At 63.0% G+C, this 57054-nt stretch carries 53 protein-coding genes and 1 tRNA gene (2 of these 54 only partly in view); 31 read left to right on the top strand and 23 right to left on the bottom strand.

All coding sequences use genetic code 11. The features are described from left to right. The 14 genes from AC0J5Z_RS17345 to AC0J5Z_RS17280 all read left to right on the top strand — a co-directional run. Positions 1-130, top strand: the end of a protein-coding gene (locus tag AC0J5Z_RS17345) for a DedA family protein (RefSeq protein ID WP_475034687.1). Its footprint begins 521 nt before the window's first position; 130 of the gene's 651 nt are visible here — the last part of the coding sequence; its start codon lies beyond the left edge, outside the window; it ends in the stop codon at positions 128-130. 192 nt (positions 131-322) lie between these two features. Then, on the top strand, positions 323-1015 hold the full coding sequence (locus AC0J5Z_RS17340) for a DedA family protein (RefSeq protein WP_475039762.1): 693 nt from the start codon (positions 323-325) through the stop codon (positions 1013-1015). Positions 1016-1043: 28 nt separating this feature from the next. Next, on the top strand, positions 1044-2186 hold the full coding sequence (locus AC0J5Z_RS17335; RefSeq protein ID WP_475034685.1) for an adenosine deaminase: 1143 nt from the start codon (positions 1044-1046) through the stop codon (positions 2184-2186). Then, positions 2164-2850 (top strand): MazG nucleotide pyrophosphohydrolase domain-containing protein, encoded by a 687-nt coding sequence (locus AC0J5Z_RS17330; protein WP_475034683.1) that lies wholly within the window; start codon positions 2164-2166, stop codon positions 2848-2850. The genes AC0J5Z_RS17335 and AC0J5Z_RS17330 overlap by 23 nt, the downstream gene beginning before the upstream one ends. Before the next feature lie 116 nt (positions 2851-2966). Beyond that, complete coding sequence (gene eno / locus AC0J5Z_RS17325) at positions 2967-4247, top strand: phosphopyruvate hydratase (protein ID WP_011773994.1); 1281 nt, start codon at positions 2967-2969, stop codon at positions 4245-4247. A gap of 132 nt (positions 4248-4379) precedes the next feature. Beyond that, positions 4380-5144: an FtsB family cell division protein gene (locus tag AC0J5Z_RS17320; RefSeq protein ID WP_475034681.1), complete on the top strand. Its 765-nt coding sequence runs from the start codon at positions 4380-4382 to the stop codon at positions 5142-5144. Between the two features lie 68 nt (positions 5145-5212). Continuing rightward, on the top strand, positions 5213-5896 hold the full coding sequence (locus AC0J5Z_RS17315; protein WP_475034678.1) for a DUF501 domain-containing protein: 684 nt from the start codon (positions 5213-5215) through the stop codon (positions 5894-5896). Continuing rightward, positions 5893-6861 carry a Ppx/GppA phosphatase family protein gene (locus AC0J5Z_RS17310; protein ID WP_475034675.1) on the top strand — a complete coding sequence of 323 codons (969 nt, stop codon included), beginning with the start codon at positions 5893-5895 and terminating at the stop codon, positions 6859-6861. The genes AC0J5Z_RS17315 and AC0J5Z_RS17310 overlap by 4 nt, the downstream gene beginning before the upstream one ends. After that, positions 6858-8258: a S8 family serine peptidase gene (locus AC0J5Z_RS17305; protein WP_475034673.1), complete on the top strand. Its 1401-nt coding sequence runs from the start codon at positions 6858-6860 to the stop codon at positions 8256-8258. The genes AC0J5Z_RS17310 and AC0J5Z_RS17305 overlap by 4 nt, the downstream gene beginning before the upstream one ends. 38 nt (positions 8259-8296) lie before the next feature. Next, entirely contained in the window at positions 8297-9751 is a 1455-nt protein-coding gene (locus AC0J5Z_RS17300) for an NAD(P)/FAD-dependent oxidoreductase (RefSeq protein ID WP_475034671.1), read from the top strand. 88 nt (positions 9752-9839) lie between these two features. Then, on the top strand, positions 9840-10760 hold the full coding sequence (locus AC0J5Z_RS17295) for an N-acetyltransferase (protein ID WP_475034669.1): 921 nt from the start codon (positions 9840-9842) through the stop codon (positions 10758-10760). Between the two features lie 21 nt (positions 10761-10781). Next, a tRNA-Leu gene (locus AC0J5Z_RS17290) sits at positions 10782-10855 on the top strand. Positions 10856-11079: 224 nt separating this feature from the next. Further along, a complete protein-coding gene (locus AC0J5Z_RS17285; protein ID WP_475034667.1) occupies positions 11080-12435 on the top strand; it encodes an ABC transporter substrate-binding protein in 1356 nt (451 codons plus the stop codon). Positions 12436-12546: 111 nt separating this feature from the next. Then, on the top strand, positions 12547-13485 hold the full coding sequence (locus AC0J5Z_RS17280) for a lipid kinase (RefSeq protein WP_475034665.1): 939 nt from the start codon (positions 12547-12549) through the stop codon (positions 13483-13485). Between the two features lie 58 nt (positions 13486-13543). On the opposite strand, the gene AC0J5Z_RS17275 is transcribed toward AC0J5Z_RS17280, so the two are convergent. From AC0J5Z_RS17275 to AC0J5Z_RS17260, 4 genes are read right to left on the bottom strand one after another with little or no spacing between them, the layout of a single operon-like run. Beyond that, the gene (locus AC0J5Z_RS17275) at positions 13544-14317 is read right to left on the bottom strand and encodes an ABC transporter ATP-binding protein (RefSeq protein WP_475034662.1); all 774 of its coding nucleotides are present in this window, start codon (positions 14315-14317) and stop codon (positions 13544-13546) included. Continuing rightward, the gene (locus AC0J5Z_RS17270) at positions 14314-15306 is read right to left on the bottom strand and encodes an ABC transporter ATP-binding protein (protein WP_475034660.1); all 993 of its coding nucleotides are present in this window, start codon (positions 15304-15306) and stop codon (positions 14314-14316) included. The genes AC0J5Z_RS17275 and AC0J5Z_RS17270 overlap by 4 nt, the downstream gene beginning before the upstream one ends. Continuing rightward, positions 15303-16271: a branched-chain amino acid ABC transporter permease gene (locus AC0J5Z_RS17265; protein ID WP_475034656.1), complete on the bottom strand. Its 969-nt coding sequence runs from the start codon at positions 16269-16271 to the stop codon at positions 15303-15305. Before AC0J5Z_RS17265 ends, AC0J5Z_RS17270 begins: the two co-directional genes overlap by 4 nt. 9 nt (positions 16272-16280) lie before the next feature. Next, on the bottom strand, positions 16281-17678 hold the full coding sequence (locus AC0J5Z_RS17260) for a branched-chain amino acid ABC transporter permease (protein ID WP_475034651.1): 1398 nt from the start codon (positions 17676-17678) through the stop codon (positions 16281-16283). A gap of 354 nt (positions 17679-18032) precedes the next feature. Here AC0J5Z_RS17260 and AC0J5Z_RS17255 point away from each other — a divergent pair, with 354 nt between their 5' ends. Next, positions 18033-18944: a Bax inhibitor-1/YccA family protein gene (locus AC0J5Z_RS17255; protein ID WP_445930080.1), complete on the top strand. Its 912-nt coding sequence runs from the start codon at positions 18033-18035 to the stop codon at positions 18942-18944. Between the two features lie 120 nt (positions 18945-19064). Here AC0J5Z_RS17255 and AC0J5Z_RS17250 read toward each other — a convergent pair whose 3' ends face one another. The 3 genes from AC0J5Z_RS17250 to galT all read right to left on the bottom strand — a co-directional run bounded on the left by AC0J5Z_RS17250 (position 19065) and on the right by galT (position 22675). Beyond that, positions 19065-20303: an acetyl-CoA C-acetyltransferase gene (locus AC0J5Z_RS17250; RefSeq protein ID WP_475034647.1), complete on the bottom strand. Its 1239-nt coding sequence runs from the start codon at positions 20301-20303 to the stop codon at positions 19065-19067. A 63-nt stretch (positions 20304-20366) separates the two neighbouring features. Beyond that, complete coding sequence (gene galK, locus AC0J5Z_RS17245) at positions 20367-21527, bottom strand: galactokinase (RefSeq protein WP_475034643.1); 1161 nt, start codon at positions 21525-21527, stop codon at positions 20367-20369. Further along, the gene (gene galT / locus AC0J5Z_RS17240) at positions 21524-22675 is read right to left on the bottom strand and encodes a galactose-1-phosphate uridylyltransferase (RefSeq protein ID WP_475034639.1); all 1152 of its coding nucleotides are present in this window, start codon (positions 22673-22675) and stop codon (positions 21524-21526) included. The genes galK and galT overlap by 4 nt, the downstream gene beginning before the upstream one ends. Positions 22676-22774: 99 nt before the next feature. On the opposite strand from galT, the gene AC0J5Z_RS17235 reads away from it, so the two are divergent. From AC0J5Z_RS17235 to AC0J5Z_RS17220, 4 genes are all read left to right on the top strand, one after another. Beyond that, complete coding sequence (locus tag AC0J5Z_RS17235; RefSeq protein WP_475034636.1) at positions 22775-23725, top strand: aldose 1-epimerase family protein; 951 nt, start codon at positions 22775-22777, stop codon at positions 23723-23725. An 84-nt stretch (positions 23726-23809) separates the two neighbouring features. After that, positions 23810-25090 (top strand): AI-2E family transporter, encoded by a 1281-nt coding sequence (locus AC0J5Z_RS17230; RefSeq protein ID WP_475034631.1) that lies wholly within the window; start codon positions 23810-23812, stop codon positions 25088-25090. A 3-nt stretch (positions 25091-25093) separates the two neighbouring features. Further along, entirely contained in the window at positions 25094-26332 is a 1239-nt protein-coding gene (ilvA, locus tag AC0J5Z_RS17225) for a threonine ammonia-lyase (protein WP_475034627.1), read from the top strand. Between the two features lie 14 nt (positions 26333-26346). Further along, on the top strand, positions 26347-26961 hold the full coding sequence (locus AC0J5Z_RS17220) for a rhomboid family intramembrane serine protease (RefSeq protein ID WP_475034622.1): 615 nt from the start codon (positions 26347-26349) through the stop codon (positions 26959-26961). Between the two features lie 144 nt (positions 26962-27105). On the opposite strand, the gene greA is transcribed toward AC0J5Z_RS17220, so the two are convergent. After that, positions 27106-27600, bottom strand: coding sequence for a transcription elongation factor GreA (greA, locus tag AC0J5Z_RS17215; RefSeq protein WP_475034618.1), 495 nt, complete (start codon positions 27598-27600; stop codon positions 27106-27108). Between the two features lie 152 nt (positions 27601-27752). Further along, entirely contained in the window at positions 27753-28211 is a 459-nt protein-coding gene (locus tag AC0J5Z_RS17210) for a DUF4307 domain-containing protein (RefSeq protein WP_475034615.1), read from the bottom strand. 76 nt (positions 28212-28287) lie between these two features. On the opposite strand from AC0J5Z_RS17210, the gene mca reads away from it, so the two are divergent. The 3 genes from mca (at position 28288) to AC0J5Z_RS17195 (ending at position 31736) form a co-directional block, all read left to right on the top strand. Next, positions 28288-29193, top strand: a complete 906-nt coding sequence (gene mca, locus AC0J5Z_RS17205; RefSeq protein WP_475034613.1) for a mycothiol conjugate amidase Mca — start codon at positions 28288-28290, stop codon at positions 29191-29193. A gap of 106 nt (positions 29194-29299) precedes the next feature. After that, positions 29300-29602 (top strand): hypothetical protein, encoded by a 303-nt coding sequence (locus tag AC0J5Z_RS17200; RefSeq protein WP_475034608.1) that lies wholly within the window; start codon positions 29300-29302, stop codon positions 29600-29602. Further along, positions 29580-31736, top strand: coding sequence for a thioredoxin domain-containing protein (locus tag AC0J5Z_RS17195; RefSeq protein ID WP_475034606.1), 2157 nt, complete (start codon positions 29580-29582; stop codon positions 31734-31736). Before AC0J5Z_RS17200 ends, AC0J5Z_RS17195 begins: the two co-directional genes overlap by 23 nt. A gap of 18 nt (positions 31737-31754) precedes the next feature. Here the strand turns inward: AC0J5Z_RS17195 and trhA are convergent, their stop codons facing one another. Beyond that, positions 31755-32396: a PAQR family membrane homeostasis protein TrhA gene (gene trhA, locus AC0J5Z_RS17190; protein WP_475034604.1), complete on the bottom strand. Its 642-nt coding sequence runs from the start codon at positions 32394-32396 to the stop codon at positions 31755-31757. Between the two features lie 150 nt (positions 32397-32546). Between trhA and AC0J5Z_RS17185 the strand changes: the two genes are divergently transcribed. Then, on the top strand, positions 32547-33308 hold the full coding sequence (locus tag AC0J5Z_RS17185; protein ID WP_475034602.1) for an isoprenyl transferase: 762 nt from the start codon (positions 32547-32549) through the stop codon (positions 33306-33308). A 237-nt stretch (positions 33309-33545) separates the two neighbouring features. Next, positions 33546-34940 (top strand): PhoH family protein, encoded by a 1395-nt coding sequence (locus tag AC0J5Z_RS17180; protein WP_475034600.1) that lies wholly within the window; start codon positions 33546-33548, stop codon positions 34938-34940. Positions 34941-35194: 254 nt separating this feature from the next. On the opposite strand, the gene AC0J5Z_RS17175 is transcribed toward AC0J5Z_RS17180, so the two are convergent. Together AC0J5Z_RS17175 and AC0J5Z_RS17170 are read right to left on the bottom strand one after the other, a co-directional pair. Next, positions 35195-35839 carry a GNAT family N-acetyltransferase gene (locus AC0J5Z_RS17175; protein ID WP_475034596.1) on the bottom strand — a complete coding sequence of 215 codons (645 nt, stop codon included), beginning with the start codon at positions 35837-35839 and terminating at the stop codon, positions 35195-35197. A 32-nt stretch (positions 35840-35871) separates the two neighbouring features. Further along, positions 35872-36633 (bottom strand): hypothetical protein, encoded by a 762-nt coding sequence (locus tag AC0J5Z_RS17170; protein ID WP_475034593.1) that lies wholly within the window; start codon positions 36631-36633, stop codon positions 35872-35874. A 61-nt stretch (positions 36634-36694) separates the two neighbouring features. Between AC0J5Z_RS17170 and AC0J5Z_RS17165 the strand changes: the two genes are divergently transcribed. Together AC0J5Z_RS17165 and AC0J5Z_RS17160 are read left to right on the top strand one after the other, a co-directional pair. Continuing rightward, positions 36695-37246, top strand: a complete 552-nt coding sequence (locus AC0J5Z_RS17165; protein WP_475034590.1) for a prepilin peptidase — start codon at positions 36695-36697, stop codon at positions 37244-37246. A gap of 131 nt (positions 37247-37377) precedes the next feature. Beyond that, complete coding sequence (locus AC0J5Z_RS17160; RefSeq protein ID WP_475034587.1) at positions 37378-37854, top strand: NUDIX hydrolase; 477 nt, start codon at positions 37378-37380, stop codon at positions 37852-37854. A 2-nt stretch (positions 37855-37856) separates the two neighbouring features. On the opposite strand, the gene AC0J5Z_RS17155 is transcribed toward AC0J5Z_RS17160, so the two are convergent. From AC0J5Z_RS17155 to AC0J5Z_RS17135, 5 genes are all read right to left on the bottom strand, one after another. Continuing rightward, on the bottom strand, positions 37857-39533 hold the full coding sequence (locus AC0J5Z_RS17155; RefSeq protein ID WP_475034583.1) for an MDR family MFS transporter: 1677 nt from the start codon (positions 39531-39533) through the stop codon (positions 37857-37859). Then, complete coding sequence (locus tag AC0J5Z_RS17150) at positions 39530-40216, bottom strand: TetR/AcrR family transcriptional regulator (RefSeq protein WP_475034579.1); 687 nt, start codon at positions 40214-40216, stop codon at positions 39530-39532. Before AC0J5Z_RS17150 ends, AC0J5Z_RS17155 begins: the two co-directional genes overlap by 4 nt. Positions 40217-40387: 171 nt before the next feature. Continuing rightward, positions 40388-41815, bottom strand: a complete 1428-nt coding sequence (locus AC0J5Z_RS17145; RefSeq protein WP_475034577.1) for a class II fumarate hydratase — start codon at positions 41813-41815, stop codon at positions 40388-40390. 87 nt (positions 41816-41902) lie between these two features. Then, positions 41903-42517: a carbonic anhydrase gene (locus tag AC0J5Z_RS17140; RefSeq protein WP_011774029.1), complete on the bottom strand. Its 615-nt coding sequence runs from the start codon at positions 42515-42517 to the stop codon at positions 41903-41905. Between the two features lie 69 nt (positions 42518-42586). After that, positions 42587-43288: a DUF4245 domain-containing protein gene (locus AC0J5Z_RS17135; protein WP_475034575.1), complete on the bottom strand. Its 702-nt coding sequence runs from the start codon at positions 43286-43288 to the stop codon at positions 42587-42589. Positions 43289-43487: 199 nt separating this feature from the next. On the opposite strand from AC0J5Z_RS17135, the gene glpX reads away from it, so the two are divergent. Further along, positions 43488-44510 (top strand): class II fructose-bisphosphatase, encoded by a 1023-nt coding sequence (gene glpX, locus AC0J5Z_RS17130; protein ID WP_017198677.1) that lies wholly within the window; start codon positions 43488-43490, stop codon positions 44508-44510. 305 nt (positions 44511-44815) lie between these two features. Here the strand turns inward: glpX and AC0J5Z_RS17125 are convergent, their stop codons facing one another. The 5 genes from AC0J5Z_RS17125 to AC0J5Z_RS17105 are packed head-to-tail and all read right to left on the bottom strand — an operon-like array spanning position 44816 to position 50439. Then, positions 44816-45751, bottom strand: a complete 936-nt coding sequence (locus tag AC0J5Z_RS17125; protein ID WP_475034573.1) for a lipid II:glycine glycyltransferase FemX — start codon at positions 45749-45751, stop codon at positions 44816-44818. Positions 45752-45754: 3 nt separating this feature from the next. Next, a complete protein-coding gene (gene manA / locus AC0J5Z_RS17120) occupies positions 45755-47005 on the bottom strand; it encodes a mannose-6-phosphate isomerase, class I (RefSeq protein ID WP_475034569.1) in 1251 nt (416 codons plus the stop codon). Between the two features lie 49 nt (positions 47006-47054). Beyond that, positions 47055-48671 carry an LCP family protein gene (locus AC0J5Z_RS17115; protein ID WP_475034567.1) on the bottom strand — a complete coding sequence of 539 codons (1617 nt, stop codon included), beginning with the start codon at positions 48669-48671 and terminating at the stop codon, positions 47055-47057. Between the two features lie 20 nt (positions 48672-48691). After that, entirely contained in the window at positions 48692-49255 is a 564-nt protein-coding gene (purE, locus tag AC0J5Z_RS17110; protein WP_475034565.1) for a 5-(carboxyamino)imidazole ribonucleotide mutase, read from the bottom strand. After that, entirely contained in the window at positions 49252-50439 is a 1188-nt protein-coding gene (locus AC0J5Z_RS17105; protein ID WP_475034563.1) for a 5-(carboxyamino)imidazole ribonucleotide synthase, read from the bottom strand. Before AC0J5Z_RS17105 ends, purE begins: the two co-directional genes overlap by 4 nt. Before the next feature lie 180 nt (positions 50440-50619). Here AC0J5Z_RS17105 and AC0J5Z_RS17100 point away from each other — a divergent pair, with 180 nt between their 5' ends. Further along, the gene (locus tag AC0J5Z_RS17100) at positions 50620-51186 is read left to right on the top strand and encodes a GtrA family protein (protein ID WP_475034560.1); all 567 of its coding nucleotides are present in this window, start codon (positions 50620-50622) and stop codon (positions 51184-51186) included. 11 nt (positions 51187-51197) lie between these two features. On the opposite strand, the gene AC0J5Z_RS17095 is transcribed toward AC0J5Z_RS17100, so the two are convergent. After that, positions 51198-51893, bottom strand: a complete 696-nt coding sequence (locus AC0J5Z_RS17095) for a TIGR03089 family protein (protein ID WP_475034555.1) — start codon at positions 51891-51893, stop codon at positions 51198-51200. Between the two features lie 377 nt (positions 51894-52270). Here AC0J5Z_RS17095 and AC0J5Z_RS17090 point away from each other — a divergent pair, with 377 nt between their 5' ends. The 3 genes in view from AC0J5Z_RS17090 to AC0J5Z_RS17080 are tightly spaced (at most 11 nt apart) and all read left to right on the top strand, a layout consistent with a single transcriptional unit that may run on beyond the window. Continuing rightward, positions 52271-52813, top strand: coding sequence for a WhiB family transcriptional regulator (locus AC0J5Z_RS17090; protein WP_475034550.1), 543 nt, complete (start codon positions 52271-52273; stop codon positions 52811-52813). Positions 52814-52824: 11 nt separating this feature from the next. Beyond that, the gene (locus tag AC0J5Z_RS17085; protein WP_475034546.1) at positions 52825-56205 is read left to right on the top strand and encodes a glycosyltransferase; all 3381 of its coding nucleotides are present in this window, start codon (positions 52825-52827) and stop codon (positions 56203-56205) included. Then, a protein-coding gene (locus AC0J5Z_RS17080) for a DUF5719 family protein (RefSeq protein WP_475034541.1) crosses the window boundary here: on the top strand, positions 56198-57054 show its 5' portion. Its footprint extends 871 nt past the window's final position; only the first 857 of its 1728 coding nucleotides appear in the window; its start codon is at positions 56198-56200; its stop codon lies beyond the right edge, outside the window. Before AC0J5Z_RS17085 ends, AC0J5Z_RS17080 begins: the two co-directional genes overlap by 8 nt.

Raw genomic sequence — 57054 nt, 5'->3', positions numbered from 1 at the left:
TATAGCCATCGTGGTGGCCGTGATCCTTGGGATCATCATCGATCGCATCATCAGCAAAGTCCGGGGATCAGTGCCGCTGGACGGTAAAAACATCCCTGAAGAAGACGCCCCGACTCCACCCACGGTATGACGCCCATGGCCCCGGAAGATCAGTCCGGCGGCTGACGACGCCAAGCTCATCAAACCGATAGCGTTAAACGCGTGATCCCAGGGCTGGGGCGTAGCGAACGACGTCCCGGCCATGGGACACTAGAGCGACTTCCGTCACACCGTCAAGTCATATTCGTCTAGGAGCTACCCCCGCGTGGAGTTTTTGAATGAAATGCTCGAGCATGCAGCCGGGCAGCCCTGGATTTACCCGGTACTCCTGGTCTTCTTTTTCATTGACGGATTTGCCACTATTCTTCCCAGCGAAACAGCCATTGTTGGCCTCTCGGCGCTGTACCTTCACAGCGGACAGCCCAACCTCTGGATCCTGGGAGCAACGGCATTGATCGGGGCCATGGCCGGCGACAACATGGCCTACATGCTGGGCCGCAAGATCGGCCTTACCCGGTGGAAGTGGATGCGCCGGCCCAAGGTCCAAAAGATGTTCGCCTGGGCGCAGTATGAGCTGGATAAGCGTGGCGCGGTACTCATCTTCACGGCCCGCTATATTCCGTGGGGCCGGGTTGCGGTGAACTACGTTGCCGGGCAAACCGGTTTCCGCCACCGGACGTTCTTCTGGCTGGACGCTTTCGCCTGCATCACCTGGGTGGCGTACTCCATCGGCATCGGCCTGCTCGCGGGTCAATGGGTGCACCACAACCCGCTCCTGGGTGTCGGTATTGCCGTAGCCTTCGCCGTGGTCCTTGGCATCGTGGTGGACCACGCCCTGCGCTGGTGGCACAAGTACCTTGAGAAGAAGGACCTCGCCCGGGAAGCGGCCGCAGGCAACGAAGCGCCAGTAGTGGAGCCGTCGGACCTGTCGCAGAAAGCAGTTGCCGGCGCCGACCTCTCAAAACCTGCTGGCTAAGCACCTGCCGTCCCCCTACAGTTGGAACGTGACTGAGCCCATTCTTGACGCTGCCCCTGCCCTTGACTTCGATCTGAAGAGCCTGCCCAAGGTTTCTCTCCACGACCACCTGGACGGAGGACTCCGCCCGGCTACCATCATCGAGCTGGCTGAGGCCGCCGGCCATACCCTGCCCTCCACCGATTCTGTGGCGTTGGGCGAATGGTTCCGCGAATCCGCCGACTCCGGTTCGCTGGTCCGTTACCTCGAAACGTTCGACCACACAGTCGCCGTCATGCAGACCAAGGAAGGCCTGTTCCGGGTCGCCAAGGAATTCGTGGAAGACCTCGCCGAGGACGGCGTGGTGTACGGCGAAGTCCGGTGGGCTCCTGAACAGCACCTGCAGCAGGGACTGACCCTGGACGAGGCAGTAGAAGCAGTCCAGACAGGCCTTGAAGCCGGTATGGATTCCGCCGAAGAGCGCGGCCAGCAGATCCAGGTCGGGCAGTTGATCACCGCCATGCGGCACGCTGACCGCGGCCAGGAAATCGCAGAGCTCGCTGTCCGCCACCGCGCCAACGGCGCGGTCGGTTTCGACATTGCCGGCGCTGAAGACGGCTTCCTTCCGTCCCGCTTCAAGGACGCGTTCACCTACTTGGCCGAGAACAACTTCCCGGCAACGGTCCACGCCGGCGAGGCCGCAGGCCTGGACAGCATCCAGTCCGCTTTGGTGGACGGGCGTGCCCTGCGCCTGGGCCATGGCGTGCGGATCGCCGAGGACATCTCCGTGGAGTTTGAAGACAACTCCGACGACGACGGTGAGGACACCATCGGCATGGTGACCATCGGCAGCGTGGCAGCATGGGTTCGCGACCGCGGAATCGCCCTGGAAATTTGCCCTTCCTCCAACCTCCAGACCGGTGCCATTTCCGGCTTTGGCGACGGCATCGAAAGCCATCCGGTGGACATGCTCTTCCAGCTCGGCTTCAACGTCACCATCAACACGGACAACCGCCTCATGAGCGGTGTCACCCTGACTGATGAGTTCGAACTCCTGGTGGAGACCTTCGATTACGATCTCGATGATCTGCTGGAACTGACGCTCAACGCCGCAGAGGCAGCGTTCCTACCGCTGGACGAGCGTGAAGCCTTGGTTGAGTACATCAACGATGCCTACGCCAACCTCGGCTAACGATTCCAACGGGCTCACGGCACTGATCCGGACAGTCTCTGCTCTCCGTGAGCACTGCCCTTGGATGGGCGCGCTGACGCATGAGTCGCTGGTGGAGTACTTGATCGAGGAAGCCTATGAAGTGGTGGATTCGATCGAGGCTGGCGCTGTCGATGATGAGCTTCGCGGCGAGCTGGGTGATGTGCTGCTGCAGGTAGTGCTTCATGCCCGGCTCGCCGAGGAGCGCGGTGCGTTCGACTTCGCCGACGTGGCGCAGGACATCAACGCCAAGATGGTCCGACGCAACCCGCACGTCTTCAAAGCCGACGGTTCACTGCAGGACACGTTCCCGGCGACGGTCGAGGAGATTGTCCTCAAGTGGCACGCCGTAAAACGGGCAGAGAAGCCTGAACGTGCTGATCCCTTCGAAGGAATTCCGCCACACCTGCCCGCTTTGGCAGGAGCTCAGAAGTCACTCGACCGGGCAGCCCGGGCTGGTCTGCCGTTTAGCGCTCAAAGCCGTGCGGCCGCCGTCGGAATTCCTGTCATTCCAGCCTCGGAAGAGGCGCTCGGGGAGCTGCTGCTGGCCGTCGTCGCCGGTGCCCGGGAGCAAGGACTCGACGCCGAACGGGCCCTTCGTGCCGCCGTTCGATCGTTTCAGAACAACCATGCGCAGCCTTCATGACGTGAGCCGTTGGAAGCCGTGCCGTAACGTAAGCCACTCTCGACTACGCTAGTAGCGACGAGGACGTTGAGAATTTCCCTCCACATTCCTGTAATTCGCCCATAAGGAGCACATCCATGGCGCTTATCGATGCCATCCACGCACGCGAGATCCTTGATTCCCGCGGAAACCCGACCGTAGAAGTTGAGGTCCTGCTCTCCGACGGCCAGATCGGCCGCGCAGCAGTTCCCTCCGGTGCCTCCACCGGTGAGCACGAGGCCGTTGAGCTTCGCGACGGCGACAAGGGCCGTTACCTCGGCAAGGGTGTCCAAAAGGCCGTTGACGCCGTCATCGACGAGATCTCCCCGGCCCTGATTGGTTTCGACGCCACTGACCAGCGCAGCATTGACCAGGCCATGATCGACCTGGACGGTACCCCCAACAAGGGCAAGCTCGGCGCCAACGCCATCCTGGGTGTTTCCCTGGCCGTTGCCAATGCAGCTGCGGCTTCCGCCGACCTGCCGTTGTACAAGTACCTGGGCGGCCCGAACGCCCACGTCCTGCCGGTTCCGCTGATGAACATCCTCAACGGTGGCTCGCATGCCGACTCCGATGTGGACATCCAGGAATTCATGATTGCCCCGATCGGTGCGGAGACCTTCTCCGAAGGCTTGCGCTGGGGCGTTGAGGTTTACCACAACCTCAAGGCCGTCCTCCAGGAAAAGGGCCTCTCCACCGGCCTCGGCGACGAAGGTGGCTTCGCACCCAACCTGCCGTCCAACCGCGCCGCACTGGACCTGATCCAGGAAGCCATCAAGAACGCCGGCTACACCCCGGGTACGGACATCGCCCTTGCCCTGGACGTTGCATCTTCCGAGTTCTACAAGGAAGGTGCTTACCAGTTCGAAGGCAAGGCACTTTCTGCCACCGAGATGAGCGCCTACTACGCTGAGCTCGTTGCCGACTACCCGCTGGTTTCCATTGAAGACCCGCTGGACGAGAACGACTGGGAAGGCTGGAAGACCCTCACCGACACCATCGGTGACAAGGTCCAGCTTGTTGGCGATGATCTCTTCGTCACCAACCCGGTCCGCCTGCAGCAGGGCATCGAGACGGCCACGGCCAACTCCCTGCTGGTCAAGGTCAACCAGATCGGTTCCCTGACCGAGACGCTGGACGCCGTTTCCCTGGCCCAGCGCTCCGGCTACACCACCATCACCTCGCACCGCTCCGGCGAAACCGAGGACACCACCATTGCTGACATCGCCGTTGCAACCAACGCGGGCCAGATCAAGACCGGTGCCCCGGCCCGCTCCGAGCGCGTCGCAAAGTACAACCAGCTGCTCCGCATCGAAGAAGAACTCGATGACGCCGCGCGCTACGCCGGCCGCAGCGCGTTCCCGCGTTTCAAGGGCTAGCATTCAGCGAAAACAGCTGACCGGTGGCTATGGTGGAAAGACCATGGCCGCCGGTTCTGTTTAACGCGGGCCAGGTCAGGAACAGCAAGCGCAGCAACCCGCCAGGCAAGCACCGGGCATTACAGGAGTGTCATGGCCACCCGTCGTCCAAAGGTACCCAGGGCCGACGCCCTTGGCCGCCCGTCCAGCGGTGCCCGTCCCTCCGGCGGTGCCCGTCCAGCGGGCGGCGACCGCGCAGCCAGCGCAAGCGGCGCTGCCGTCAAGGGTTCTGAAGGCGCAGACGTCATCAAGGCCGAGTTCGGCGGCACGCGGGCCACGCCAAAGACATCGACGCCGGCGGTTGGCACCAAAGCTCCGGCCAACAGCAGCGGCACTGCTGGCTCGCAGACTACTGCCGGCACCAAAAATTACACAGGCAGGAAGCCGGCGGGGACCTCAACCAAGGCAGCGGACAGTGCTTCGGAAAAAGCAGGCCCCACAGCCAAGGATGATCGCGACGTCGATCCCGTACCGGCAAAGGCATTCTCCGGCCGGATGCTCGCACTGGCTGTCGTGATGATTGCCATCACCATCCTGCTGGCCCCCACCGTGAAGATTTTCCTGGAGAAGCGCGCCGAAATTTCCGCACTGGAAGCCGAAATTGCGGGCAGGAAAGCTGAGCAAACCGAGCTGAACAAGCAGCTTTCCCGATGGCAGGACCCCAACTACGTGAAACAGCAGGCCCGCGACCGCATTAACATGGTTATGCCGGGTGAAACAGGCTACTGGGTGTTTGGGGGAGAAGAAGCCGCCGGAACACCGGGTGGCCGCACCGGCTCCGGATCGTCGGCAAACCCGGAGAATCTGCCTTGGGTGGATGCTCTCTGGGAGTCAATCAGACGATCGGCAACTGACTAGACGCGGTGCCCGCCGCCGTCGTGTCCGCATGGGACGTGACAAAAGGGGCAGGAAGGTTGGCAGCGCAAGTGGAAGAGAACACGGCAGCCGTGCCGCAGGAATCCCGCCAGCCATCAGCACACGATCTTGAGGTCCTCAGCCGGCAACTGGGCAGGCCCGTCAGGGATGTTGTCGAGATCCCGGCGAGGTGCGTCTGCGGCAACCCCTTGGTGGCCGCTACTGCGCCCCGACTCAGCAACGGAACACCGTTTCCCACCACGTTCTACCTGACGCACCCGGTCATCACTTCCGCGGTGTCGCGGCTTGAAGCGGGCGGGCTCATGAATGAGATGAACGAGCGTCTGACCGCCGACCAGGAGCTGGCCGGGGCCTACCATGGCGCCCATGACGCCTACCTTCAGGCCCGCAATGAGATCGCTGGCCGTTCCGGCACCGGAGCGGTGCCGGAGATCGACGGCATCTCTGCCGGCGGCATGCCCACCCGCGTGAAGTGCCTGCACGTCCTGGTGGGTCACTCCTTGGCTGCCGGGCCGGGCGTCAATCCTTTAGGGGACGAGGCCCTGGACGCCATCACCGAATGGTGGACCAAGGACCGTTGCTATTGCGACGGCGCTTGGGACACAGCTGGTGAGGCTCCTTCGCGGGACTTGAGCCGCCATGGTCCACAAGGATTGCCGGACATTGTGGGGCGTCCCGCGCCCGTGCGGAAGTCGAAGACCGAATCCCTCGGCGTGCAGGAAGGCACCGCATGAGCCGGGTGGCCGCCATTGACTGCGGAACCAACTCCATCCGCCTCCTCATCGCCGACGCCTCAGCTGAGGTATCAGAGAAGGATGCGCCGGGTCCGCTGACCGACGTCGTGCGTGAAATGCGAGTGGTGCGGCTGGGCCAGGGCGTTGATGCCACTGGAGAGCTGGCTCCGGAGGCCTTGGAGCGCACGTTCGCCGCAACGCGGGACTATGCCCAGCTCATCAAGGAACACGGTGCCGGGCGCGTCCGCTTCACCGCCACATCCGCAACTCGTGATGCCAGTAACCGCCAGGTCTTCGTGGACGGCATCCGGGAACTCTTGGGGGTGCAGCCCGAGGTCATTTCCGGTGACGAGGAAGCTGCGCTCTCCTTCGCGGGAGCCAGCAGCGTCCTGCCAGCCACAGGGGAGGACCCGATCCTGGTGGTGGACCTGGGCGGCGGCAGCACCGAATTCGTGCTGGGTGATGCCGGCGGTGTTATCGCCGCACGCTCGGTGGACATTGGCTGCGTGCGGCTGACCGAACGTCACCTTCGCAGCGATCCGCCCACCGCAGCCCAAATCGCCGCAGCAGAGGCCGACGTCGATGCCGCACTTGATCTTGCCGCGCAGACAGTGCCGCTTGACCGCGCCACGGCCGTGGTTGGCGTGGCGGGTTCCATCACCACGATTACCGCGCACGCGCTGGGCCTGAGCGAATACCAGCCGGCCCGCATCCACGGCGCTTCGTTGGACCTTGAAACCCTCAGTAACGCGTGCACCAGCCTGCTGGAAATGACGCGGGACGAGCGTTCTGCCCTTCCGTACATGCACCCCGGCCGGGTGGACGTCATCGGAGCGGGAGCCTTGGTGTGGCGCAGGATCCTGGCCCGCCTGGCTACGGTCACCAACGGGGCCATTAGTACGGCTGTCTCCAGCGAACATGACATCCTGGACGGCATCGCCCTGAGTATCCGGGACGGCCAGTGACGTTGCGACACCGACGCGCCCTCTCCGCTGCGCTTGCCACCACCTTGGCCGGCGGGGCGCTTGCAGGTGCGCTGTTGTCGGCGCCGGCAGCCAATGCGGACGCGTGGCGGGACAAGGAGTACTGGCTCAAGGAATCGGGAGTCACCAACGCCTGGCAGGTGTCCAAGGGTGCTGGAGTCAAGGTCGCGATCATTGATAGCGGTATTGACGGAAACCACCCTGACCTCAAGGGCGTCGTGGTCGGTGGGACAGATGTCTCCGGGGCCGGGGCTCCAAACGGACAAAAGAGCATCGGCGCAAAGACCGAGCATGGCACCCTGGTAGCAACGATGCTCGCCGGGCGCGGCCACACCACGCCCACCCCAACGCCGTCACCGTCGGCCTCAGCGTCTCCTGCCCCGCCGCCACCGCCCCCAACCATCCCGCCTGCCGGTGGACCGGACGGGATCACGGGAGTTGCCCCCGAAGCGGAGATCCTGGCCATCTCAACATGGCTGGGCTCGCCCAACCCGGGCGGCAAGACTGACCAGGAACAGATACCGGAGGCTGTGCGCTGGGCGGTCGATAACGGTGCCAAGGTCATTAACATTTCCCTCGGCAGTACTTCGCCCGATTGGCCGCAAAGCTGGGACGCCGCTTTCCTGTACGCCGAGCAAAAGGACGTGGTGATCGTTGCCGCCGCGGGAAACCGGGTGGGTGGCAACATCCAGGTTGGTGCCCCGGCAACCATTCCCGGCGTTCTCACCGTCGCCGGGTTGGACGGCGAGGGACGCGCCAGCGTCGACTCCTCGTCCCAAGGCATCAGCATCGGAGTGGCAGCCCCTGCAGAGAACCTGGTGGGCGGCATTCCCGGAGGCTCCTATGCCGAGTGGGCTGGAACGTCCGGAGCGGCCCCCATTGTTTCAGGTGTGGCAGCACTGATCCGTTCCAAGTGGCCGGAAATGAGCGCTACGCAGGTCATCAACCGGATCGTCAGCACGGCCAAGGACGCTGGCGCTCCAGGCAAGGACCCTCTTTATGGCTACGGCATCCTCAACGCCGAGGCCGCGCTGAAGAACGACGTGCCCACCACCAGCACCAACCCCCTGGGTTCCATCGCGGACTGGATCCGCGTGCACCGCCGCGGCGTCTTCAGCGAGCCCTCACAGGCGCCCGTGGCAAGTCCAACCAGCGCAGCTCCCACGCTGGCGGATCCGACAGTCCCGGTTGCGAAGACGCCTGCGACCGTGGACGAGGCCCTTCCGGCCGCCGTCGTGCTTGGTTTTGGCGCTTTGTTCATTGCCCTCGTCGCAGGTGCTGCGGTCCAGCTGCGAAGGGTCTCAAAGAACCCGCCAGCGGTGCCTGAGGAGGCCGAAACGGGTGCCCTTTTGAAGGTGGATCCCCCCGCAAGGACGTAGTTAGTGAAGATTTTCACAAAGTACTGTACTCTGGACTCATGGCAACCACCCCAGAGCTCATTGACCGTCCCCGGGTTCTCGTCGTCGGCGGCGGCTACGTCGGCCTGTACGTAGCACTCAAACTGCAGAAGAAGATCGCGAACGCAGGCGGAATTGTCACCGTCGTTGATCCACTGCCGTACATGACCTACCAGCCCTTCCTTCCGGAAGTTGCCGGTGGCAACATCGAGGCACGCCACGCCGTCGTTTCCCACCGTCAGCACCTCAAGCAGACTGAGCTCATCCAGGGCCGCGTCACCAGCATCGACCACGCCAACCGCACCGCGGTTATCGCCCCGTCGGACGGCGGCGAGAACTTCGAGATCCCGTACTTCGACGTCGTGATCGCGGCCGGCGCCATCACCCGCACCTTCCCCATCAAGGGCCTCGCGGACAAGGGCATCGGCCTGAAGACCATCGAGGAAGCCGTTGCACTGCGGAACAAGGTGCTGGAGCGTATCGAAGCGGCTTCCACCATGACTGATCCCGCAGAGCGCGCCAAGGCACTGACCTTCGTTGTGGTTGGTGGCGGTTTTGCCGGCATCGAGTGCCTCACCGAAATGGAAGACCTCGCCCGCGCCGCCGTGCGGAACAACCCGCGCATCCGTCAGGAAGAAGTCCGCTTCATCCTGGTCGAAGCCATGGGCCGCATCATGCCCGAGGTCACCGCTTCGCAGGCCGAGTGGGTTGTGGAGCACCTCCGCAGCCGCGGCATCGAAGTACTCCTGAACACTTCCCTTGACAGCGCCGAGGGCAACCTCAAGCTGATCAACCTCCCGGACAAGACCCCTGCCGGTGAGGTTGAAGCAGACACCCTGGTATGGGCTGCCGGCGTGCAGGCCAACCCGATGATCCGCTCCACCGACTTCCCGCTGGAACCGCGGGGCCGCGTTCGCGTCCTCCCGGACCTCCGCATCGCAGGCGACGAAGGCATTGTTGAGAACGCCTGGGCAGCCGGCGACATCGCCGCCGTTCCGGACCTCACGGGCAAGGGCCTGCCGGACGGCACCTGCGTCCCCAACGCCCAGCACGCACTGCGCCAGGCCAAGAAGCTCGCCAAGAACCTCTGGGCCTCCCGCTGGGACAAGCCGCTGCACGACTACAAGCACAAGAACCTCGGTGCTGTAGCCGGCTTCGGCGAGTGGAAGGGCGTTGCCAACATCAACCTCCTCGGCCGCATTGGCCTCAAGGGAGGCCTCGCCTGGCTGGCCCACCGTGGTTACCACGGCATGGCGATGCCCACGGTGGAGCGTAAGTTCCGTGTGATCTTCGGCTGGATCCTGGCCTTCTTCGCTGGCCGCGACACCACGCCGCTGATGGATCTCGACAACCCGCGCGGCGCCTTCGTGGCCGCAGCGACGCCGGCTCCCAAGCCCGCTGCTGCTCCGGCACCGGTGGAAGCCAAGCCTGTTGCCGAAGAAGTCAAAACTCCGGTAACTGCTGACGCCAAGTAGTACACGCACGACGGCGGCCGTCCCCTTGAGGGGGTGGCCGCCGTCGGCGTTTAAGCAGTCGTGTTACGGCTGCCCCTAGACTGTTGCCATGTCTGGTGAAACCGATCTGAAGACCCTTCTGGAATCGCTGCACCCTGTGGCCCGCGACGGCGATTACGTCTACGCGCTGTGGCCGCACGGACGTCCGTTGGAAGGCGACATAGAAGCGGCCGTTCGCGAGGCCGAGGGCCTGACGGTTGTCCTGCGCCGTGACGAAGCCGAGTCTTTGGGCCTTAGCTACGATTTTGTGGCTACGTGGATCACACTCCAGATTCATTCTGCCCTTGAAGCCGTGGGGCTCACTGCTGCTGTCAGTGCTGCATTGACGCACGCGGGGATCAGCTGCAACGTACTGGCCGGATTCCACCACGATCATCTCCTTGTGCCCTCTGCAGATGCGGTCCGGGCCATGGATGTGTTGCGGCTACTGGCGCGCGGCGTGGTCCTGCGCTCCGAGCGGCCCGAGGATCGGCCCGAGATCCTGGAACTCACTGCCCGGGCGTTCTCCGTCTCGCCGGTGACCGGTGAACCCGTTGAAGGCACGCCGATCGAAGTGGGGCTCTTACGGGATCTTTTTGAGTGCAGCGAATACGTTCCAGAGCTCAGCATCGTGGCGGAAATGGGTGGGGAAATTGTGGGTCACGCCATCAGTACGAGGGGCTGGGTCGAAGACTTGGAGCTGGTCGCCCTGGGCCCGATCGGCGTGCTTCCACCGTTCCAGCGGCGCGGAGTTGGTTCGGCATTGATGCGCGAGACGGCCACCCGTGCGACGACTCTTGGAGAACCCGGCATCGCATTGCTCGGCAGCCCTCTCTACTACCCGCGCTTCGGCTACGTGCCGGCCACCTCGTTGGGCATCGAGCCGCCTGAGGCGATGTGGGGCGACCACTTCCAGTTGCTGACCCTGCCGGGATGGCCCGACGGCGTCCGCGGCACCTTCCGCTACGCCGAGCCGTTCAATCGGCTCTAGCTGGGATACCATGGTCCGGGCGCCCCAGTAGCCCAATTGGCAGAGGCAGCGGACTTAAAATCCGCGTGTTGTGGGTTCGAGTCCCACCTGGGGCACAGATGCAAGGTGAGAGCTCTTTCTCCCTTCCTGTGCACGGTTCTCCTCTTCAGTGATTTTTCCCAGCAAGCTCGTAGATTCCCCACAGGCAACGAGTGTTATAGGGATGTGACCTGAATCACTTATGTTAGCCGGGCAATTGCACTAGTTTGAGTCTTAATCAGGAACACCTGAGTAAATCGCATCAAAGGCAGTTCGCACCTTTCGATCGAGGAGACAACGAATGTTTGATCTTTCCCCAGCGGCGCCCCGAGCCGCCAAGCTAACAGCGCTTGGCATTGGGGTCGCTCTCTTGGCCACAGCTTGTGGTGGGTCTTCGACGCCTACCCAGACTGGGTCTCAATCCGCAGCCCCGGCAGGTATCGCCTGCCCGGCACCGAGCGGCGGGGCGGGAGCCGGCAACAGCCAGGCTGCCACCAACACGGGACCTGTACCTCCCTCGACCACCACCACGGCTACGCCGCTTAAGCTTGGATCGCTCCTGCCGACAACGGGGTCGCTGGCGTTCCTCGGCCCGCCTGAAATCGCCGGTGTCAACCTCGGTGTCAAGGAAGTCAACGACGCCGGTGGCGTTTTGGGCGCCCCGGTGGAAGTTGTCCACCGCGACTCCGGCGACACCAAGACCGATATCGCAACGCAGTCCACCACGGCCCTTCTGGGCCAGGGCGTGAGCGCAGTTATCGGTGCGGCATCGTCCGGCGTTTCCAAGACAGTCATCAACCAGATCACCGGCGCTGGCGTCATCCACTTCTCTCCGGCGAACACGTCACCTGACTTCACCACGTGGGACGACAAGGGCCTCTACTGGCGCACGGCACCGTCCGACGTCCTGCAGGGCAAAGTCCTCGGCAACTACATGGCTACCTGTGGCGCCCAGACCGTCGGCATGATCGTTCTCAATGACGCCTACGGAACCGGCCTGCAGAAGAACGTCAAGGAAGCCTTCGAGGCAGCCGGCGGCAAGGTTGTTGCTGAAGAGCTCTTCAACGAGGGTGATTCGCAGTTCAGCAGCCAGGTGGACAAGGTGCTCGCTGCCAAGCCGGATGCGATCGCACTGATCACCTTCGACCAGGCCAAGAGCATCGTGCCCCTGATGACCGGCAAGGGCATCAAGCCCACGCAGCTTTTCATGGTTGACGGCAACACCTCGGACTACAGCAAGGACTTCCAGGCAGGCACCATGAAGGGCGCCCAGGGAACCATCCCCGGTACGTTCGCCAAGGACGCCTTCAAGCAGAAGCTCCTCGCGATCGATCCCGCCCTGAAGGATTACAGCTATGCAGGCGAGTCCTACGACGCCGTGAACCTGATCGCGCTGGCCTCTGAGGCAGCCAAGAGCACCAAGGGCACGGACATCGCAGCCAAGCTGAAGGAAGTCTCTGAAGGCGGCGAGAAGTGCACGGACTTCCCGTCCTGCGTCACCTTGCTCCGCGAGGGCAAGGACGTGGACTACGACGGCCAGTCCGGTCCGGTTTCGTTCTCCGATGCTGGTGACCCCACCGAGGCATACATCGGTATCTACGAATACCAGGACGACAACACCTACAAGCCGGTCCGCGAAGAATTCGGCAAGCTCTAAGCCGAACGCCAGCTAGGCCGCAGTTAGCAACAGGTCCCCTTCCTCACAAGGAAGGGGACCTGTTCTGCGTTACCACGACTGTGACACAGGCGATAGACCTACCATGTCCTCATGAAGCTAACCCGGGAAGCCCGCTCCATCGCCTTGGTCATCAATGCCGGTTCACGTAGAGGTTCCGCTGCTCAGAAGCTGGTGGCTGAGACTCTCGCCAAGGCGGAGCTCCCGATCTCCGGAGTCTATACGGTGCATGGTGGCGGGGATTTGTGCCGAACCCTGGAGCAAGCGGTTACCGATGGGCACGATCTTGTGGTGGTCGGGGGAGGTGACGGAACTGTTGCCTCCGCGGCCGGACTCGTGGCGGGTACCGACGTCGTGCTGGGCGTGCTTCCGCTGGGCACCGCCAATGACTTTGCCAGGACGCTGGAAATCCCGCGGGACCTGAGCAGCGCCTGTGCTGCCCTCGCGGATGGAAAAGTAGTGGACATCGACCTCGGACGGGCGAACGGCCAGCCCTTCCTCAATGTGGCTTCAGCCGGCCTGTCCGTGGCAGTCACCCAGGCGCTCAGTCCGCGCCTCAAACGACTCATCGGGCCCCTGGCATATGGTGTGGCTACGCTGCGCTCCTACGCCAGGCACAAGCCGTTTAGGGCCCGCCTTGAGTTCCCGGAGGGGGACCACGAGCCCGTGGAGCTGGAAAACCTGCTTCAGGTGGCAGTGGGAAACGGAAGGTACTACGGCGGCGGCAACGCGGTCTCTCCGACGGCGGGGATCGACGATCACACCCTGGACATCTATGCGATCGTGGCTGCGCCGCTGCGGGAGCAGGCAAAGATTGCGCGTTCGCTCAAGAATGGCAGATTCGTAGAAAACGAGCGGGTGCACCACCTGACCAGCCGGCATGTCAGGCTGGTGACCAATCCGCCACTGCCGGTGAACCTCGACGGCGAGATCACAACCAGCACGCCCACCGACTTCACTGTTGAGCGAAATGCGGTGCATGTGGTGGTGCCGGGTAACAGCAGCAGCGCGACGTTTGAGGGACGCAACTGAAACACCGAAGGCCTGGTTCCGGCGCGACACCGGAACCAGGCCTTCTGCGCTACCGGAGCTAGACTTCGTCCGCCAGGGTACCCAGATAGAGCTGGATGACCTTGGGGTCCTTCATGAGCTCACGGCCCGTACCGGTGTACGCATCCTTGCCCTGGTCAAGGACGTAGCCGCGGTCGCAGATCTGCAGGCAACGGCGGGCGTTCTGTTCCACCATGATCACAGAGACTCCGGCGCGGTTGATCTCGTGGACGCGGAGGAACGTCTCGTCCTGTTTGACGGGGGAGAGGCCTGCGGACGGCTCGTCGAGCAGCAGCACAGCCGGGTCCATCATGAGAGCCCTGCCCATAGCCACCATCTGGCGTTCGCCCCCGGACAGGGACCCCGCACGCTGGGCACGCCGCTTTCCCAGCTCCGGGAAGAGGCTGGTAACAAAGTCGAAGCGCTCTGAGAAGTCCTTGGGCCGCTGGAACATGCCCATTTGAAGATTCTCTTCAATGGTCAGCGTTGCAAAGACGTTGTTGTTCTGCGGGACGAAGCCCACGCCCTGCGTGACCAACTTGTTGGCCTTCAACCCTGTGAGGTCCTGGCCCCGTACCACCACCGTGCCGGAGTGGACCTTCACCAAGCCGAACATGGCTTTCAGGAGCGTCGACTTACCGGCGCCGTTGGGGCCGATGATGCCAATCAACTCACCTTTGCGGGCCTCTATGCTGCAGCCGTTGAGGATGTTGACGCCAGGAATGTAGCCTGCCACGAGGTTGGTGACCTTAACGACGGAATCGCCGGCGGGGGCAGCTGCCGAGGCGGGCATTGCGCTGGTGCTGCTGCTCATTTCCCGTCCTCCTTCTTGGTTTCTTCGATCTCGGACAGGATGCCAGCGTCTTCGGTTCCCACCACCGACTCTTCGTCAGCTTCGAGTTCTGCCTCGAGCACCTTGATGCCTTCAGAGTCGCCGAGGTCGACGTCGTGGTGGGCGCCAAGGTAGGCGTCGATGACTGCGGGGTTCTTCATGACTTCGCCGGGAGGTCCCTCGGCCACAACTTTTCCCTCGGCCATAACCACTACCCAGTCAGCGATGTGACGGACCATGTTCATGTCGTGCTCCACGAAAAGCACGGTCATGCCTTCCGCCTTGAGGTTCTTGATGTGGTCCAGCAGCGACTGTGTCAGTGCCGGGTTCACGCCGGCCATGGGCTCGTCGAGCATCACCAGTTTGGGCCGCACCATGAGCGAACGGGCCATCTCCAGGAGCTTCCGCTGACCACCCGAAAGGGACGCTGCATAATCGTCCTTCTTGGTATCCAGCTTGAACTTCTCCAACAACACATGGGCTTGGGCCGTGATCTCTTTTTCACGTCCACCCCAGATGCCTTTGAACAGGGCTTTGGAAAGCCGTTCGCCCGGCTGGTCTGCAGCACCCAAGCGCATGTTTTCCATGACGGTCAGCTTGCCCATCACCTTGGTCAGCTGGAACGTGCGGACCATGCCCATACGTGCCACCTTGTAAGAGGAGACGCCCGCCAAACTATTGCCCTCAAATTGCCACTTTCCCGTGTTGGGAGTGTCAAAGCCCGTCAGCAAGTTGAACAGGGTGGTCTTGCCGGCTCCGTTGGGACCGATCAAGGCAGTGATCTTATGGCGGGGGATCTCGAGGTATTCCACGTCCACCGCGTTGATGCCTCCAAAGGAACGTGTGACGTCCTCTGCCACCACAATGGGATCACGCTTCTTGCAGCCGGGCGTATTTTCCCCGACGGCGATGGGCCGCGAATCGGTCATATAGTCGATATTTTCGGTGTTGCGTTCGTTGGTCTCACTCATGCGAAAGCAAGCTCCTTCTTATTGCCGAAGACGCCTTGCGGGCGGAAGATCATCAGGAGCATCAGCGCGACGCCTACCAGGATGTAGCGCAGCTGGCCGGCCTGGACAGTGGTCAGCCAGGTGACAACCCCTGATTCGATGAGGCCGTAGAGCAGGCTCTGGGTCAGCGAGAGCACAACCCAGAAAATCATTGCTCCAATGACCGGCCCCAGGACCGTGGCCATGCCGCCGAGCAGGAGGCAGGTCCAGAGGAAGAACGTCAGTTCAGTGCCGTAGTTGGACGGCTGGACAGCACCGCGCGGGAGCGTGAAGATCATGCCTGCCAAGGCACCGAGTACGCCACCAATGATCAGTGCCTGCATCTTGTACGAGTACACGTTCTTGCCCAGTGACCGGACAGCGTTCTCGTCCTCGCGGATGCCCTTCAGGACGCGGCCCCACGGGCTGCGCATCAGCAGCCATACCAGCACGCAGCAGACGATGACCAAGCCCCAGCCCACCACGCGGATGAAGAAGTCGCGGTTGTTCATGCCCATGTAGGACCCTTCAGGGAAGGGGTTCATGGAGTAGAACGTGCCCTCGAAGGCGGCGAGGCCGTTGGCCGAGCCCGTGACGCTCGTGAGCTGGTTGGTAGTGACCACGTAGCGGACAATTTCTGCCGCTGCGATGGTGACAATGGCGAGATAGTCCGCCCGAAGCCGCAGGGTAGGTATGCCGAGGATGAAGGCAAAGATCACCGAACACAGGACGGCGATGAGCAGGGCGAGGAAGAACGGGGCGTCGAAACTCAAGGTAGAGATTGCGAAACCGTAGGCACCCACCGCCATGAAGCCGGCTTGGCCGAAGTTCAACAGGCCTGAGTAGCCGAAGTGCACCGCGAGGCCCAAAGCGGCAAGTGCGTAGGCCGCCGTCGTCGGGCTGAACAATTCGCCAAGGGCGCTGGAGAGAATAAATCCGAAATCCATGGCCCGCTCCTAACCCACACGCTCACGCCGGCCGAGGATACCCTGCGGTCGGAACAGAAGAACAACGATCATGATGAATAGTGCGCCGACGTACTTGAGATCGGCGGGAAGGCCGAACACGGTAGTCAGTTCCACGAAGATGCCGACGACGATCGAGCCGATCAGGGCACCGAAGACGGTTCCCAAGCCACCGAGGGTGACGCCGGCGAAGATGAGCAGCAGGATTTGTGAGCCCATATCGAACGTGACGCCCGGGCGGTAGTACGCCCACAGGATGCCACCGAGGGAGGCGAGGACGCCGCCGACGATCCACACGATGCGGATGACGGAGTCGACGTCGATGCCGGAGGCGGCTGCCAGTGCTGGGTTATCGGCTACAGCACGCGTTGCTTTGCCGAGGCGGGTCTTCAACAGAACGATGCCAATAAGGGCGATCACCACCGCACTGATGACCAGGGACCACAGGTTGTTCGGGGAGATGGACACAGGTCCGATCTGAATTTCGGCGCTTTGTGCTCCCGGAAGCTGCTGCGTCGCACCGCCGAAGAAGAACTGGATGACGTAACGGATGGCCAACGCGAGGCCGATGCTGACGATCATCATGGGCACGAGACCGGAGCCTCGTCGCCGCAGTGGCCGCCATAAACCGGCATCCTGGACATAGCCGAAGAGCCCACCGCCTACCAGTGCGAGGAGGATGGCCAACCAGAAGGGGAGTCCGAAGGCGTTGAACATGAACACCAGCACTGCGCCCAGGGTCACCATCTCACCGTGGGCGAAGTTGGTCAGGCCAGTGGTTCCGAAGATCAGCGAGAGGCCGACGGAGGCGAGTGCGAGGAGGAGGCCGAAACTTAGCCCGGCAACGAGGCGGTTGAGGAGGTTCTGGCCGAAGTCCTGTTGCTGGACCACGATGCCCTCGCCGAAGGCGAAGATCACCGACAGGTTGGACGTCTGGCTGAACGTGACATCCCGGGGATTGTCCTGGCCCTCAGCCAGTGCGATGCCCTCCGGCAAGGTGGAGGTATCCAGCTCAATGGTGTACGTGCCCTGAACGGGAACGCCGATGGTCCAGGCTCCGTTTGCTCCGGAGGTGGCCTCACCTTCAAACCCGTTGCCTGTGGCTTTGATCTTGACGCCGGGTATAGGTGCCCGGGCATCATCGCGGAGGAATCCGCTGATGTTGTTCTGGAATGTAGTCGGTGATGGCGAAGGCGAGGGGGTGGTTGCCTGTGCCGAGGGGGCGGCGATCAACAGAGTAGCGATGAGGGCTGCGAACAGCGCCCCGACAACTCTCTGCAGTCCCTTGGACCGTCTCATGGACGGGTCGCGCAGTGTGCTTCTCAAAATGGAAACCTCCACAGTGGGGGTGGTCCCGGCTGCGCCATTGCAGCCGGTGCGAACGGTCATGGGAGCTTGTGAACAGTTCTTGCCTAGCTGCCTCGTTTGTGATCTAAGTCACCCATGTGTGGCCTATGTTACCGCTCGGTGGAGTTAATGAATGCCCAGTTCGGGGGTGCGAAGATCGCGATCGGATAACAACTGTGAAGCTGGAGGCAACCAGTAATGTAGTAGTGCTTAAGTAAACCTTTGTTGTGTGAGGGTGCTACTAAACGTTCGGGCAGGGGCCTGCCGGGCCTACTGGTCCAATTTCCTGTCACGGTTGAGTTTCGTCTGCGTGAACAGGGGAACTTTCCCTGCCACGCGCGCGTGGTAATTGGTACCGTGAACTATCACTAGCCCTTTTTCAGGAGGACACCCGCAATGGCACTTGGCGGAAACCCAGTCTTCAACGGAAAGAATTTCCGTGGAGCAAAGCAGGCCCCGCCTGTACCGCAGAACCCGTACGGCCAGCAGTTCAACCAGGCACCGGGCCGTGCACCGAGCCAGGTCATGGACGGCCATGCAGCATGGTCGGCTCAGCAGCAGAACATGACCAATGAGCAACTGCAGCAGATGTACAACCAGCCGGCTGCAGGCCCTGCGGATACCGGCCGCATGACCTATGACGACGTCATCATGAAGACCGTCGCCTGCCTCGTGGTTCTCATCATCGGTGCCGGGGTCACACTCTTCGTGGCGCCCGCCCTCTCCACCATGCTGATGATCGTAGGTGCCTTGGGCGGATTCGTCCTGGCCCTGGTCAACACTTTCAAGAAGCAGCCTTCACCGGCCCTGATCCTTGCCTACGCCGGCCTCGAGGGTCTGTTTCTCGGTGGCCTCACCCGCATCCTGGACGGCATGTACCCCGGCGTCGGTCTTCAGGCCGTCATCGGTACGCTTGCAGTCTTCGGCGTCACCCTGGTGCTCTTCAAGAGCGGCAAGGTCCGCGCGACCCCCAAGATGGTGCGCTTCTTCATGATCGCCACCATTGGTTATGCGGTCTTCGCACTGATCAACATGGTCATGATGTGGACCGGCGCTGTGCAGGAGCCTTTCGGGCTCCGCACGAGCTTCGAGATCTTCGGTATCCCGCTGGGTGTCTTCATCGGCATCCTGGCGATCGGCCTGGCAGCGTTCTCGCTTATCATGGACTTCACTAGCATCGAAGAAGGCGTCCGCGCCGGTGCCCCGGAGCGTTACTCCTGGGTTGCAGCATTCGGCCTGACGGTCACGCTCGTTTGGCTCTACGTGGAAATCATCCGCCTGCTGGCAATCCTGCGAGGCGACGACTAACTCTTCTGAGTCCGTCAACGCGAAATGCCCCCGAAGAGTCTTCGGGGGCATTTTTGCTGCCGCGAGGGGCGAGGTCTCGGCAGAAAGGGAGCGCTCTACAGGCGAGAGCCAACCCCTCGACTAGTTCAAGCGCTCGAAAACGACAGCCATTCCCTGGCCTCCACCTACGCAGAGCGTGGCAAGCCCCAGGGTGCCGTCGCGCTCCTGGAGGCCGTTGAGGAGCGTGCTGGTCATCCGGGCCCCGGTCATGCCGAAGGGGTGGCCAAGAGCAATGGCGCCACCATGGACGTTGAGCTTTTCAGGATCGATACCCAGTTCACGGGCGCTTGCCACCACCTGGACAGCGAAGGCTTCGTTGAGCTCCACCAGATCGATGTCGTCCATGGTCAGGCCGGCCAGCGCGAGAGCCCGTCGCGTAGATTCCACGGGTCCCATGCCCATGAGCTCCGGGGAGAGGGCACTGACGCCGGTTGAAACCACGCGCGCCAGCGGTTGCAGGCCCAGCTCGCGGGCGCGTGTGCCACTCATGACCACAACAGCTGCCGCGCCGTCGTTGAGGGGGCATGCGTTGGCGGCTGTGACCGTCCCCCCGGAACGGAAGACCGGCTGCAGGGCGGATACCGCTTCGAGGGTCACGCCCGGTCGGGGAGAGTCGTCCTTTTCCACCACGGTTCCGTCCTTGCGCGTGTACGGCGTGATGTCGCGGGCGTAAAACCCTGAGGCTATGGCGGCTTCGGCGCGATTCTGGCTCAGGACGCCCCACTCGTCCTGCTCGGCCCGGCTGATGCCATAGCTGGTGGCAACGTTCTCGGCAGTCTGGCCCATGGAGATGTAGATGTCGGGCAGCCGTCCGCCGAGCCGCGGGTCTGTCCAAGGGATGTTGGACGCCGCACGGGACGCCGTACGTTGGGCCGCCGCCTCGAAGAGAGGGTTGTGGTTGGAAGAATCCGTTTCGCCGGCGCCTGCCCAGCTCTGATACCTGGACACACTCTCCACTCCCGCGGAGACAATCGCATGGGCTTCCCCGGATTTGATGGCGTGGAAGGCCATCCGCAGGGTCTGGAGGCTGGAGGCACAGAATCGGTTGACGGTGGCTGCGGGTACGCGGTCCAGCCCGGCAAGGACGGCAACAACTCGCGCCATGTTGGATCCGGCCTCACCGCTGGGTTCAGCGCATCCCAGCAAGATGTCGTCCAAACCTTGCCATTCCTCCGCGCCGGGATCAAAGCCCGGAACTTTTGCGAGGGCGGCCTGCACCATGGCGGTGGCCAGGTCATCCGGACGTTCGTCTTTGAGGGAACCCTTGAAGGCCCGTCCAATAGGGCTTCTGGCAGTAGCAACGATGACAGCCTCAGTCATGGCCCCAGCTTACGCCCGGCATCCACGGGGAAGCCGGGCGCTCGCCGGAAGAAGCCGAACGCTTCAGGCCAAGCGAAGAGCGCCGGCCGCTGGCGTAACGGTGAAAATGTCCGGTGCGGTGAAGCCCGCCTCAGCAAAGGAACGCACGACGGCGTCACGCACCTGATGCTCCTGTCCCACCGGAGTCAGTGCGATGGCTGAGCCGCCAAAACCGCCGCCCGTCATGCGGGCCCCTATGGCGCCGTTGGCCCGGGAGGTGTCCACGGCAAGGTCGAGTTCCGGGCAGGAGATCTCGAAATCGTCGCGCATCGAAATGTGGCTGGCATCCAGCAATGCTCCGATGGCGGCAGGGCCCTCGGCGCCCAGCATTTCCACCGTCTGGAGGACTCGATCGTTTTCTGTGACCACATGGCGGACCCGCCGAAAGGTAGTTTCGTCCAGCAGTCCGGACGCTTTCTCCAAACGCTCCACGCCGACGTCGCGCAGTGCTTTGACCCCAAGTATCTCGGCACCCAACTCGCAGGATGCTCGGCGGGAGGCGTAACCGCCGTCGGCGTGTGAATGCGACACCTTTGTGTCAATGACCAGAAGGACCAGGCCCGACGCCTCTGCGTCGAACGGGACCAGCTCCACGCGCTGGTCACGGCAGTCCAAGAAGACAGCGTGTCCCTTGGCGCCGCGCAAGGATGCCGACTGGTCCATGATTCCGGTGGGAGCCCCAACGAATACATTTTCGGCGCGTTGGGTTGCCAGCACCAGGTCCTCGGCCGCAAGGCCTGCACCGGTCAATTCGTTGAGGGCCGAGATGACGGCGCACTCGATGGAATGGGAAGAAGACAGGCCCGCCCCGGAGGGAACATCGGAATCAAGCAGGAGGTCAAAGCCGGGCACCTCGATGCCGCGTTCCTTGAGCGCCCAGGCGACGCCGAGTGGGTAGCGGGACCATCCCTCGCCAGAGCCGGGTTCCGAGTCCGCGAGGTCGTCCTCCACTACGCCGTGCCCGCCGAAGGTGGACAGCATACGCACCTTTGAGTCGTCGCGGAGGCGCAAAGCCACCTTTGCCGTCCTGTCGATGGCGAAGGGCAGCACAAAACCCTCGTTGTAATCCGTGTGCTCGCCGATCAGGTTGACGCGTCCCGGTGCCTGCCACACGCCGTCAGCAGCTGCGCCGAACGTTTCCTGGAAGCGGGCGGCGAGGACGCCGGTCTCGGTGGTGGTGGTCATGCTCGTGTGCCTTCCAAGGTCTTGTTTGAAGCTGGTGCCGTGGCGACGCTGCGCAGTCGCTCCGCCACCGCTTCGGGTGTGGTGTCGTTGATGAACGCTCCCATGGCGGCCTCGGATCCAGCCAGATACTTGAGCTTATCGGCAGCACGACGAGGTGACGTCAGCTGCAGGTGCAGCTGGCCCGCCGGGCGAAGAACCGGATCCAACGGGGCCTGGTGCCAGGCCGAGATGTACGGCATGGGTGTGGGGTAGAGGGCGTCGAGCCGTTTCAGCAGGTCCAAGTAGACATGCGAGAGTTCGTCGCGTTCTTCACCTGTGAGCGCAGCGAGGTCAGGCACGCTGCGGTGGGGTGCCAGGTGGATTTCCAAGGGCCAGCGCGCCGCGAAAGGTACGTAGGCGCTGAAGTGTTTGGCCTCCAGGACCATGCGGCTGCCATCCTCGCGTTCAGCCTTGAGGAGCGAGGCCCCAAGCGTTTCCTTCGCGTCGACGTCGTCGTAGTACTTCCTTGCCACCGCACCGAGCTGGGCGGCGCGGGGAGTCACGTAGGGGTACGCGTAGATTTGGCCGTGCGGGTGGTGCAGGGTGACTCCGATGTCTGCCCCGCGGTTCTCGAACGGAAACACTTGCTTGATGCCGGGCAGGGCGCTCAACGCTTCAGTTCGCTGGGCCCACGCTTCAATGACTGTGCGGGCACGCGTTTCGCCCAGTTCGGCGAAGGAGCCGGTGTGCTGTGGCGTAAAGGCAACTACCTCACAGCGGCCGTATGCCGCTCCCTTGAGGTTGTGGCCGGAGTGTCCAGAGGCAGGAAGCGGGGGAATGTCGCCCAAGGCCGGGCCCAAGGACGGGAAGCGGTTCTCGAACACGACGACGTCGTAATCCGGCGCCGGGATCTCGGAAGGGTTCGCAGCTGTGGTGGGGCAGATGGGGCACTGATCAGCAGGTGGAAGGTGCGTCCGGGTCTGGCGGTGGGCGGCCACGGCTACCCAATCACCGGACAAGGCGTCATAGCGGACCTCGCCAGGCTCACCGCGTGCTGGAAGCTCACGGTGGTCCAGCAGAGAGTCCGGTGTGCGTTCCGGAGTTCCGGGGTCGTCGAAGTAAATCAGCTCTCGGCTGTCCGCGAGGCGGGTGCTGGTGATGCGACTCATGAACCCATCATTTCACAAGTGACCAAAAACGCATAGTTTCTAACAAAAGCTAACATTCGAGTAGAGGGGAGCCGCCCGCTAATGAAGTACGGTATTGCCATGGTCACCTCCCCATCGCCTGCCGATAGCGCCCACCGCTCCGAGTCCCGCCGCTTCGACACCGGCCGTCAGTTCGAGCTCCGCAGGGACGATGCACTCGCTGTAGTCACCGAACTCGCGGCGGGCCTGAGACTCTACTCCCGCAACGGCGTCCTGCTGACTGAGAGCTACGGCGACGACGAAATTTCGCCCGGTGCTACGGGCATCACGTTGGCGCCGTGGGCCAACCGGGTAGAAGACGGCATCTGGTACCTGGATGGCAGGAAGCAGCAACTCGATATCACGGAGGCCTCGCGCAACAACGCCAGCCATGGTCTGTTGCGCAACACCGGGTACGCCCTGGTGGACGAATCCGAGTTTTCAGTGACGCTCGAAGCCACGGTCTTTCCGCAGCACGGCTATCCGTTCCTGGTGCGGCACCGGGTGCGCTACGAACTCGACGAGACCCTGGACCTCCGTGTCTCGCAGACGTTGATCAACGATTCCCAGAGCACGGCGCCCTTTGTCCTGGGTGCGCACCCTTACCTTCGGCTTGGCGAAATAGCACCGGAAGACTTGGTCCTGACAGTGCAGGCGGCAACCCGGCTGGTGGCGGACGAACGACTGATTCCGCGCAGTACCGCTCCCGCGGACGGTGAGTACGACTTCTCCGCTGGTGCCTCAGTAGGCGGCATGCTGGTGGATGTTGCACTGACGGACCTGGCGTTCGACGGCGGCATGGCGCGCCACACTCTCACCGCGCCGGATGGCCGCAGTGTAAGTCTTGAGCAGGATGACAGCTGCCGGTACGTCCACGTTTTCGTTACCGACACCTTCCCTGGCCGCTCCAAAGCAGTGGCCATCGAACCGATGACGGGCCCGGCCAACGCGTTCAACAGCGGCGATGGCCTCCGCTGGCTGGCACCGGGCGAAGCGTTCACCATGCGCTGGGGAATCACGGCATCCCTGTAGGCCCTTCGTCCGGGAAATACCTCGGAATGTCTCGGAAGTGAGAGCCGGTTTCCCATACGGCCCGGGCTACGGAATTATGGGTTCATGACGCCAACACCGGACGCCAAAACACGTTCTGACCGCCAAATTGCCGAAGACATTCCCTACGGGGTGCGCATTGCTGCAGCCTGGTCCTGGCGGGCAGGCCTGATCCTTCTCATGATCGGCGCCCTTGTCTGGCTGCTGGGCAAGGTCAGCTTCCTCATTATCCCTGTGATGGTTGCTGCGCTGCTGGCCGGATTGCTGCATCCGGTTGTGGCGTGGCTGCGCAGTCGCCAGGTGCCCAACGGGGGAGCAGTCGCCATCACGGTACTAGGCTTCATCGGCGTGATCGGTGGTGCCCTGGCGCTGGTGGGCAGGCAACTGGTCACGGGCTTCGGTGCGCTCTGGCAGGAGGCTCTGGCGGGCATCCAGCAGATCCAAACCTGGCTGGCCGATGGCCCGCTGCACCTGACCGCGGACCAGATAGACCAGTACATTTCCGACGGCGCGAATGCGCTCCAAAACAACAGCAGCAGCATCCTCAGCGGTGCACTGTCCTTCGGGAGCACCGCCGGACACTTTGCGGCCGGGCTTGTCCTTGCCCTGTTTATTCTCATCTTCTTCTTGCTGGAAGGACCCCGGATCTGGGCCTTCCTGGTCCGCCTTCTGCCCAAAAGCGCACGAAGGGCCACCGATGGCGCCGGGCGGAGGGGCTGGACGTCCATGGTCAGCTACGTGCGGATCCAGATGTTCGTCGCCTTCGTGGATGCTGTTGGCATTGGCGTTGGCGCTGCCATCATTCAGGTCCCGTTGGCTCTTCCCTTGGCAGTCCTGGTGTTCATCGGCTCGTTCATTCCGGTGGTCGGTGCGTTGGTTACGGGTGCCATCGCCGTGCTGCTCGCCCTCGTGGCCAACGGGCCCATCAATGCGCTGATCATGCTGGCAATCGTCCTGGTAGTGCAGCAGCTCGAAAGCCATATCCTGCAGCCACTGGTCATGGGCAAGGCTGTGGCACTGCATCCGGTGGCCGTGATCCTCTCCGTTGCCGCGGGTTCCTACCTCGCAGGCATCCCCGGCGCGCTGTTCGCTGTCCCGCTGCTCGCCGTAGTAAACACGGCAGTTCGCTACATTGCGGGCCGGACGTGGGAACATGATGAAGGATTGGGCGGTGTGGAACTCCAGCCGGCAGTCGCTTCGGCGGGGCCAGGCGGCGACGCCAACTTCAAGGAGGTCCACCTTCCGCGGCCCGAATCCCGCCTCGGCAAAGGCGTCGCCGGCAAGACCAAGGCTTCGGGGAGCACCTCTGTTGAGGAGCCCCAAGCCGACACCAACAAAGGAGAATAGTCAGTGAATACCCTCGAAACCCTGCCCGTCACGCTGGACGATGTCCTCAAGGCGCAGGAGCTGCTCGAGGGCATTATTACCAAGACTCCGGTGGAGTCGTCCCGCGCGCTGGGCCACCTCGTGGGTGGCAATGTGTTCTTCAAGTGCGAGAACCTGCAGCGCGCAGGCTCCTTCAAGGTCCGAGGCGCCTATGTACGCATGGCCCGGTTGACGGACGAAGAGAAGGGGCGCGGTGTGGTGGCGGCATCGGCCGGCAACCACGCCCAGGGCGTGGCTGTGGCTGCCAAGAGCCTGGGCATCAACGCCAGAATCTACATGCCGCTCGGTGTTGCCCTGCCCAAACTTGCTGCCACTCGCAGCCATGGCGCTGAAGTCATCCTGCACGGCCACAACGTGGATGAGGCCCTGGCTGAAGCGCAGCGTTACGCCAACGAGACCGGTGCTGTGTTTGTGCACCCGTTCGACAATGTGGACGTTGTTGCCGGGCAAGGCACCATTGGGCTTGAAATACTGGACCAGATCCCCAACGTGGACACCATCCTCATGGGTGTCGGCGGTGGCGGCCTGCTGGCCGGCGTGGCGGTGGCTATCAAGGCCAGGGCTAAGGAGCTCGGTCGTGAGATCAGGGTCATCGGCGTGCAGGCAGAAAACGCCGCCGCTTACCCGCCATCACTCGCCGCTGACGCGCTGGTGCCCCTCAAGAAGGTCACCACCATGGCTGACGGCATCGCAGTTGGGCGCCCCGGCCAGCTTCCCTTCAGCATCATCCGTGAGCTTGTGGATGACGTTGTGACTGTCAGCGAAGACTCGCTTGCACGGGCCCTGATCTTCCTGCTCGAGCGCGCCAAGATGGTAGTTGAGCCTGCCGGGGCCGTAGGAGTAGCTGCGCTGATGGACGGCAAGATCGAAAACCCGGGGAACACCGCCGTCGTGCTTTCCGGCGGCAATATCGATCCCATGCTCATGTTGAAAGTCATCCAGCGTGGTCTCTCGGCCGCAGGCCGCTTTATGACCGTTCGCATGATGCTGGATGACCGGCCGGGTTCACTGGCCACCATCGCCCGTATCATCGCTGAAAACGATGCCAACGTCACCGGCCTGGACCACACCCGCTTGGGCGGCTCCATCAGCATGGGCGACGTCTCCATCACCATCAACCTGGAAACCAAAGGCCACGAACACGGCGAACAGGTTCTCGGCGCACTGCGGGCCGAGGGCTTCCAGCCAATCGTGGTGCACTGACGGGAGGAGCACCCATGGTGCTTGGAACGCCTGAAGGATCCAGTGACGTAGCCAAGGAATCGCTCGCTGGTCGGGCGAAAGGTGGCCTGCTGTTCATGGGCGGCTTTGTCATCCTGCTCTACGTCATAGAGATTCTCAACACCTTGATGCGGCACGGCCTTAACTCAACCTTTGGCCTGCGCCCCCGGTCCGTGGACGGCGTGCTGGACATCCTGACGTTTCCGTTGCTGCACGCGAACCTGAACCATTTGCTGTCCAACACCTTGCCGTTGATCATCTTTGGTTTCCTGGTCTTCCTGTCCGGAATCCGTGTGTTCATGACGGCGTTGGCTTTCAGCTGGCTTGGATCAGGGCTTGCTGTGTGGCTGATTGGCGGGGGAGGTGTAACGGTCGGAGCGTCCGGATTGGTGTTCGGCTTCTTCTCATTCTTGCTGGTGAGGGGATTCTTCAACCGTAGCTGGTGGCAGATCCTGCTCTCCGTGGTTCTGTTCATGGCCTACGGCAGCATCCTCTTCGGTGTGCTGCCCACCGTATTGGGTTACGTCTCTTGGCAGGCGCACCTCGGCGGGGCCGTGGGCGGCGTCATCGCGGCCGTCCTGCTGCGTCCCAAGGCCAAGCTCACAGCCTGACCCAAGTAGGTCGCAATTGTGCGCGTTATGAGCGGTCAAAACGCGCACAATTGCGACCCAGTTGGGTACGCACACGAAAAACGCCGGCCCGCCCCGCGAAGGGGTGGGCCGGCGTCGTATGTTTCAGGCCGTCTTAGCCGCTACTTAGGCGACGTAGGGCTTGGCGGAGACGATCTCCACCGGGATTTCCTTGCCATTGGGGGCGACGTAGCTCAGGCTGTCGCCTTCCTTGTGGCCGATGATGGCGGCACCCAGGGGCGACTTTTCGCTAAAGACGTCAAGATCGGAGTCTCCGGCAATTTCGCGGGAGCCCAGCAGGAACGTCTCTTCGTCGCCGGCGATGCGGGCAACAACCAGCATCCCGGGCTCAACGATTCCGTCGTCTGCCGGAGCTTCGCCCACCTGGGCATCGCGCAGGAGCGCGGTGAGCTGACGGATGCGGGCCTCGATCTTGCCCTGCTCTTCCTTGGCCGCGTGGTAGCCACCGTTCTCCTTGAGGTCGCCTTCCTGGCGGGCAGCTTCGATCTTCTGGACGATTTCCGCCCGGCCAGCGCCGGAAAGGTGGTCCAGCTCAGCCTTCAAGCGGTCGAAAGCTTCCTGGGTAAGCCAAGCCGCAGTGGCGCTATTGGTGGTAGACACGGATTTCTCCTCTAGATCTGACAATGCAAAAGACCCCGCCGAGTTGGCCACTCGTGAATCTCAGTAACCAACTTAACGGGGTGAAGGTTTCATCCATTGTAGTAAATCCTCTGGACGAACCCAAACCGGTTGAGTTGTGGGTCACATGATTGTTATTTACCGCTGTCCACTATCCAGCAATTGTCCACCACGCCGGAGACCGCCGGAGACTCGGTCCTCAAGACTGTCCGCTGCATGGTGGTGCTGCCGCCGTCGGGACCGTCCTGGGGATCGTTGGGCCCGATCTCCACTACCTTCCAGCCCACCACTGCGAACTTGGAGTCCAGGGCTTTGATCGCGCATTTGGCGGTGGCTCCGGGGTACTTGGTGACCTGGTAGTCCACCTCTGCCTGCGTGTCGTCCACGGTGCTGTAGCCGATGTCCTTGAACGTGACAGGGGCCTGGGCCGAGCCGGTTGCCACGTAGGCGGCGAACCCAATACCGAGGACCAGGGCGGCGATGACGATGTTCCGCTTGGTTTTGCGGGTCATGGCGCGCTTTTGACCGCCGTAACGATTGGCTAGGCTGGTGCTTGCCGGTACTTGGGTGGCCGATAGGTCCTCTGAAGTCACCCATCCAGTTTAGTGCCGATCCCGGCGCCCCATCACCGCCCCACAGAAGCTCGATCCCTGAAAGAGGAGCCGTCACGTGACAGCGTCCAGCAGTTCCGACCAGCAGCTGCGGCTGCTCGCCGTCCACGCCCATCCGGATGATGAGTCCAGCAAGGGCGCAGCAACCATGGCGATGTACGCCGCCGCGGGAGTGGACGTTATGGTTGCCACCTGCACGGACGGTTCGCGCGGCGACATCCAGAACCCCGCTATGGAAGACGCCCCCCATCCCAAGCGGGACATGGCCGGTGCCCGACGCCTCGAGATGGCCAACGCGGCCGCCGTGCTGGGAATCCAGCAGCGATGGCTCGGTTTTGTAGACTCGGGCCTTCCCGAAGGCGATCCCCTCCCACCGTTGCCGCCGGGTTGCTTCGCCCTGCAGCCCTTGGAGCGCGCCACTGCGCCCTTGGTCCGGCTGGTCCGCAATTTCAAGCCGCACGTGATCCTCAGCTACGACGAAAACGGTGGCTACCCGCACCCGGACCACATCATGGCCCACAAGGTTGCGGTGGAAGCTTTTGAAGCCGCGGGCGATCCTGAGCGCTATCCCGGCATGGGTGAACCATGGACGCCCAGCAAGCTCTACTATGATCGCGCCTTCAGTCCCGAACGATTCCGTGCGCTGCATTTTGCGTTGGAAGAAGCGGGATTGCAGTCGCCGTATGCCGAGCGGCTTGCCGCATGGCTGGAAGCCGACGCGGAAGGTCATACTGCCCCGGTGGCAGGGCACCAGACCACCACGCAGGTTGATTGTGGTGACTTCTTTGAGGCCCGGGACGACGCCCTGCGGGCCCACCGGACCCAGATCGATCCCCTCGGCTTCTTCTTCGCGGTGTCGCCGGATCTGCAGCGGACCGCCTGGCCGTGGGAGGACTACACCCTGATCAAGTCCAGGATCCCTTCCGAGCTGCCTGAGAAGGACCTCTTCGCGGGGATAAGATAGGAATGCCGGTAGTTTCTATCGATCGTAGAAATTGCCGTGTGGCCAGCCAGTGTCCCGGCTACGCGCTGCCAGCAGGCACGCACCAGCTCCCATAGAAGGTTTGAAAGTGCATCACTTGATTCTTGCCCTGACCGTCACTCCGTCGCCCGATCCCACGGGCACGCTGCGGCCCGGACTGTCCGAGGATCAGGTGACGCCGGGTACTTGGGGCTTCGTCCTCACGGCCTTCATTGTGATCCTCACCACTTTCTTGATTGTGGATATGGTCCGCCGTATCCGCCGCGTCCGCTACAGGGCCCAGGTGGAGGAAGCGCGCCTGGCGGCGGAGGCGGGCGTCACAAGTGAAAGCACTGCAGAAGCCGGCAGCTCCAGTGACGAGAACGGCGATGGCGGCCCCCGGACCCGCTGAAACCGGCGGAACCGACTGGCCCGGGGCAGGCAACGTCCTTGGTTCGGAACCTTCTGCCTATTTACGGCAGCATGCGGACAATCCCGTCTTCTGGCGTCCGTTCGGCGATGAGGCTTTCGCTTTCGCGGCCGAGCGCGATGTCCCCGTTTTCCTCTCAATTGGCTACGCGGCATGCCACTGGTGCCATGTCATGGCCCATGAATCCTTTGAAGACCAGGAAACCGCCGATTACCTGAACGCCCACTTTGCCCCGGTTAAGGTTGACCGGGAGGAGCGGCCCGACGTCGACTCCGTGTACATGGCGGCTACGCAGGCCATCAGCGGTGAAGGCGGCTGGCCCATGTCCGTCTTCCTCACCCCGGACGGACTTGCCTTCCACGCGGGAACCTACTTTCCGCCGGTTCCATTGCCTGGCCGCCCCTCGTTCCGCAACGTCCTGGAGGCAGTCCACGAGGCATGGGTGGAGCGCCGCGATGCTGTGGAGCAGAACGCCAGGGGACTGGCAGCGAATATGGCCAATGCTCAGGTGGGCGGGGCGGTCCGGCTCGACGGCCCGCCCGAAGTTCTGGACGCAAACCTGCTCCCGGAGGCCGTAGCGGTGCTGGCCCGTTCTGAAGACCCCGACGCCGGTGGGTTCGGCAGCGCTCCCAAGTTCCCGCCGTCGGCGGTTCTTGAGTTCCTCATACGGCACGCGGCCGCGCCATCGGAAACCGCGGACGCGGCCCGCGACATGGCAGGTCGCGCGCTGGCGGGTATGGCCCGCTCGGCTTTGTGCGACCAGCTCGACGGCGGATTCGCCCGCTACTCGGTGACGGCCGACTGGTCTGTGCCGCACTTCGAGAAAATGCTCTACGACAATGCGCAGCTCCTACGGGTCTACAGTCACTGGGTGCGGCTTGGCGGCAGCGAGGTCTTCCCGGTGGCCGAGGCTGCATCCGTAGCTTTGAGGTGTGCCGACTGGATCTTGGACTCTCTTCGATTGCCCAACGGCGGTCTGGCATCCTCGCTGGATGCCGACACCGTGGTGGGCGGCGTGCATCACGAGGGCGCCACGTACCTGTGGACCCTGGAATCGCTCATGGACGCCCTTGGCCCGGGCGATGCAGAGGCCGTGGCGGGCATGATGAACGTCGGTGCCGAGGGAACTGTCTCGGAGCTGGGGTCGCCGCTGCACCCTGCCCGGACGTTGACCGGCCCTGAGAGCAGGCTCTGGGAACGGGTCCGGCCGGTGCTGTCGGCCGCGCGGGCCCTTCGGGACCAGCCAGCCAGGGATGACAAAGTGGTGGCGGGGTGGAACGGGCTTGCCGTGGCCGCTCTCGCGGAAGCAGGCGCGATCCTGGATCGACCGGAACTGGTGGCTGCCGCGGAAACCGTGGCTCACTACCTCGCTGACGTTCACTGGGACAACGGTGCACAGTTGCTGGTCCGTGTTTCGCACGACTCGCAGGCACGGGGCATCGGTGGCCTCCTGGAGGATTACGCGTTCTGCGCCGATGGTTTCCTGGCCCTCTATGCCGTGACGGGAACCAAGCGCTGGTATCGCCTTGCTGAGGAGCTCATCCTTGCCGCCTGTTCACGGTTCGTGGAGAACGGTCATTTGGCCGACTCTGCGGGAGAGTCCGCACAGGTTTTCAACGCCCAGGGCCAGCGCGCCGCCCTGGATCCGTTCGACAATGCCACGCCCAGCGGCGCCGCAGGGTTCGCGGGCGTCCTGTTGTCTTATGCCGCGTACTCCGGTTCCCACGAACACCGGCTCATGGCAGGCAATATCCTGGGCCTGCTCCCGCCCCTCGCACCGCGCGCACCGCGCGTTGCCGGTTGGCTGCTGGCCACAGCCCAAGCTGCACTTGCCGGCCCGGTGGAGGCCGCCGTCGCGGGTTCGGGCTCGCCGCTGCGGCGCGAGCTGCACCGTGCGCTGTTGAACTCTCCCAGCCCGGGCCTGGTTGTCGCTCTGCAGGCGGACGACGGCGTGTCCCCGGCAGGGGAGGCCGAAGTTCCCCTGCTGCTACACAGGTCGGGCGCACCGGACGGATCGCCGCAGGTCTACTTGTGCCGTGACATGGTGTGCGACAGGCCATTGAGCGATGTGGCCAAGGTTCAGTCCCGCCTGGCCGCGATGGCGTCAGGCGACTGAAGCGGATTCAGCAGGATACTAGCTCAGCACTGCCATCATGATCGCCACGAAGTGTGCCGCGAAGGCTAGCACCGTGAAGGCATGGAAAAGCTCATGGAAGCCGAAGTGCTGCACGCTGAAGTTCGGTTTCTTGAGGGCGTAAAACACCGCACCGGCGATGTACAGCGCGCCACCGACGCAGATGAGTATTGCTGCCGGGGCGTTGGCGGTGAAGAACTGGGGCAGGTAGAACAACGCTCCGCAGCCGAGTGCTATGTAGACGGGTACATACAACCAGCGTGGAGCGTGTGTCCACAGAATTCGGAAGAGCACGCCAACTATGGCTCCCGACCAAACAAGCCATAGCAAGGTCACGGCCTGTGAGCGCTCCAGCAAGGACCATGCGAGCGGCGTGTAGCTGCCGGCAATCACGAGCATGATGTTGGTATGGTCCAACCGTTTGAGCAGCATTCGGACCTTGGGAGACCAATTTCCACGGTGGTAAACGGCGCTAACCCCAAACAGCAGGAAGCCCGTCAACGCGTAGATGGCGGAGGTGATCTTGCGATCGGGAGTTGGGGCAACAGTCACCAGGGCGATGCCTGCCGCGAGTGCGAAAGGAGCGGCAACGGCGTGGATCCATCCACGCCATAGGGGCTTGGTTTCGAGGAGCTCAGCCATGGGTCAAGAATAACTTACGTTTCAGTAAGTTACCCACTGGTAACAAATGGCCGGGCGATTTTGACCGGCGACTGCACCGGCCCGGCAGCTCGGGGCGGTAGCCTTGGATGTGCGCCGTCGTTACAAGCAAGGAAGTCAGGTGAGAGTCCGGTGGAGCTGCCCGGTTTCCTCTATGGCTTCTACGAGCGAAAACTGCTGCGCTCCCTCAAGCAAGACAGGATCCCGCGGCACATCGGTGTGATGGTGGACGGAAACCGCCGGTGGGCCAGACAGTTCAACGCACCCACCAGCCAAGGACACCAAGCGGGCGCGGACAAGATCCACGAATTCCTCGGCTGGTGCCAGGAACTCGGTGTCAAGGTAGTGACCCTCTACATGCTCTCCACGGACAATATGAGCCGCTCCGGTGAAGAACTGGACTTGCTCATGGGCATCATCGCGAACACGATGGACCGCCTCGACGAGGACGAGAATGTCTCCGTCCACGCGATGGGCGCACCGGAACTCCTCCCGGACTACCTGGCCGAGCGCCTCAACAAACTGACCGCCCGCACCCCGGTCCACGAAAAGATCCACGTGAACGTGGCCGTAGGATACGGCGGACGCCGCGAAATTGTCGACGCCGTACGGGAACTCCTGCACGATGCCGTCACCAAAGGACGCAACATGTCCGACGTCGCAGATGAACTTTCGGTGGACGACATCTCCCGGTTCCTCTACACGCGTGGCCAGCCCGATCCGGACCTTGTCATCCGCACCTCAGGGGAGCAGCGGCTCTCGGGGTTCCTCATGTGGCAAAGCGCCTACAGCGAGTTCTACTTCTGCGAAGCCCTCTGGCCGGCCTTCCGCAAGGTCGATTTCCTGCGCGCGCTCAGGGACTACGCAGGGCGCCAGCGGCGATTCGGGACCTGACCCCGGTCCCGTTCACGGGGAATTAATCAGTTGGCAATGCGACTTGCCGACACAGGTTGCGGAATTTCTTGTGAGGGGGATTACGTTAATCCCATCAGCAGGCAAAACCGCCCGCTGATCGGGGAGGCCAGTATATGGAGCGAACTATCGCACCAGTTACATGGGAGGCCAAGCCCGGCCTTCCGGCCGAGCCGCTTCACCATTAGGCCGGGCGAACTGCCCGGGGCTGGAGTCGATGTGGCTATTTCTGAGCAACTGCCCGCAATGGTTTCCGACGGGGAAAGTGCAGCTACCTCTCGCACCAAGCGGGTCTCACAAAAAGCGCGGACCGTAACGTCCGCCACAGGCCGCAGCTACGTGATCGATACGTCCGTCCTGCTATCCGATCCACACGCACTGTTGCGCTTCGCCGAACACGAGGTCATTGTCCCCATCGTGGTCATCAGCGAACTGGAAGGAAAACGCCACGATCCCGAACTGGGCTACTTCGCCCGAAAAGCCCTGAGGCTCCTGGACGATCTGAGGATTGAACACGGCGGACTGGACCACGCCATCCCCATCGGGAAGGACGGCGGACTCCTCAGGGTGGAAATGAACCACATCTCCCCGGAAGTGCTCCCCGCAGGATTCCGCGGAGGCGACAACGACAGCCGGATTCTGGCAGTAGCCAAAAACCTGGCCAACGAAGGCCACAACGTTACGGTCGTCTCCAAAGACCTCCCCATGCGCGTTAAAGCCTCCGCCATGGGCCTCCACGCGGACGAATACCGCAACGAACTCGTCAAAGACTCCGGCTGGACCGGGATGGCCGAAGTGGACGCAACTGAAGAAGAAATCACCACCCTCTACGGCCACGAACCCACCTTCATCCCTGCAGCCGCAGAACTCCCCGTCAACACAGGACTCGTTCTCCTCTCCAACCGTGGCTCCGCCCTCGGCCGGGTAGGGGCCGACAAACAGGTCCGGCTCGTCAAAGGCGACCGTGACGTCTTCGGACTCCATGGACGCTCCGCAGAACAACGGCTCGCCATCGACCTCCTCATGGACCCCGCTGTGGGCATCGTCTCCATCGGTGGTCGAGCAGGCACAGGCAAGTCCGCTCTTGCCCTCTGCGCGGGCCTGGAAGCCGTCCTGGAACGCCGGGAACACCGCAAAGTAGTGGTATTCCGACCCCTCTACGCAGTGGGCGGCCAGGAGCTCGGCTACCTCCCCGGCTCCGAATCCGAGAAAATGAACCCTTGGGCGCAGGCCGTGTTCGACACCCTCGGCGCACTCGTCAGCCAGGAGGTCGTCGAAGAAGTCATGGACCGGGGCATGCTCGAAGTCCTGCCACTGACCCACATCCGCGGGCGTTCCCTGCACGACGCCTTCGTGATCGTTGACGAAGCACAGTCACTCGAGAAAAACGTGCTCCTCACAGTGATGAGCCGCATCGGACAAAACTCCAAAATCGTCCTCACCCACGATGTCGCCCAGCGTGACAACCTCCGTGTGGGACGGCACGATGGGGTCGCGGCCGTAGTAGAGACGCTCAAGGGCCATCCGCTGTTCGGACACATCACGTTGACCCGCTCTGAGCGGTCGCCGATTGCTGCCCTGGTGACGGAGTTGCTCGAAGGGGCTGAGATCTAACTGTTGCGTGGCCGTGGCCGTGGTTCGGTTCGCCGGGCTGCGGCCCTTCGCCGTCGCTTAGACACGCCGCTTAGGGACCCTCTCGGTCGCTGAGCGACCTTGCCGGGGCCGAAGCGTCGCGATGCGCTCCTCTGCGAAGGACCGCAGCTCGGCTAGCGGTATTGGTCGCCGACGCTGCGAAGGACCGCAGCTCGGCTAGCGGTATTGGTCGCCGACGCTGCGAAGGACCGCAGCTCGGCTGGCGATCAGTGCGGTTAGAGCTTGAGGTAGGTTTTTAGTTCTTCGTGGCCTTGGACTTTTAGGGTCCAGTGGGGGCGGGTGAACGTGGTGGGGGTGAGTCGGACTCTTTGGACCTCCTCTACTTTTTCGCCCCAGCCGTCGCGGAAGGTGCCGTTCAGTTCGTAGCCGAGGCTGGTGGAGACGCCCAAGGATTGCTGGTTCCAAGTGGCCGCCTCGGACTCGGCTACTTCGGCGCCCAGGTGGTCAAACGCGAAGCTCACGACGGCGGCACGCATCTCCTTGCCGAAACCCTGGCCCTGCGCGGACTGCTTGAGCCACGAGCCCGTGCTGACTGTTTTGAGGGTGTTGAAGCCCTTGGCGCCGATGTCCTGGACGCCGAGGAGTTCGTCGTCGTGCCAGACTCCAAGGAGGAGGGTCCAGGAGTCCTTGGTGAAGTTGGCGCGGCAGCGCCAGTACCACTGGGCCATGTTGGGAGCGAGCTCGTCGTCGGGAAGTTCTGTCCACGGCATGCTGAACGGGTTCCTTCCGGGGTCGTGGACACCGGAACGGGCCGCTGCCACGGCGGAAGGGATGTCTTCGTCGAGGACGGGACGGATGGTCAACCTCGGAGTGGTGAGGGTGAGTCCGAACGGGGGCCACATTTCTGCCAGCGATGTCATCGCCGTAGCTTAGCCCGGATGAGAGCCGCCGCTCAGGCGGCAGGGCCGATGTCCCACGGGATGTGGCGGCGGACGTCTGTGAGATTCATCGATTCCGCCAGGAAAAGATCGTCCAGCATGTACTCGTCCACTGCAAGGATCTTGAGCCAGTGGCCCTTGCCCGCGGAGTCGCCGTCAAGGCTCTGGCTGGCCACGCAAACACCTGTGCCGACATCGATCCTGATCAACGTCCGGCCGGTGTGTGCCAAGGGTGCATCCGGGTCTGAGGGGACGTAAGTCCGGCTTGGGGTAACGATGGTTTCCAAAGCGAGGCCGCCCTCATGGTCCACCTCGCGGGGTTGCTCCAGGAAGACCCGGTTGGTGTCCGGAAACTCCAGGGGGACTGGCGCGTTGCCGGCAAGCTCCACGGGATCGAGGGCGGCGGCAAGGCGACCATTGCCAAAGGAGGGCTCACCGTACGCGGCTTCGGGTCGACGGCGGACCAGGCCGGCGTCGTCATAAACCGGAGTCACAAGGTGAGCCGGAAGTAGCCACGAACGCCGGGTGGCACTGACGTAAAGATCGGCCCTGGAGTCGTTGATGCCGGTGGTGCTGTGCAAAAGCAGGCCGTCCGGCGTCTCAAGGCGGAGGGCACCCGGGCGCCTGAGCCATGCCCGGACCATGGCGGCGCCGGAGGCGGGCCGTTCGAGGTACTCAAAGCGGAGGCTGGTCCACTTCCACGGCGAAGAGCGGCAAAGATTGCGGAATGTGGAGGACAAGTCAAAACCCGGTCCAGCTGCACTGTAGCGCCCCATATCCACAGTTTACCCAAGCGTTTAAGCAGGCCGGACGGCCAAAGCGGGATAGCATCCGAAGGTGATCCGACGACTCTCAGACCTCTGGACCGACTGCCCCCTGGGCTTTTGGCTCGTGGTGGCAGCGTGCCTGTACTTCGTGGTGATGGCAGTGCGTCTCACGGTCATAGACATCCGGAGCCACCTGCTGCCGAACCGAATTGTGTTCCCTTCCTACGCAGTGGCTGGAGTGCTGCTGCTGGCTGCGGCACTAGTGGTGTACTTCGCTGATTCAGCCCTGGAAGGTGCACCGGCGGCTGTGCTCTTTGGTGTCCCCGGTCTGGGGGTTATTGCCGGCGGTGCCGTGCTCTGGCTGTTCTACTTCATACTCCGGCTCGTTCATCCACCCGGGATGGGCTTTGGCGACGTCAAGCTGGCCGGGGTGCTGGGCCTCTATTTGGGCTACTTGGGGTGGAGCCACGTCTTTGCCGGGACGTTCGCTGCGTTCCTTTTAGGCGGGCTGTGGAGCCTGGGCATGTTGGTGGCCCGGCGAGGCACGCTGCGTTCGGCTATTCCGTTTGGCCCGTTCATGCTGGTGGGAACGGCAGCCGCCATGGTGATCCTGCCGGCGTGAAACTTCCACCAGTGCCAACTGCGGCCAAATTGCAACGCTGTCCGTATTCTCGGCGTTCACCGGACTGCGTCATGCTTAGCCCAGCGAGTGTTCGGATCACGCGACCATCGAATTGAAGGAAAGCTGACACCATGGGTGCACCCGAATTCGTGCTCAAACTGCGGGAAAAGATCGGCAACGACCCCCTATGGCTGCCCGCTGTGCGAGGAGTGGTGTTCGATGACGAAGGCAGGGTGTTGTTGGGGCAGCGTGCCGACAACGGGCACTGGGCACTCATCACAGGAATGCTGGAGCCCGGGGAACATCCTGCACCCGGGCTCGTGCGGGAAATCTTCGAGGAAACAGCGGTGGTGGCCGAGACTGAGCGCATCATCGGCGTCGGAGTTGTAGGTCCAGTGACCTTCCCCAATGGCGACGTGTGCGACTTCCTGGACATCACGTTCCGCTGCCGATACGTCTCGGGAGAAGCCCGGGTCAACGATGACGAATCACTGGCTGTCGGATGGTTCGCGCTGGATGACCTTCCGGAGATGAGCGCCGGAAACCTTGAGGCCATCAGGCTTGCCACGGAGCCCGAAGGCCCCGTGGCGTACCAGGTGGAGGACTAACGCTACATTCTGCCCGCATCGGCCGTTGGGCGATCCATTTCGACGCCATCCGAACCGGCCAGCTCCGCTTCCAGTCGCGCAGTCTCGAGGCGCTCGGCCTCAAGCCTGTCCGCCTCTTCGCCACCCACAGCCTCGCCGCGCGCCACCATGCCGGCGGTGTCTGAGAGCGGGATCTGCTTCAATGTGATGGCCAGGATCAATGCGATAGCGATGAACGGCACCAGGTACCAGAAGACGGGCGCCAGCGAGTTGGCATAGGCGTTGACGATCGCATCACGCAACTGTTCGGGCATCTGCGCCAAGGCCTGGGGATCCAGAGTGCTGGTGGACTGTGAAGCCTGCTCGGCAGAGGCTCCGGCACCTGTGAACGCCTCGGTAAGTGACTCGGCCAAGCGGTTGGTGAAGATTGCTCCAAAGACGGCGACACCCAGTGATGCCCCTACCTCACGGAAGTAGTTGTTGGTGCTGGTAGCCGTACCAATCTGGTCAGCGGGCACGGAGTTCTGCACTACCAGGACGATGACCTGCATGATCAGTCCCAAGCCCGCGCCGAAGATGAAGAGCTGCACGCAGATGACCCAGATGGGGGTGGCCGCCGTGAGCGTGGTCAGCCACAGCATCGCAGCGATGGTGAGCGCTGCACCCAGGATGGGGTACATCTTGTACTTGCCGGTCTTGGAAATGCGGATACCGGAGTAGATGGACGTACCCATCAGGCCCACCATCATGGGCAGCATCAGCAGGCCGGATTCAGCTGCGGAAGTCCCGGAGGACATCTGCAGGAACGTGGGAACGAAGGCAATGGCAGCGAACATGCCGAGGCCCAACGTGAAGCCGATGGCCGTTGCGTTGATGAAGATGGGGTTCCTGAACAGGCTCAGCGGAATGATGGGGTCCTCGGCGCGACGTTCAACGATCACGAAGGCAAAGGCCGCCAGGACCATCCCGGCGCCAAACGCCCACGTAAGGGGTGAATCCCAGCCTTCGTCCTTCTTGCCACCAAAGTCGGTGAAGAAGATGAGGCACGTGGTGGCAGCGGAGAGGAACAGGACACCAAGGATGTCGATCTTCTTCTCTGCCTTCTTGTTGGGCAGCGTCAGGGTGAACCAGGCAGTGATGAACGCAGCGATGCCAATGGGGATGTTGATGTAGAAAGCCCATTCCCAGGTGAGGTGGTCCACGAAGAACCCACCCAGCAGAGGTCCGGCCACGGCGGAAAGGCCGAAGATGGCGCCCAGCGGGCCCATGTATTTGCCTCGCTCTTTGGCGGGAACGATGTCAGCGATGATGGCCTGCGAGAGGATCATGAGGCCGCCGCCGCCGAGGCCCTGGATGGCGCGGAAGATCACGAAGCCCCAGAAGTCCGTAGCAAACGCGCAGCCCACGGACGCGAGCGTAAACAGGGCGATGGCCACGAGGAACAGGTTGCGACGCCCCAGGATGTCACCGAATTTGCCGTAAATGGGCATCACGATGGTGGTGGCGAGGAGATATGCCGTGGTGATCCACGCCTGGTGCTCCACTCCGCCCAGCTTGCCCACGATGGTAGGCATGGCAGTGGAGACGATGGTCTGGTCGAGGCTGGACAGGAGCATGCCTGCGATCAGCGCCGAGAAGATGATCCAGATGCGCTTCTGGGTCAGCAGCAAGGGCTCTGCTGCCTTCGAGAGTGTACTCATGCGGGGTCCTTCGAGGTTTCAAGGGGGTTGGGGCCCAGTTGGCGGTTCGTAGCCAGCGGCTGGGCAAAGAGTTTCCGTGCGGCGGTGAGGTTCTGTTCGAGGATCCCGCGGTAGGGGCTCGTATTGTCCTCCGAGAAGAACTGCTGTGCTGTCTTCTTTGAGACTGCCCCGAACACCACCGTTGCCGTTATGACTTCGGGGTGCCCGGGGTCCAGCCCTTCACGGGCGGCCACCAGCGCGGCGAATTGTCGTTCGCGGGCCTCCCCCTCGAGGGTGAGCCGTGCCAGAAGTTGTGGTTCAGCCGTAATGGCAGCGATGAACTGTTGGACCTCGGTACGACTGATGGACGAACGCTCCATCAGGGTCACGGTGAGCACGTGCAGGGCTGCCAGGAGAGTCCCGGAGATGCTGTCCGGCGTGCGGGAAGGGTTCTGGTTGAATGCCTCCAAGGCCTCTTCAGGCAACTCATCCGAGAACGAACCGATCACGGCGTCTTCCTTGGAATGGAAGTAGTTGAAGAAAGTCCGGCGCGAAATCCCCGCCTCTTCGCAGACTTCCTCAACTGTGAAGCCGCCCAGGCCTTGCGCCGCGGTCATGGAACGGGCGACGGCGGTGATCGCCGTCCGCGTGGCAGCCCGCTTGCGCTCGCGGAGGCCACCATCAGTATTTGCACTATTGCTCACATAGTAAAGTTTTGCACTCTTAATAGAAAAGTGCAAAAAATTCCCCCTGGTTCTTGGACAGCTGGTGACCTTAAGAAGGGTCCCAAGGGCGTCTACCGGACAAACTTCCGGGTACGACGACGGCCGGTACCTTTCGTGCGAAAGGTACCGGCCGTCGTCGTGCTTTGAGTTTTAGTTCTTGTGAGCCGGGGAGGTCATGGTAGTGACGTCCAGGGCCTTGTCGAGCTCTGCCTCGCTGACCTTGCCTTCGCCCTCGCCGACGAAGCCAAGCTTCTCGGTGGCCTGGCGGATGGTCAGGCCCTCCTTGACGGCGATTTTGGCGATCTTGGCCGCGTTCTCGTAACCGATGAACTTGTTCAGCGGGGTGACGATGGACGGTGAAGCCTCGGCAAGGAAGCGTGCGCGCTCAACGTTGGCGGTGATGCCGTCGATCATCTTGTCGGCCATGACGCGGCTGGTGTTGGACAGCAGGCGGATGGACTCAAGGAGGTTGGCAGCCATGACGGGGATGCCCACGTTGAGTTCGAAGGCGCCGTTGGTTCCAGACCATGCGATTGCGGTGTCGTTGCCGATGACCTGGGCGCAGACCATGATGGACGCTTCGCAGATGACCGGGTTGACCTTGCCCGGCATAATCGAGGAGCCCGGCTGAAGATCCGGGATGGCGATTTCGCCGAGGCCCGTGTTGGGGCCGGATCCCATCCAGCGGAGGTCGTTGTTGATCTTCATGAAGGAGATCGCGATGTTGCGCAGCTGGCTGGAACCTTCGATGAGGCCGTCGCGGTTAGCTTGGGCCTCGAAGTGGTCGCGTGCCTCGGTCAGCGGCAGGCCGGTGTCGGCGGCGAGCAGTTCGATGACGCGCTCCGGGAAGCCGGCCGGGGTGTTGATGCCGGTACCAACAGCGGTGCCACCCAGGGGAACTTCGGCAACGCGGGGGAGTGCTGCGTTGATGCGCTCGATGCCGTACCGGACCTGCGCAGCGTACCCGCCGAACTCCTGGCCGAGCATTACCGGCGTGGCGTCCATGAGGTGGGTACGGCCGGACTTGACGACGTCCTTGAACTCCACGGCCTTGCGGTCGAGGGAAGCGGCCAGGTACTCGAGCGCCGGGATCAGGTCATTGATCAGGGCCGAGGTGGCTGCCACGTGCACGGACGTCGGGAAGACATCGTTGGAGGACTGTGACGCGTTCACATGGTCGTTCGGGTGGACAACTTTGTCACTCCCGGCGGCCGCGAGGGCACGCGATGCGAGCTCGGCGATGACCTCGTTGGTGTTCATGTTGGAGGAAGTGCCCGAGCCGGTCTGGAAAACGTCAATCGGGAAGTCGCCGTCGTACTTACCGGTCGCCACCTCATCGGCAGCTGCGGCGATAGCCTCGGCGAGCTCACCATCGAGCACCCCCAGTTCGGCATTCGCAAGGGCAGCGGCCTTCTTGACGCGGGCAAGAGCCTCGATGTGGGTGCGCTCAAGCGTCTTGCCGGAGATCGGGAAGTTCTCCACAGCACGCTGCGTCTGGGCGCGGTACAGGGCGTTCACGGGGACGCGAACTTCGCCCATCGTGTCATGTTCAATACGGAACTCAGTGGTGGAAGTCATGGGGCTAGCTTAGGGCGATTGGACGCTTCACAGAAAACCCGGAGAGGAGTGCTACGTGCTCCGGCGCTGGGGCCGGAGCACGTCTTCCTAGAGCTTGCCGATCCCGGAAACGAGGGCCGCACGGCCTTCGTCGAGCTTGTACGACAGACCGATGACGGCAACGCGGCCGTCGTCGATGGCGTCGGAAATCACACGGGAGCTGTCAGCCAGGCGAGCCGCAGTTTGCTTGACGTGTTCCACCACCATGTCGTTGACGTCCTCCTGGCTATTGCGCTTGGCCGTCAGGACTGACGGGGTGATGCGCTCCACGAGGTCGCGGATGAAGCCCGGAGGCATCTCGCCCGTTTCGACGGCTGCCTTGGTGGCCTTGACAGCTCCACAGCTGTCATGGCCAAGAATGACGATCAGCGGAACCCGGAGTTCGCTGATGCTGTACTCGAGGGAGCCCAGGACTGCGTCATCAATGACCTGGCCGGCAGTGCGCACCACGAAGGCGTCACCGAGACCCAAGTCAAAGATGATTTCTGCAGCGAGCCGTGAATCCGAGCATCCGAAGATCACGGCAAAGGGGTTCTGGTTTTCGATGAGTGAAGATCGTCGCGAAGCGTCCTGGTTGGGGTGCAGGGATTCGCCGGAAACAAAACGTTCGTTGCCCTCGCGGAGACGGCGCCACGCCAGGGCTGGAGTCAGGTATGTAGGCACGAGCCTTACTTTACGACGCGGACGTGGCAGTCCGTAAAACTGTTGCGCCCGGTTAGGAGGAGAGCCGGGCTAGGAGGACGGCTGCGCGGAAGCAGTCGCAGTAGCCGGTGCGCTTGCAATTGGCGCCTGCTCTGCAGATTTCACGACGGCGGCAGCCAACGTTGCGAACTCATCCAGGTTTGCGGTGCCACTCAGGATAAGCGTGGTACCGCGGTACTCGAGGACCATGCTTCGCTTTTCTTTGCCTGAGTCCCGGAGCTCCCATTCCTGGCCGCCCGCGTTGCGCGTGCCGGTGACGGGAAGGTTCTCCGTCTGCTGCAAGACCCACGTGGGGTTCGCCTGGTTGGTCTGGGTGAGGCCAATGAAATTTTCCTTGGGAGTCAGGAAACCGACCTCCCAAGTAGGGACGCCGCTTCCGGTGCCGGACTCCCAGCGGGCGTAGTTGGGCTTGAATGTGTCGCCCGTATCCGGGGTAACCGGTGTGAATCCCGCCACACCTGTGGCATTGCGGGCGATGGCCGCCACGTCAACATCAGGTCTGAAACCCTCGCCCTTGGGAGCGGGGTTCATCAAAACGATGGGGAGGAAAGCCAGTACGCAGACAAGCAGCGCAATGACCATGCCGATGACCGAAGCGTTGGCCCGCTTGGCAGCTTTCGCCGCAATGACGGGTTTATAGGGGGCATCCGGGACTGCCTGGGCATCGTTTTGGTTAGCCGCTGCAGCATTAGGTGGGTTCTCTGCTGTTGGCTTGTCCTGCGTTTCACTCACCTGTCCATGATCCCTTATCCCGGCAGGGAACACACAACCGGAACCTCACCACCGGTATTGCGGGCGGTGGTCATCCAACGACTCCCGGACTACGCGGCGACTATGATCGTTGGTAGAGGAACCCCGGGTTGCTCCGTGCAACCATGTCCGGTCCCGTGAATCGTCACTCGAAGAAGAGGTTCAAGTGTCTCCTGCACCAATGACCCAGCAGTATTCCACGATTTCGCCGTCGCTCGCCGTCGGCCTCGACGAACCCGACCGCAACCTTGCGCTTGAACTCGTCCGTGTCACCGAAGCCGCGGCAATTGCCGGTGGCCACTGGGTAGGTTTCGGCGACAAAAACAAGGCAGACGGTGCTGCCGTCGATGCCATGCGTTCGTTCCTTCACACCGTCCACTTCAACGGCGTCGTGGTCATCGGTGAAGGCGAAAAAGATGAAGCCCCCATGCTGTTCAACGGCGAGCAGGTTGGTGACGGCACCGGTCCCGAGTGCGACGTCGCCGTGGACCCCATCGATGGAACGCGCCTGACTGCCCTGGGCATCAACAACGCCCTCGCAGTGTTGGCAGTTGCTGAGCGCGGATCCATGTTCGACCCCTCCGCTGTGTTCTACATGGAGAAGCTCGTTACCGGCCCCGAAGCCGCGGACATGGTGGACCTGCGCCTCCCCGTCAAGCAGAACCTGCACCTCATCGCCAAAGCCAAGGGCGTCAAGGTCAACCAGCTCAACGTCATGATCCTGGACCGCGACCGCCACCGCCCCCTCGTGGAAGAAATCCGCGAAGCCGGTGCCCGCACCAAGTTCATCATGGACGGCGACGTCGCCGGCGCCATCGCCGCAGCACGCTCCGGCACCGGCGTTGACGCCCTCATGGGCATCGGCGGTACCCCGGAAGGCATCGTTGCAGCCTGTGCCATCAAGTCGCTCGGCGGTGTTATCCAGGGCCGCCTGTGGCCGACCTCGGACGAAGAGAAGCAGAAGGCCATCGACGCCGGGCACGACCTCGACCGCGTCCTCTCCACCAACGACCTCGTCACCTCGGACAACTGCTACTTCGCAGCAACCGGCATCACGGACGGCGACCTCCTCCACGGCGTGCGCTACCAGAAGGATCGCGTCATGACGCAGTCCATCGTGATGCGCTCCAAGTCCGGGACGGTCCGCTTCGTAGAGGCTGAGCACCACGCATCCAAGTGGGAGACGTACGCGCGCAAGCCGTAAGTCTCCCCGGCGCAACGCGGCTTTGGCCGCAAAGAGCGCCCCATCGCTCTGCGGCTATCTCCTCGTACCTCGTCGATTTGATGCCGCTGACGCGATAGGGCGCTCTTTGCTGTCTGGATTCCGTTGGTGCCGCGGCTTCCGGCTTCGCGCTGTTTTGGAGTGGGCAGGGCGGGGGGTGTGCCGTCACCACCTACTTTGACTTGGGAACCCTGCCGACACGCCGTGACCTGCGGCGTGGCGCGGAGTAGCCCGCCTCAAAGTGGGCAGGGCGGTACGGGTTCCTTGTGTTGACTCGGTGAGCGGGTCTAGCGGAGTTTGTCGCGGAGCTTCCGTGCCAGTTGGTAGGCGCCGTAGCGGAGCTTGTTGACCGGGAGGTCCCATGTGCCGGGGTAGGAGACTTCGCGGCCTCCGAATGACTTTTTGAACGCGGTGAAGCCCGCCCATTTGTGGTCCGGCTGGTCTTCCGGTGCCACTCCCCAGAGGTCCACGTGTTTGAGGCCCTTTTCCTTGGCGTCGGCCATCAGGGTTACCAAGAGGGGGATGCCCGCGCTGAGTTTGCGATGGGTGTCGTCCAAGGCCGCGTGGGCGTACACACGAGTGTCAGCGGAGTCATAGGCGAAAGCAGCGGCGATGGGTTCGCCCTCAAGCTCCGCGATAAACAGCGTTCCAGCGCCGTTGGGCAGCAGGGACGCAGCTACTTGGGTGAGGTACTCGTCGCTTTGGGGCTTGAAGCCGTTCCGGGCTGCTGTCAGGTGGAGGAAATGCAGGAGCACCGAGATATCGGCGGGATCCTGGGAGGCGCGGAATGTCACGCCCTTCTTGTGGATGTTCCGGTAGAGGTTCCTGTTGGTCGGTTTCATGCCAGCAAGGACGTCTTTGAAATCCCCCTCAAGATCCACGATCCAGCTGAGCTCCGGCTGCTGGTTGACCGGCGCCGGCCGCAAGCCGCGGGCGCGAAGGAGAGCATCGGCGTCGGACGCTGTAAACCCTGCGGCAGCGGGCTCCATCCGCACGAACACCGCACGCTCCGCCTTGGCTAGATCCACCAGGGCTGCGGTGGCGGCGTCGAAAGCTTCCACGGACTCCGCGACGGGGCCGTAGGGTGCATAAATGACCTTGCCGGCCGGGTTTTTCTCCTCGACGGCGAGGAAACTCCAGCCCGGACCGGACTGCTCATGGACACGGCGTCCCAGGGAACGCTGGACAGCCGCCCATGCGGGCGTTTGCAGGAAAAACTCCATAAATCAGTTCCCCAGCCCGGTGGTCACCGCGAAGGCAATGCTGGTGTCCGTGGCGCCCTGCACGGGGTGGACGTTCACGGGGGCCTCGATGTCGGGGATGAACGCGGCGGCGCCCCGCTGCAGCCGGAGGTCGCTCTTGGGGGAATCGAGCATCACCGAACCTGACACCACCACGACGACGGCGGGTCCGGTCTGCGCCAGCGGTACCGGCTCGGCGCCAGGGCCAAGCTCAATGCGCTGCAGTTGGAATTCCTTGAAAGGCGGGCGATACAGTTCCTGCCCGAATTCGGTCCCGCTCGCCTCGACGCGGGGCACGCCGAGTGCTTCGAAACGCACGGTCTTCAGCAGCTCCGGAACGTCCACGTGCTTGGGCGTCAGCCCGCCGCGGAGAACATTGTCCGAGGACGCCATGACCTCCACGCCCAATCCGTGGAGGTAGGCGTGGACGTTGCCGGCCGGCAGGTAAACTACGTCGCCGGGCTCCAGGGACAGGTGGTTGAGAAGAAGCGAAATGAGGACGCCCGGATCACCGGGGAAAGCCTCGTTGATGTCCAGCATTGCGGTCAAGGCTTCGCGGTGCGGCTCCAGCGGTGCGCCGGCGGCCAGGACAGCGACTACCTCGTTGATTGCGTCGGAGACGTCGGTGCCACCCTGGATGAGTCGGCTGAATGCGGACTTCAGGGCCGCAGGCTCATCGGGCTGTCCGAGATCTGAGATGACGCCGTTGATGACGTCCGGCATATCGACTGCTGCAGAATCAAGGACGTGTGCCAGGTGCTCAAAGATGACCTTGGACGAAGCAGGTGAACGGAAACCACACAGTGCCTTGAACGGAGTGAGGGCAAAGATCATCTCCGGCTTGTGGTTGTCATCCCGGTAGTTGCGGTCTGCTGCATCGGCGGGAATGCCGGCCGCGTTCTCCCTTGCGAATCCCTCCCGAGCTTGGTCAAGGCTGGGGTGCACCTGCAAGGACAGCGGCTGCTCTGCGGCCAGGAGCTTGGTGAGGAACGGCAGCCGTGGGCCGAATTCGGCGACGCTTTCCCGGCCCAGGCAGCGGAGGGGATCCGAGGCGATCAACGCGTCCAAGGGCTGGGTGACCCCGTTGGGGTGGACGGCTGTGGAGGGGGAGTCCGGGTGGGCTCCGATCCACATTTCGGCTTCGGGACCACCTGATGCCGGCCGACCAAGCAAGCCGGCGATCGCCGTCGTCGAACCCCACGCGTAGGGTCGCAAAACATTCTCAATCTGGTACACGAAAGAAAGTCCTTATCGTTGCGCTGAACGTGCGGTGGGCGGAGGCGGCTTACAGCGGTGCGCACTGTCCGTTGGTGGCCACGAGGTCACGGATGCCTTGCTCATCGCCTTGGGCCTTGAGGCCATTCAACAATTCGATGGTGATCGGGGTGCCGTCCGGTGTGGTGGTCACCGGTGTGAAATCGGCCGACGGCGACGGCAGCTGACCCGCGGTAACAGACCCGGCAACCGGACCAGCGGCCATGATGGCTCCGCCAGCGGCTCCATCATAGGAAACGACGGCGTCACTCGCCTTGGGGGAGTTGGACGAAGCCAGCACTTCCTGGACCTTGGAATGGATCAGGTCAAAGTCAGGCACCGTGGAGAAGGACGCGTCAAAGTCCGGGGGGCCGATAGTAAGGCGCTTGACAGGCTGGTTCTTGGACTTCAGGGCGAGGTCCACAAAGCTGCCCAGCTGGTTCGAAGAAATGTTGGAGTCAACCACCTTGGTGCCGGCGTTGGCGATGTCCTCGAACTTGGTGAGAAGCGTGGCAGGGTCCAACTGCTTGAGCATGGCCTGCTGGACGCACTGCTGTCGAGCGATGCGGGCGTAGTCATCCACGAATTCGCGGGAACGTCCGTACCAAAGGGCCTGGAAGCCATTCAAATGCTGGTCGCCGGCCGGGATCCAGCCATCAGGCATGCCGTGAATTCCGTTGGCCTCGTCAGTGACGGGACCACTGATGGGTACCCAGCCACCGGCTTTGATACGGATGCCGCCCATGGCATCGATGAGCTTGGCGAAACCGTCCATGTCCACCAGGACGTACGCTTGGACGGTGATGCCCAGAGTGCCTGACACCGCTTCGAGAGTGGCCTGCGCTCCGGGATCCGCAACCCCGGGATAGAGATCCTGGTGGTTGTTGGTGACCTCGGTGTTGACAGCGTTGATGAGGCATTCGTCGCCGCAGTTGTAGCCATCGGGGTAGATCTCGCGCATGGGCGAGCCCTCGCTGAACTGCGCGTTCTGAAGGTTGCGGGGGACGGAGATGATGGCGCTCTCGCCCGTTTTGGCGTCGACGCTGATGACCGAGAGGCTGTCCGGGCGGCGGCCGGTCCTGTCGTCTCCGGCGTCGCCACCCATCATGAGGAAGTTGTAGCGCCCGTCCACCGGATCAATGGCGGGACCGGCATTGAAGATACTGCCGATCGCATTGCGGCTCACGTTCAGGACGTAGGCGAGGTACCCCAGCGATCCGCTGGCAAGGACAGTGGTTATCGCCAGGACAACGGCGATGATGGGCCGCATTCCCGGTGCCAGGAGTGCGGGCCTGATGATCCTCAGGGTATTGAGGAACAGGAAGGCCCAGCCCAAGGCCAACGCCACGAGGATCACGATGATGAACAACGATCCCACGGGGTGGGTGACAATGCTGAGCAGCATCGTCCGGTTCACCAAGGCTATGAACAGCGTGAGCAAGGCAAGAGCCCACACAGTGATGGTGACCCGCAAAGCGATGCGGCCAAGTTTGCGGTCCCCGGCAACGATTTGGGCGCTACCGGGAACGAAAAGAGTGAGGAGGACCAGCACGAAGGCGCGTTTGGTCCGCACCGGAGCGCTTGCGCCGGACGGATAGCGGACGGGATCAGTCAGGGCGGAACCGGGCTGACTCGGGGGCTTGTGCATGGTTATCAACCGCTGCCTTCCTAGCGGGAGCTCCGGGCGGAAGCATTGGCAGGGGAGAAGACCTCTTCCACTTTGTGGCGGAGGTTTTCACCCTTCTTGGTGGCGACGTCGTTCAGTTCCTGGGCGAAGGTGAGGAGGTCTGCTCGGAGCTTCGAAGCGAGTTCGTCGGTTCCCGAAGCCAACATGCGAACGGCAAGGAGCCCCGCGTTGCGGGCGCCTGCGATGGACACGGTGGCCACGGGAACGCCGGCAGGCATCTGCACGATGGACAGCAAGGAGTCCATGCCGTCCAACGTTTTGAGGGGGACAGGGACGCCGATGACGGGAAGGGGCGTGACGGAAGCCAGCATGCCGGGAAGGTGCGCTGCCCCGCCCGCTCCGGCAATGATGACGCGCAATCCGCGTTCGTGGGCCGTTTGGCCGTACCGGATCATCTCAGTAGGCATGCGGTGGGCTGAAACGACATCTGCCTCAAAGGGGATGCCGAACTCGGCCAGGGCGTCCGCAGCGGCCTCCATGACCGGCCAATCGGAATCCGAGCCCATCACAAGCCCAACGAGCGGGGTTGTTGCTTTTGACGTCATGCGGTCTCCTCAAAGGTGGTCTGCTCCGGCTTGCGGCCGTCACGGATGATGTTGGCCACGGTGGTAGCGCGCCGGCGTACGGAGTCGACGTCGGAAACCGAACTGCCAACGAGGTTTACGTGGCCGATCTTGCGGCCCGGGCGGACGGACTTGCCGTAGGAGTGCACCTTTGCGGCGGGCTCGAAGGCCAAGGCCATGGGGAAGGCCCTAAAGAGATCCTGGTTGTCGCCGCCCAGGAAGTTCTTCATGACCACCACCGGGGCCAAGGCATCGGTAGCCCCCAATGGAAGGTCCAGGACGGCGCGCAGGTGCTGCTCGAACTGGCTGGTGATGGAACCGTCCTGCGTCCAGTGACCGGTGTTGTGCGGGCGCATGGCAAGTTCATTGATGAGGAAGCCTGCTCCCACTCCCGGAGTTTCGAACAGCTCGGCAGCCATGACCCCGGTGACGCCGAGTTCATTGGCAATGCGCAGTGCAGCCTCTTCAGCGGCAGCGGCCACTTCAACTGAAATGTTCTGTGCGGGTGCGATCACTTCGTCGCAAACACCATCAACCTGGATGGTGTGGACGACCGGCCATGCACGGGATTCGCCACTGGGACTGCGTGCCACAAGGGCCGAGAGTTCCCGGCTGAAATCAACCTTGGCTTCGGCCAGCAGGGGACTCATGGCCTGGAACCAGTCGGCAGTTTCCAAAGCGTCGTCCGCGGAGTCAACCATCCTGACACCCTTGCCGTCATAGCCACCGCGGGGCGTCTTCAGAACGACGGGCCAGCCGATCCTGTCGCCAAAAGCCACCAGGTCTTCAACGGTGTTGACCGCTGACCACTCCGGGTTTGGCAGGCCCAGGCGATCGATCGCAGCCCGCATCACCAGCTTGTCCTGGGCGTTAACCAAGGCATCAGGGCCGGGTTGGACGTTGACGCCGGCATCCAAGAGGGCTTGCAGGTGTTCGGTGGGGACGTGTTCGTGATCAAAGGTCAGGACGTCCAGGCCCTTGGAGAACTCAAGCAGAGCGTCCAAGTCCTTGTAGTCGCCAATGGGCGCAGTGGCCACTGCAGCCACGGCAGAAACGTCCTCACCCTCGGCCAAAACACGGAGTTCGAAGCCCAAGGCGGTTGCGGGCGGAGCCATCATTCGTGCGAGCTGGCCGCCGCCAACAACGCCAATTACTGGAAAAGTCACAATGTTCAGCCTACCGAACCGGCAGCAGGATCACTGATTCTGCCGCCCATTCGAAGCCTTTTAGTCCGCTGGCCGGGGGTTATATTGTCGTTCTCACAGCTTGCTCCCGGGCAGCGCTTGGAAATCGGCGCTAAAATGGTTGAGGCCCACCGGCCCATTTTTCAACGGCCATGGAGGGTCATGATCACCACACTTGCAGATCGCATCCGCGGACTTGCCTCACTTTTTTGGCGCGAGGTGGCCAAATTTGGCGCCGTCGGCGGTGTCGCCTTTGTCATTGACTCGGCTGTTTTTATTTGGCTCTTTTCGGGCCCGATGCATGGCAGCGAGGTCTGGGCGAAGGCTCTCGCGACGATCGTGGCAAGTGTGTTCTCGTGGGTGGCCAACCGATTCTGGACGTTCCGCCACCGCAAGCAAGCCAATGTGGTTCGTGAAGCAGTGCTGTTTGGCGTGATGAACGTCATCGGGCTCCTGATTGCCTCCGGATGCGTGTGGTTCGCCAAATACATCCTGGAGCTCAATGACAAGCCGTCGTTGTTCATCGCCGGCAGTGTAGTCGGCCTCGTCCTGGGCACCATCTTCCGCTTCTTCGCCTACCGATTCTGGGTTTTCAACGAAGAGCTGGATGCCGAACCGGAGTTCTCACACGACCACGAGCTTCTGGACCTGCACCACAAACCGAAGACGGGCTCCGAGCCCGGTGCCTCCACGGCAACCGGCGAGCTCCCATCCGTCAAGAAGCTCTGACGCGGGGAAAGTCAGGAACGGCTGACGCGCTCATTCTCCAGCAGGTGCTCTGTCACTTCGAGTTCCGGGTGCACGAGTACTACGGAGCCGTCTTCTTTCCACGCGCCCAAAGAAGCTGCTAGGCATGACTCCAGGCCGTCGGAAGCGCGTACCAGCAGGCGGACGCCGGGCTCCTGTGCCGCGGCGAACCTCTCGATGAGCGACTCATGGGGGAGCCCTGAGTCGCCGCGCACGGCGGGCAATGTCGCCTCTGGTTCGTTATGTGCCATGAAGACGTCGCCGTGGGAACGGACTTCGGCAGCATAGTCCACGACGCCGGACGGCAGGTCGCCCGGCCAGCGCATGGCAAGTGCAGCGAGCGGCACGGCCACCACTGCATCGAAGCCGGCCCCGGCGCCGTCGTCGGGCTTGTCCGTCGCCAGCAGATCCGCCGAGGTGTCGTTGAAGACCACCTCCATTCCCAGTTGCCACGCGGCCAGAGCCCAGACGAAGGATTTCCAGTGTGCCGGTAGATCAAGCCTGATTGACATCCCGGGCTCGGCATCCAGTTCGTCCTGCAACAGATTGCTGGTTTTGGCTACCCAGTTATCCAGGACCCGACCTGATAGCTCCACCCGTTCGGAGTCGGGTCCGTACCAGGTGAGTCGTGGTGACGTTGAATGACCGGATCGCAGGGCGGTCATCAGGTTCGCTGCCGGGATGCTCATGCGTCAATCTTGCCACGGTGGTCCCGGGACATCCCCGGGGCCCTGCGCCTTGATTGTGAAATGCGACACACTCGATTTGTCCAGTCGTTGGGTCCGGGGCGCCCCCAGGGTCAATTTCCGCGGAAATTCAGTGAAAGTTCACCTGAACCGATCCAAGGCTTCCATTTCTCGCAGCGACATGGGGGCGGCGCGGCTGAAATGTTGGGCGTGGCGCATCCCACGTTTCCCCAGATTCTTGATTATTATCCCGGCGCGGCTTGACTGGTGGGTAGTTACACGCGTGTAATTAGTAATCAACGCCGCTGCACAGAGACCCGGAACTTCGCCGGGAATCGGAAACACATCCAAGCAGCAGCTGCAAAATCAGGAGGGACGCCATGGGGCAAGCGTTGCGTATCCAGGAAGATGCAGTCGTCGCAGAACATGCGTCGGTGAAATACCGTTCGCGGGAAGTACCGGGGGATTGGTACGTAGACCCGGCGGATCCGGAAGCGGCAGACCGATACAACCAGAATGTGCAGGAGTCTTTGGAGGACCAGGCAACTGCCCTCCTGGCTGCACATGAGGCATTGATCGGTGACCTGCCCGCAGGGCCGGATGAAGACATGGATGACCCTCCCATGGAGCTGCGTCGCCCGCTTGAAACGCCGGGGCAGCCCGTGTGGATCGGCCTGCCCCAGGGAGACTTCGATGACGAGGGCGAACTCGGCTGGCAGACAGACGCGCTGTGCGCACAGACAGATCCTGAAGCCTTCTTCCCTGAAAAGGGTGGATCAACGAGGGACGCCAAGAAGGTCTGCGGAGCGTGCAATGTCCGCTCGCAGTGCTTGGAATATGCTCTCGCCAATGATGAGCGGTTCGGTATTTGGGGCGGGCTCTCCGAGCGGGAACGTCGTCGGCTAAGGAAGCGAGCGGTCTAATTCTCAAGGAAGTGCATGTTACCGCCGTCGTGGTTTCCCACGACGGCGGCAACTATCTACCCAGGACATTGGCGGCATTGTCGGACCAGACGCGTTCGGCAGATGCCGCCATTGGCATTGATACAGGTTCCACGGATAACTCGCTGGATCTGCTCCGCGAGGCTTTCGGCCAGGACAATGTCACGTCGTTTCAGCATGCAAAGTCAGGATTCGGTGCAGCTGTCCGCGCGGGCCTGCAGGAGCTCGCCCCAGACGGGGCCCCAGACGGGGCCGGACAGGAAAGCAGCGCCGGAAAGACCCAATCCGTGCAATGGATCTGGCTCTTACACGACGATGCCGCGCCCGCGCCTGATGCGTTAGCGGAGCTCCTCCATGCCGTTGAACGCGCCCCCTCGGTGACCGTGGCGGGCTGCAAGCAGCTCGGCTGGGACAACAAGCGGCACCTGGTGGATGTGGGACTCTCGACGAGCCGCTGGGCTGAACGCCTGACGCTGATCGACGCCGACGAAGTGGACCAAGGGCAATACGATGCCCGCACAGACACTTTCGCCGTGAACTCCGCAGGCATGTTGATCCGCCGCGACGTCTGGGAACTGTTGCAAGGTTTTGATCCGGCACTGCCCGGAAGCGGCGATGACGTCGACTTCTGCTGGCGCAACTGGCTTGCAGGCAATCGCGTGGTGGTAGTCCCCAGTGCCCGCATGTTCCATGTGGAGCACCGTCCGCATGGCCTTGGCACGTCTTCCGCGGCACGTAAAGCGCAGATCCATATGCGGCTTAAGCACACGCCCTGGTGGAATGTGCCGTTCCAGGCCGTGGGCGCCTTGTTCGGCGCGATCATCCGACTGGTGCTGAGCATCCTGGTCAAAGAACCGGGCTATGGCCTCTCCCAATTCACCGCCACCATCGCCGCCCTCGTCCGGCCCGTGGCCGTAGCCAGGGGCCGCCGCGTTGCGGCCGGTACGCGCCGGGTACACAGGTCCGTGGTCCGTGGCCTGCAGACGCCAACACGGGAGGTGCGCGCCCACAGGCGTTCGCTTTTGGAAGCAATCCGCCCCGCCGACGAAACCCCGGCGGTCTCTGATCTCCTGGCGCCGGAACCGAGCGGGGATGCGGCGGATGACTTCGCCGCACTGGCAACCAATGAACGCGGCTGGGTGGGCACTGGTGCCGTCGCAGCTGCACTGGTGGCCCTTGCCGCAGCACTCGTGGGACTGCTGGGGCTTCTCCGTTCAGGCACCGTTGCCGGTGGTGGGCTCGTGCCTCTTTCGGCGTCACCGGGCGACATTTGGGCCAATGCGTCCACCTGGTGGATCTCGTTGGGCGCGGGCCTTCCCGGACACGGCGATCCGTTCGGCTATGTGCTGTGGCTGCTCTCCCTCTTCGGAAGCGGGGACGGCAATGCCGCGATGGTGTGGCTGCTGATCCTTGCCATGCCATTGTCCGCCTTGGGCGCATGGTTCGCGGCGGGCGCACTGACTACCAAACGCCGCTTCCGGATTGCAGCCGCCCTGGCGTGGTCCAGTGCTCCCGCACTCCTGATCGCGATCAACGAGGGCCGTGTCGGCGCCCTGGTGGCACACGTCATGATGCCGCTGCTGCTCCTCGCGCTGTTACGTGCCACGGGATCGGCTGTCGCCCAGAGGCCCGCGTTGTCCGGGAAACAACTCAGCCGCCGTCCGGCCCTGATAGTCGGCAAGCCCGGCATCAACGGAACACCATCGTGGACGGCTGCAGCGGCTGCAGGTCTTGCAATGGCCGTAGTCACTGCCTCCGCGCCGTCGTTGTTGGGGCCCATCGCCGTTGCGGTGATCCTGGCCGCGGTGGTCCTCGGTCAGCGGGGAAAAACACTGTGGTGGTCGCTCCTGCCAACTGTCGCCTTGTTCCTGCCGTACGGAATATCCGTGCTGGACAGGCCGCGCTCGTTGCTGGCCGATCCCGGATTGCCGCTGACGTTTGAGGCTGCGCCGCTGTGGCAGCAGCTTCTCGGCCAGCCGCTGGCCTTTGACATCGACGGCGGCTTGACCGGTGTGGCGATCTTTGGTCCTGGCGCCGTTCCTTGGGCCCTGCTGTTGGCCCTGCTGGTCATCGCACCAGTCCTGATCCTGGCTATTGCCTCCTTGTTCCTGCCCGGCAAACGCGCTGCGCTGGCCCGGGTGTTCTGGCTGGTTGCTTTGGCCACCCTTGCGAGCGGTTGGCTGGTGGGCCATGTGGCCACAGGGGTCAACAACAACGTGATTGTTGGGCCTTTCACCGGCCCGGCCGTATCCGCCGCGGGTGTATTGCTCCTCGGGGCTGCCATTCTCGGTGCCGAGAAGATTTTCGCTCCACCGCGACGGACGCCGAAGGCTTCCCCGCGTCACTTCCCCCTCCGGCGCGCTGCCTCGGCGGTGGCGATGGTGCTTCTGGTTGCAGGCCCTCTTGCAGGCATGGCTACCTGGGCTGTTCAGAACGTCCTCCAGCCCACACCGACGGCCGTAGCTATTGCGGCACCCAACGCTGCCGAACAGGCGTCGTCCCTTGGCGCTTCCCGCCTGATACGGCCGGTGGACGCGGGCACGCTGCCTGCCACCGCCGTCGACCGTGGCCAGGGGCCGGAGCGGACCCGAACGCTGGTCATCACCAGCGGGGAGCAGGGCGCTTACTCCTCTTCGCTGATGCGGGGAGCCGGGACCACGTTGGACAGCCTGTCCACCATTGCCTCAGCACGAACCATCATTGGCGCACCGGGACGCGAGGAAATCGCAGCCGATGACGCTGCCACCACGTCCCTCCGCCGGGCCGTGGCCACCATCGTGGCGGGCACGGGCGTGGACCCCCGCGCCGACCTTGAACAACTTGGCGCCGGTTTCGTGGTCCTCAAGGCAGCAGACAACGCGGCCCAGTTGACGGCCAGCAGGATCGACGCCGTCCCCGGACTCGTTGCTGTTGGCCAGACCGACGCCGGTTGGCTCTGGCGCGTGACACCGCGGAATCAGCCAGCGGCTACTGCCGCGGACACTGCACACCGTGTACGCATCGTTGACTCCCAGGGCGCTTTTGTGGGAGCGCTTCCATCGGAAGAAGTGGCTGTGGACGCCGCTGTGCCGTCGGGCGACGAGGGCCGAAAGGTCGTCCTGGCCGAGCGGTCCGATCCCGGCTGGAGCGCCTGGATGGATGGCCGCCAACTGCAGGCCACAACATCCGGTTGGTCACAGGCCTTCGAGCTGCCTGCCAGCGGCGGCGACCTTGAAATCCGCTACACCAACCCTTGGGCTCTGTGGGTCGGAATCCTGCAGGCGGTGGTGATTGGATTGACGGTCCTGCTGGCCGTTCCAATGCCCGCACGCCGCAGCCGAACCGGTATGTCGAGGGATGAAGTATCCCTCCGTAAGGAGTACAGCAGTGTCTGAGGACCAAAAGAACGTGTCCGGCGAGAGCACTGGAACCCAGGAACCCCCAAAGTCCCGTGCCGGGAACGACGGAGTAGCAAGCGGTTCGGGCAAGGGGTCCGGGAGTACTGGGACCCGGAGCTCGAACAACCGGAGCTCGAACAACCGGAGTTCCAACAAGGGTGTTGTCACGGGCGTCCTATCAGCGGTGGTCATCCTTGCGGCAGGCGGAGGCGCAGTGGCCGCGACGTCGATGGTGCCTGAACCATCCGGGGGGACCACTATGGACATCCGTCAGGCCGACGTACCCGCTGGCCGTGCCTTGGGCGTCTGTCCTGAACCGGCGAGGCTTGTGAACGGGACCGTGGTGGGAACCGACGCTGACTTCAGCCCGGTGTCCACCACTGCCGCGAGTGCCCTGAACGCTGTGGTGCTGAGCAACCCAGCCGGAACGGTGCCCGGGAGCGACGTGACATCGCTGGGCGGTGACACGATGGCCGAGATCGCCAAGGCTCCTACCAGCGCACCCACGCCCACGGTAGGCCCGCCCGTACTTGCGGCCGGCGTGGCGTCCATCAGCCCGGTGGCGTCTCCCGCAGTGGTGGGCGCCGAGGCACTCGGAAACGAGCAAGCGTCCTTGGCTGCCAACCTTAGCTACTCAGCCACGGACGGCGATCTCCGGGGCCTTGCATCAACTCAATGCCAGCAGCCGGGCAACGACGCTTGGCTCTTGGGAGCCAACACGGCCGTTGGCCGAACTGCCGTCCTGAACGTGAGCAACGCCTCCGAGACCCCGGCGACGGTAAACCTTGACCTGTATGGAAAAGAAGGACAGATCCAGGCCCCCGGGGCACGCGGTCTCCTGGTGGC

The organism is Paenarthrobacter sp. TRD_SC_7, assembly GCF_056156245.1.
This window is presented reverse-complemented; position numbering and strand designations above follow the sequence as displayed.

What these genes read in the sequence shown, in the direction of transcription:
- AC0J5Z_RS17145 (WP_475034577.1), bottom strand. Translation starts at nt 41,815, where the DNA reads ATGACTTCCACCACTGAGTTCCGTATTGAACATGACACGATGGGCGAA.
- AC0J5Z_RS17115 (WP_475034567.1), bottom strand. Translation starts at nt 48,671, where the DNA reads ATGCACAAGCCCCCGAGTCAGCCCGGTTCCGCCCTGACTGATCCCGTC.
- AC0J5Z_RS17125 (WP_475034573.1), bottom strand. Translation starts at nt 45,751, where the DNA reads ATGGAGTTTTTCCTGCAAACGCCCGCATGGGCGGCTGTCCAGCGTTCC.
- AC0J5Z_RS17160 (WP_475034587.1), top strand. Translation starts at nt 37,378, where the DNA reads ATGGGTGCACCCGAATTCGTGCTCAAACTGCGGGAAAAGATCGGCAAC.
- AC0J5Z_RS17195 (WP_475034606.1), top strand. Translation starts at nt 29,580, where the DNA reads ATGGCGGCCCCCGGACCCGCTGAAACCGGCGGAACCGACTGGCCCGGG.
- trhA (WP_475034604.1), bottom strand. Translation starts at nt 32,396, where the DNA reads ATGGCTGAGCTCCTCGAAACCAAGCCCCTATGGCGTGGATGGATCCAC.
- AC0J5Z_RS17175 (WP_475034596.1), bottom strand. Translation starts at nt 35,839, where the DNA reads ATGACATCGCTGGCAGAAATGTGGCCCCCGTTCGGACTCACCCTCACC.
- AC0J5Z_RS17155 (WP_475034583.1), bottom strand. Translation starts at nt 39,533, where the DNA reads ATGAGTACACTCTCGAAGGCAGCAGAGCCCTTGCTGCTGACCCAGAAG.
- AC0J5Z_RS17250 (WP_475034647.1), bottom strand. Translation starts at nt 20,303, where the DNA reads ATGACTGAGGCTGTCATCGTTGCTACTGCCAGAAGCCCTATTGGACGG.
- AC0J5Z_RS17090 (WP_475034550.1), top strand. Translation starts at nt 52,271, where the DNA reads ATGGGGCAAGCGTTGCGTATCCAGGAAGATGCAGTCGTCGCAGAACAT.
- AC0J5Z_RS17295 (WP_475034669.1), top strand. Translation starts at nt 9,840, where the DNA reads ATGTCTGGTGAAACCGATCTGAAGACCCTTCTGGAATCGCTGCACCCT.
- AC0J5Z_RS17100 (WP_475034560.1), top strand. Translation starts at nt 50,620, where the DNA reads ATGATCACCACACTTGCAGATCGCATCCGCGGACTTGCCTCACTTTTT.
- AC0J5Z_RS17235 (WP_475034636.1), top strand. Translation starts at nt 22,775, where the DNA reads ATGGTCACCTCCCCATCGCCTGCCGATAGCGCCCACCGCTCCGAGTCC.
- AC0J5Z_RS17095 (WP_475034555.1), bottom strand. Translation starts at nt 51,893, where the DNA reads ATGAGCATCCCGGCAGCGAACCTGATGACCGCCCTGCGATCCGGTCAT.
- AC0J5Z_RS17230 (WP_475034631.1), top strand. Translation starts at nt 23,810, where the DNA reads ATGACGCCAACACCGGACGCCAAAACACGTTCTGACCGCCAAATTGCC.
- AC0J5Z_RS17170 (WP_475034593.1), bottom strand. Translation starts at nt 36,633, where the DNA reads ATGGGGCGCTACAGTGCAGCTGGACCGGGTTTTGACTTGTCCTCCACA.
- AC0J5Z_RS17220 (WP_475034622.1), top strand. Translation starts at nt 26,347, where the DNA reads ATGGTGCTTGGAACGCCTGAAGGATCCAGTGACGTAGCCAAGGAATCG.
- AC0J5Z_RS17275 (WP_475034662.1), bottom strand. Translation starts at nt 14,317, where the DNA reads ATGAGCAGCAGCACCAGCGCAATGCCCGCCTCGGCAGCTGCCCCCGCC.
- AC0J5Z_RS17280 (WP_475034665.1), top strand. Translation starts at nt 12,547, where the DNA reads ATGAAGCTAACCCGGGAAGCCCGCTCCATCGCCTTGGTCATCAATGCC.
- AC0J5Z_RS17260 (WP_475034651.1), bottom strand. Translation starts at nt 17,678, where the DNA reads ATGACCGTTCGCACCGGCTGCAATGGCGCAGCCGGGACCACCCCCACT.
- AC0J5Z_RS17330 (WP_475034683.1), top strand. Translation starts at nt 2,164, where the DNA reads ATGCCTACGCCAACCTCGGCTAACGATTCCAACGGGCTCACGGCACTG.
- AC0J5Z_RS17300 (WP_475034671.1), top strand. Translation starts at nt 8,297, where the DNA reads ATGGCAACCACCCCAGAGCTCATTGACCGTCCCCGGGTTCTCGTCGTC.
- AC0J5Z_RS17270 (WP_475034660.1), bottom strand. Translation starts at nt 15,306, where the DNA reads ATGAGTGAGACCAACGAACGCAACACCGAAAATATCGACTATATGACC.
- AC0J5Z_RS17340 (WP_475039762.1), top strand. Translation starts at nt 323, where the DNA reads ATGCTCGAGCATGCAGCCGGGCAGCCCTGGATTTACCCGGTACTCCTG.
- galT (WP_475034639.1), bottom strand. Translation starts at nt 22,675, where the DNA reads ATGAGTCGCATCACCAGCACCCGCCTCGCGGACAGCCGAGAGCTGATT.
- AC0J5Z_RS17310 (WP_475034675.1), top strand. Translation starts at nt 5,893, where the DNA reads ATGAGCCGGGTGGCCGCCATTGACTGCGGAACCAACTCCATCCGCCTC.
- AC0J5Z_RS17265 (WP_475034656.1), bottom strand. Translation starts at nt 16,271, where the DNA reads ATGGATTTCGGATTTATTCTCTCCAGCGCCCTTGGCGAATTGTTCAGC.
- eno (WP_011773994.1), top strand. Translation starts at nt 2,967, where the DNA reads ATGGCGCTTATCGATGCCATCCACGCACGCGAGATCCTTGATTCCCGC.
- galK (WP_475034643.1), bottom strand. Translation starts at nt 21,527, where the DNA reads ATGACCACCACCACCGAGACCGGCGTCCTCGCCGCCCGCTTCCAGGAA.
- glpX (WP_017198677.1), top strand. Translation starts at nt 43,488, where the DNA reads ATGACCCAGCAGTATTCCACGATTTCGCCGTCGCTCGCCGTCGGCCTC.
- purE (WP_475034565.1), bottom strand. Translation starts at nt 49,255, where the DNA reads ATGACGTCAAAAGCAACAACCCCGCTCGTTGGGCTTGTGATGGGCTCG.
- AC0J5Z_RS17285 (WP_475034667.1), top strand. Translation starts at nt 11,080, where the DNA reads ATGTTTGATCTTTCCCCAGCGGCGCCCCGAGCCGCCAAGCTAACAGCG.
- AC0J5Z_RS17320 (WP_475034681.1), top strand. Translation starts at nt 4,380, where the DNA reads ATGGCCACCCGTCGTCCAAAGGTACCCAGGGCCGACGCCCTTGGCCGC.
- AC0J5Z_RS17255 (WP_445930080.1), top strand. Translation starts at nt 18,033, where the DNA reads ATGGCACTTGGCGGAAACCCAGTCTTCAACGGAAAGAATTTCCGTGGA.